The sequence below is a fragment of the Rhodococcus qingshengii JCM 15477 genome (assembly GCF_023221595.1).
In the GTDB taxonomy this organism is placed as follows: Bacteria; Actinomycetota; Actinomycetes; order Mycobacteriales; family Mycobacteriaceae; genus Rhodococcus_F; species Rhodococcus_F qingshengii.
The window spans coordinates 1-57,671 of sequence record NZ_CP096567.1; the positions used below are offsets into that span (position 1 = coordinate 1).

The 57,671-nt window shown below is 60.9% G+C and carries 51 protein-coding genes and 2 pseudogenes (1 of these 53 running past the window's edge); 25 read left to right on the forward strand and 28 right to left on the reverse strand.

Going from position 1 to position 57,671, the window contains the following annotated elements:
* Positions 1–497: 497 nt before the first annotated feature.
* The 3 genes from M0639_RS31010 to M0639_RS31020 form a co-directional block, all read right to left on the reverse strand.
* A complete protein-coding gene (locus tag M0639_RS31010; RefSeq protein WP_248671240.1) occupies positions 498–845 on the reverse strand; it encodes a DUF3024 domain-containing protein in 348 nt (115 codons plus the stop codon).
* Positions 846–884: 39 nt separating this feature from the next.
* The gene (locus M0639_RS31015; protein WP_248671241.1) at positions 885–2,048 is read right to left on the reverse strand and encodes an IS30 family transposase; all 1,164 of its coding nucleotides are present in this window, start codon (positions 2,046–2,048) and stop codon (positions 885–887) included.
* 197 nt (positions 2,049–2,245) lie between these two features.
* Positions 2,246–2,680, reverse strand: coding sequence for a GNAT family N-acetyltransferase (locus M0639_RS31020; RefSeq protein ID WP_064075244.1), 435 nt, complete (start codon positions 2,678–2,680; stop codon positions 2,246–2,248).
* Between the two features lie 603 nt (positions 2,681–3,283).
* Here M0639_RS31020 and M0639_RS31025 point away from each other — a divergent pair.
* Positions 3,284–3,895 (forward strand): hypothetical protein, encoded by a 612-nt coding sequence (locus tag M0639_RS31025; RefSeq protein ID WP_156525079.1) that lies wholly within the window; start codon positions 3,284–3,286, stop codon positions 3,893–3,895.
* A 151-nt stretch (positions 3,896–4,046) separates the two neighbouring features.
* Here the strand turns inward: M0639_RS31025 and M0639_RS31030 are convergent, their stop codons facing one another.
* From M0639_RS31030 to M0639_RS35115, 6 genes are all read right to left on the reverse strand, one after another.
* On the reverse strand, positions 4,047–5,438 hold the full coding sequence (locus M0639_RS31030) for a hypothetical protein (RefSeq protein WP_064075241.1): 1,392 nt from the start codon (positions 5,436–5,438) through the stop codon (positions 4,047–4,049).
* Between the two features lie 642 nt (positions 5,439–6,080).
* The gene (locus M0639_RS31035; protein WP_064075240.1) at positions 6,081–9,584 is read right to left on the reverse strand and encodes a DEAD/DEAH box helicase; all 3,504 of its coding nucleotides are present in this window, start codon (positions 9,582–9,584) and stop codon (positions 6,081–6,083) included.
* On the reverse strand, positions 9,569–10,414 hold the full coding sequence (locus M0639_RS31040; RefSeq protein WP_064075239.1) for a hypothetical protein: 846 nt from the start codon (positions 10,412–10,414) through the stop codon (positions 9,569–9,571). Before M0639_RS31040 ends, M0639_RS31035 begins: the two co-directional genes overlap by 16 nt.
* A 182-nt stretch (positions 10,415–10,596) precedes the next feature.
* Positions 10,597–12,132, reverse strand: coding sequence for a PDDEXK family nuclease (locus tag M0639_RS31045; protein WP_064075238.1), 1,536 nt, complete (start codon positions 12,130–12,132; stop codon positions 10,597–10,599).
* The gene (locus M0639_RS31050; protein WP_054801557.1) at positions 12,098–12,685 is read right to left on the reverse strand and encodes a hypothetical protein; all 588 of its coding nucleotides are present in this window, start codon (positions 12,683–12,685) and stop codon (positions 12,098–12,100) included. Before M0639_RS31050 ends, M0639_RS31045 begins: the two co-directional genes overlap by 35 nt.
* Positions 12,686–12,792: 107 nt before the next feature.
* A complete protein-coding gene (locus tag M0639_RS35115) occupies positions 12,793–13,221 on the reverse strand; it encodes an AAA family ATPase (RefSeq protein WP_082893280.1) in 429 nt (142 codons plus the stop codon).
* A gap of 417 nt (positions 13,222–13,638) precedes the next feature.
* On the opposite strand from M0639_RS35115, the gene M0639_RS31060 reads away from it, so the two are divergent.
* The 3 genes from M0639_RS31060 (at position 13,639) to M0639_RS31070 (ending at position 18,688) form a co-directional block, all read left to right on the forward strand.
* Positions 13,639–15,246 (forward strand): exonuclease domain-containing protein, encoded by a 1,608-nt coding sequence (locus M0639_RS31060; protein WP_197486211.1) that lies wholly within the window; start codon positions 13,639–13,641, stop codon positions 15,244–15,246.
* Positions 15,247–15,341: 95 nt separating this feature from the next.
* A complete protein-coding gene (locus tag M0639_RS31065; RefSeq protein ID WP_064075236.1) occupies positions 15,342–15,899 on the forward strand; it encodes a hypothetical protein in 558 nt (185 codons plus the stop codon).
* A 905-nt stretch (positions 15,900–16,804) separates the two neighbouring features.
* Positions 16,805–18,688 (forward strand): AAA family ATPase, encoded by a 1,884-nt coding sequence (locus tag M0639_RS31070; protein WP_064075249.1) that lies wholly within the window; start codon positions 16,805–16,807, stop codon positions 18,686–18,688.
* A 1,139-nt stretch (positions 18,689–19,827) separates the two neighbouring features.
* On the opposite strand, the gene M0639_RS31075 is transcribed toward M0639_RS31070, so the two are convergent.
* Positions 19,828–20,382, reverse strand: a complete 555-nt coding sequence (locus M0639_RS31075; RefSeq protein WP_152688099.1) for a hypothetical protein — start codon at positions 20,380–20,382, stop codon at positions 19,828–19,830.
* A gap of 269 nt (positions 20,383–20,651) precedes the next feature.
* Between M0639_RS31075 and M0639_RS31080 the strand changes: the two genes are divergently transcribed.
* Positions 20,652–20,900, forward strand: coding sequence for a hypothetical protein (locus M0639_RS31080; protein ID WP_054801566.1), 249 nt, complete (start codon positions 20,652–20,654; stop codon positions 20,898–20,900).
* Between the two features lie 88 nt (positions 20,901–20,988).
* Here M0639_RS31080 and M0639_RS31085 read toward each other — a convergent pair whose 3' ends face one another.
* The 3 genes from M0639_RS31085 to M0639_RS31095 form a co-directional block, all read right to left on the reverse strand.
* Positions 20,989–21,348 (reverse strand): histone-like nucleoid-structuring protein Lsr2, encoded by a 360-nt coding sequence (locus tag M0639_RS31085; RefSeq protein WP_064075235.1) that lies wholly within the window; start codon positions 21,346–21,348, stop codon positions 20,989–20,991.
* A gap of 97 nt (positions 21,349–21,445) precedes the next feature.
* The gene (locus M0639_RS31090; protein ID WP_231915239.1) at positions 21,446–22,207 is read right to left on the reverse strand and encodes a hypothetical protein; all 762 of its coding nucleotides are present in this window, start codon (positions 22,205–22,207) and stop codon (positions 21,446–21,448) included.
* A gap of 66 nt (positions 22,208–22,273) precedes the next feature.
* Positions 22,274–22,420 (reverse strand): hypothetical protein, encoded by a 147-nt coding sequence (locus tag M0639_RS31095; RefSeq protein WP_156525078.1) that lies wholly within the window; start codon positions 22,418–22,420, stop codon positions 22,274–22,276.
* A 558-nt stretch (positions 22,421–22,978) separates the two neighbouring features.
* Between M0639_RS31095 and M0639_RS31100 the strand changes: the two genes are divergently transcribed.
* Positions 22,979–23,122 carry a hypothetical protein gene (locus tag M0639_RS31100; protein ID WP_156525077.1) on the forward strand — a complete coding sequence of 48 codons (144 nt, stop codon included), beginning with the start codon at positions 22,979–22,981 and terminating at the stop codon, positions 23,120–23,122.
* A gap of 311 nt (positions 23,123–23,433) precedes the next feature.
* Here M0639_RS31100 and M0639_RS31105 read toward each other — a convergent pair whose 3' ends face one another.
* The 9 genes from M0639_RS31105 to M0639_RS31145 all read right to left on the reverse strand — a co-directional run bounded on the left by M0639_RS31105 (position 23,434) and on the right by M0639_RS31145 (position 32,692).
* Positions 23,434–23,937 carry a hypothetical protein gene (locus tag M0639_RS31105; protein ID WP_152688101.1) on the reverse strand — a complete coding sequence of 168 codons (504 nt, stop codon included), beginning with the start codon at positions 23,935–23,937 and terminating at the stop codon, positions 23,434–23,436.
* Between the two features lie 132 nt (positions 23,938–24,069).
* Positions 24,070–25,194, reverse strand: a complete 1,125-nt coding sequence (locus M0639_RS31110; RefSeq protein ID WP_231915238.1) for a hypothetical protein — start codon at positions 25,192–25,194, stop codon at positions 24,070–24,072.
* On the reverse strand, positions 25,195–25,992 hold the full coding sequence (locus tag M0639_RS31115; RefSeq protein WP_064075248.1) for an N-formylglutamate amidohydrolase: 798 nt from the start codon (positions 25,990–25,992) through the stop codon (positions 25,195–25,197). It abuts the gene before it with no gap.
* Positions 25,993–26,030: 38 nt separating this feature from the next.
* Positions 26,031–26,693 (reverse strand): DUF8176 domain-containing protein, encoded by a 663-nt coding sequence (locus tag M0639_RS31120; RefSeq protein ID WP_064075233.1) that lies wholly within the window; start codon positions 26,691–26,693, stop codon positions 26,031–26,033.
* Positions 26,694–26,799: 106 nt separating this feature from the next.
* Entirely contained in the window at positions 26,800–28,032 is a 1,233-nt protein-coding gene (locus M0639_RS31125) for a hypothetical protein (protein ID WP_064075232.1), read from the reverse strand.
* A 78-nt stretch (positions 28,033–28,110) separates the two neighbouring features.
* Positions 28,111–29,475, reverse strand: a complete 1,365-nt coding sequence (locus tag M0639_RS31130) for a hypothetical protein (RefSeq protein ID WP_064075231.1) — start codon at positions 29,473–29,475, stop codon at positions 28,111–28,113.
* A 122-nt stretch (positions 29,476–29,597) separates the two neighbouring features.
* Positions 29,598–30,164 carry a hypothetical protein gene (locus M0639_RS31135; protein WP_082893277.1) on the reverse strand — a complete coding sequence of 189 codons (567 nt, stop codon included), beginning with the start codon at positions 30,162–30,164 and terminating at the stop codon, positions 29,598–29,600.
* Positions 30,164–30,517, reverse strand: a complete 354-nt coding sequence (locus M0639_RS31140) for a hypothetical protein (RefSeq protein ID WP_064075230.1) — start codon at positions 30,515–30,517, stop codon at positions 30,164–30,166. The genes M0639_RS31135 and M0639_RS31140 overlap by 1 nt, the downstream gene beginning before the upstream one ends.
* A gap of 99 nt (positions 30,518–30,616) precedes the next feature.
* On the reverse strand, positions 30,617–32,692 hold the full coding sequence (locus M0639_RS31145) for an FtsK/SpoIIIE domain-containing protein (protein ID WP_331712746.1): 2,076 nt from the start codon (positions 32,690–32,692) through the stop codon (positions 30,617–30,619).
* A gap of 681 nt (positions 32,693–33,373) precedes the next feature.
* On the opposite strand from M0639_RS31145, the gene M0639_RS31150 reads away from it, so the two are divergent.
* The 10 genes from M0639_RS31150 to M0639_RS31195 all read left to right on the forward strand — a co-directional run bounded on the left by M0639_RS31150 (position 33,374) and on the right by M0639_RS31195 (position 44,972).
* Positions 33,374–33,685, forward strand: coding sequence for a hypothetical protein (locus M0639_RS31150; protein WP_046380314.1), 312 nt, complete (start codon positions 33,374–33,376; stop codon positions 33,683–33,685).
* Between the two features lie 48 nt (positions 33,686–33,733).
* Entirely contained in the window at positions 33,734–34,138 is a 405-nt protein-coding gene (locus M0639_RS31155) for a hypothetical protein (RefSeq protein WP_054801789.1), read from the forward strand.
* The gene (locus M0639_RS31160; protein ID WP_064075228.1) at positions 34,138–37,170 is read left to right on the forward strand and encodes an ATP-binding protein; all 3,033 of its coding nucleotides are present in this window, start codon (positions 34,138–34,140) and stop codon (positions 37,168–37,170) included. The genes M0639_RS31155 and M0639_RS31160 overlap by 1 nt, the downstream gene beginning before the upstream one ends.
* On the forward strand, positions 37,167–39,302 hold the full coding sequence (locus tag M0639_RS31165; RefSeq protein ID WP_231915148.1) for a hypothetical protein: 2,136 nt from the start codon (positions 37,167–37,169) through the stop codon (positions 39,300–39,302). Before M0639_RS31160 ends, M0639_RS31165 begins: the two co-directional genes overlap by 4 nt.
* Before the next feature lies 1 nt (position 39,303).
* A complete protein-coding gene (locus M0639_RS31170) occupies positions 39,304–40,101 on the forward strand; it encodes a hypothetical protein (RefSeq protein WP_064075227.1) in 798 nt (265 codons plus the stop codon).
* Positions 40,101–41,702 carry a peptidoglycan DD-metalloendopeptidase family protein gene (locus M0639_RS31175; protein ID WP_064075245.1) on the forward strand — a complete coding sequence of 534 codons (1,602 nt, stop codon included), beginning with the start codon at positions 40,101–40,103 and terminating at the stop codon, positions 41,700–41,702. Before M0639_RS31170 ends, M0639_RS31175 begins: the two co-directional genes overlap by 1 nt.
* The gene (locus M0639_RS31180; RefSeq protein WP_064075226.1) at positions 41,699–42,289 is read left to right on the forward strand and encodes a hypothetical protein; all 591 of its coding nucleotides are present in this window, start codon (positions 41,699–41,701) and stop codon (positions 42,287–42,289) included. The genes M0639_RS31175 and M0639_RS31180 overlap by 4 nt, the downstream gene beginning before the upstream one ends.
* Positions 42,290–42,526: 237 nt before the next feature.
* Positions 42,527–43,420 (forward strand): nucleoside hydrolase, encoded by an 894-nt coding sequence (locus M0639_RS31185; protein WP_064075225.1) that lies wholly within the window; start codon positions 42,527–42,529, stop codon positions 43,418–43,420.
* Positions 43,372–43,956, forward strand: coding sequence for a hypothetical protein (locus tag M0639_RS31190; protein WP_156525076.1), 585 nt, complete (start codon positions 43,372–43,374; stop codon positions 43,954–43,956). The genes M0639_RS31185 and M0639_RS31190 overlap by 49 nt, the downstream gene beginning before the upstream one ends.
* Positions 43,953–44,972 carry a DUF6545 domain-containing protein gene (locus M0639_RS31195; protein WP_064075224.1) on the forward strand — a complete coding sequence of 340 codons (1,020 nt, stop codon included), beginning with the start codon at positions 43,953–43,955 and terminating at the stop codon, positions 44,970–44,972. Before M0639_RS31190 ends, M0639_RS31195 begins: the two co-directional genes overlap by 4 nt.
* On the opposite strand, the gene M0639_RS31200 is transcribed toward M0639_RS31195, so the two are convergent.
* Both M0639_RS31200 and M0639_RS31205 read right to left on the reverse strand, forming a co-directional pair.
* Positions 44,929–45,297: a hypothetical protein gene (locus M0639_RS31200; RefSeq protein ID WP_033236844.1), complete on the reverse strand. Its 369-nt coding sequence runs from the start codon at positions 45,295–45,297 to the stop codon at positions 44,929–44,931. The two genes, M0639_RS31195 and M0639_RS31200, sit on opposite strands and share 44 nt — an antisense overlap.
* Entirely contained in the window at positions 45,290–45,880 is a 591-nt protein-coding gene (locus M0639_RS31205) for a helix-turn-helix domain-containing protein (RefSeq protein ID WP_064075223.1), read from the reverse strand. The genes M0639_RS31200 and M0639_RS31205 overlap by 8 nt, the downstream gene beginning before the upstream one ends.
* 296 nt (positions 45,881–46,176) lie before the next feature.
* Here M0639_RS31205 and M0639_RS31210 point away from each other — a divergent pair, with 296 nt between their 5' ends.
* The 5 genes from M0639_RS31210 to M0639_RS31230 all read left to right on the forward strand — a co-directional run bounded on the left by M0639_RS31210 (position 46,177) and on the right by M0639_RS31230 (position 49,744).
* Positions 46,177–46,767 (forward strand): hypothetical protein, encoded by a 591-nt coding sequence (locus tag M0639_RS31210; protein WP_156525075.1) that lies wholly within the window; start codon positions 46,177–46,179, stop codon positions 46,765–46,767.
* Positions 46,764–47,159 carry a hypothetical protein gene (locus M0639_RS31215; protein ID WP_064075221.1) on the forward strand — a complete coding sequence of 132 codons (396 nt, stop codon included), beginning with the start codon at positions 46,764–46,766 and terminating at the stop codon, positions 47,157–47,159. Before M0639_RS31210 ends, M0639_RS31215 begins: the two co-directional genes overlap by 4 nt.
* The gene (locus M0639_RS31220; RefSeq protein ID WP_064075220.1) at positions 47,156–47,710 is read left to right on the forward strand and encodes a hypothetical protein; all 555 of its coding nucleotides are present in this window, start codon (positions 47,156–47,158) and stop codon (positions 47,708–47,710) included. The genes M0639_RS31215 and M0639_RS31220 overlap by 4 nt, the downstream gene beginning before the upstream one ends.
* Complete coding sequence (locus M0639_RS31225; RefSeq protein WP_231915149.1) at positions 47,707–48,030, forward strand: hypothetical protein; 324 nt, start codon at positions 47,707–47,709, stop codon at positions 48,028–48,030. The genes M0639_RS31220 and M0639_RS31225 overlap by 4 nt, the downstream gene beginning before the upstream one ends.
* Before the next feature lie 427 nt (positions 48,031–48,457).
* The gene (locus M0639_RS31230; RefSeq protein WP_064075218.1) at positions 48,458–49,744 is read left to right on the forward strand and encodes a hypothetical protein; all 1,287 of its coding nucleotides are present in this window, start codon (positions 48,458–48,460) and stop codon (positions 49,742–49,744) included.
* A gap of 14 nt (positions 49,745–49,758) precedes the next feature.
* Here M0639_RS31230 and M0639_RS31235 read toward each other — a convergent pair whose 3' ends face one another.
* Both M0639_RS31235 and M0639_RS31240 read right to left on the reverse strand, forming a co-directional pair.
* Entirely contained in the window at positions 49,759–50,004 is a 246-nt protein-coding gene (locus M0639_RS31235; protein ID WP_064075217.1) for a hypothetical protein, read from the reverse strand.
* Between the two features lie 193 nt (positions 50,005–50,197).
* Entirely contained in the window at positions 50,198–50,692 is a 495-nt protein-coding gene (locus M0639_RS31240) for a hypothetical protein (protein ID WP_054801787.1), read from the reverse strand.
* 306 nt (positions 50,693–50,998) lie between these two features.
* Here M0639_RS31240 and M0639_RS31245 point away from each other — a divergent pair, with 306 nt between their 5' ends.
* Positions 50,999–53,005: a cutinase family protein gene (locus M0639_RS31245; RefSeq protein WP_082893275.1), complete on the forward strand. Its 2,007-nt coding sequence runs from the start codon at positions 50,999–51,001 to the stop codon at positions 53,003–53,005.
* A gap of 60 nt (positions 53,006–53,065) precedes the next feature.
* Here M0639_RS31245 and M0639_RS31250 read toward each other — a convergent pair.
* Positions 53,066–53,218, reverse strand: a pseudogene (locus M0639_RS31250) (toxin-antitoxin system HicB family antitoxin); the annotation flags it as partial.
* A 927-nt stretch (positions 53,219–54,145) separates the two neighbouring features.
* On the opposite strand from M0639_RS31250, the gene M0639_RS31255 reads away from it, so the two are divergent.
* Positions 54,146–54,739, forward strand: a complete 594-nt coding sequence (locus tag M0639_RS31255) for a hypothetical protein (protein WP_231915151.1) — start codon at positions 54,146–54,148, stop codon at positions 54,737–54,739.
* A 664-nt stretch (positions 54,740–55,403) separates the two neighbouring features.
* Here the strand turns inward: M0639_RS31255 and M0639_RS35255 are convergent.
* Positions 55,404–55,697: a DUF4357 domain-containing protein gene (locus M0639_RS35255; RefSeq protein WP_054802204.1), complete on the reverse strand. Its 294-nt coding sequence runs from the start codon at positions 55,695–55,697 to the stop codon at positions 55,404–55,406.
* Positions 55,698–56,552: 855 nt separating this feature from the next.
* Here M0639_RS35255 and M0639_RS31265 point away from each other — a divergent pair.
* Both M0639_RS31265 and M0639_RS31270 read left to right on the forward strand, forming a co-directional pair.
* Positions 56,553–56,735 (forward strand): annotated as a pseudogene (locus M0639_RS31265) (IS1380 family transposase); the annotation flags it as partial.
* 319 nt (positions 56,736–57,054) lie between these two features.
* On the forward strand, positions 57,055–57,671 hold the beginning of the coding sequence (locus tag M0639_RS31270) for a BPTD_3080 family restriction endonuclease (RefSeq protein WP_064075106.1). 2,497 nt of this gene lie beyond the right edge of the window; 617 of the gene's 3,114 nt are visible here — the first part of the coding sequence; it begins with the start codon at positions 57,055–57,057; the stop codon falls past the right edge of the window.

Below are 57,671 nucleotides of genomic sequence, written 5' to 3' on the forward strand. Positions count from 1 at the left end.
ATCTCCGCGGCGCTCTCCCGATGCTCCGCATCGGGACCGGGAGAGGGGACGCTACGCGCCCCTCCAGGGAGCCGCTACGCGGCTCGTGGTGGGTCCAGTCAGGCTGCCGTCGATCGAGTCGCTGCGCGCCTCTAAATTCCTGAATTTGCGTTCTCACCAAAGGATTCGATCGTACCTGTGAACTCGGTACCCAGGACCCGAACGAGGCTGGGGAGGTCCGAGGGTGGCACGAAACCACCCTCTCTCGCGTCTGCTAGCTCATCGTCGTCATGCTCTCAATCATACAGGGTGCACCCCAAAATTGCAAAACAATCCGGAAACATAAAACACTGAAAAACTAAGCACCACAACAATATTCGAGTCTCGAACAAAACATCCATGTGCACAACAACCGAAACCAGCACTGCACCAACCGAACACCCAAAGTTTATGCCACACAACAACATTCAAAAACACTCTTGGTCTCAACAAGTCAACGCATCACCGACGATAACGGATCAACCCCAGAAGATCGGATCGCCACCGTTTTCGATGTGATCGAGTAAATCCTGAATATGAGGGCTCGGATCCAAAAACTGGTAGCGGTGAAATTTGAGGTGGCGATCCCGCCAATACAACGTCCACAACCCGGTTTTCTTCGTGTAGTACAGGCGGGCGATCGGAAATCGCGTCCACTCCGGGCCGAAGTCCTCACGCCACGGCGGCCGGCATTCGCAGATCGTCACATGACGGGGCGCGATGTCACATTCGACCCGGATCTCATGCCGATACTGTTCCGGCACTCGACTGGCGCAATACTTCACGACCCGCGCGACATCGAGCTCGGGAAGACCGGTGGCAGCCATGCCCACCATCATGCCAACCGCCATCTGCGGCCGACTTTCCTATCCGGTTGCGCAGGAATCGAGCACTCGTTCTTCTCGTTGTCGTGGACTGTCCCAATCGAGCACCCGCCGAGGCCGATCGTTGAGTCTCGCCGCGACCTTATTCAGGTCATCCTGGGCGAAACTGCGCAGGTCAGCGTTCTTGCGCAGGTACTGACGCAGCAACCCGTTCGCGTTTTCGTTCGTCCCTCGTTGCCACGGATGATGCGGCGCGCAAAAGTAGACAGGCATGTCGAGGGCTGCGGTGATGCGCTCGTGTTCGGCCATTTCCCGTCCCCGATCCCAGGTCAACGACCGACGCAGATGCGCCGGCAACCTGCCCAGATAGGTGATCAACGCATCGGCAACCGTCTCGGCCCGATACCCGTCAGGCAAAGCCACAACATGCACGGCGCGGGATTGCCGATCTACCAGCGTCGCGACTGCTGACGGCCTCGCACCGAACACAAGATCACCTTCCAGATGCCCGGGCTCACTACGATCGTTTGCCGCAGCTCCTCGAAGATCGATCGAGACCATGTTTCGTATCCGCCCACGACCGTGGGAGCGTTTCTTCCCGCGAGGTCGACGAATCGGCCGATCGGTACGCAGTTCGTGAAATACGTTACTACCGAACACTTTCCGTGACGGTATGTAAATGCAGCGGTAGATCGTCTCGTGCGAGACCCACATCTGTGGATCGTCCGGGTACTCGCGCCTAAGCCAGACGGAGATCTGTTGCGGTGACCACTGCTCATGGAGCTTGTCCGTGATGACGGTCCGCAAAATCGGCCGGGCACACAGGATTGACATTTTGGGGCGGCGAGCACGGACATAGGCAGCTGTATCGGCGTCCATCGCCCGGTACTCCTCGCGCCCGCCGTTGCGGGCGATCTCACGTGCAATCGTGGACGGGGATCTTCCGAGCTTCTCGGCGATCGCCCGAGCACTCTCACCTGCGGCGATTCCGCGGGAAATCTCTTCGCGCTCGACTGCGGTGATGTGCCCGATTCGCCGTGCCCGTGGAACCGGTGGGATACCGCCAGACTCACGTAGGAAACGACGAATTCGAGGCATCGTTACTCCGAGAACCCGCTCGATTTCTCGAATCGATTCTCCACGGCGGTGGAGATCCCAGATCAGGTTCTCCTGCTCCACGGTGAATCCGAGCGCCTTACTGCCCATCCATGCCTCCACGGTCACGCATCATCTCACCAGTAGTGATGCGTTGACCTGTTGAGACCAAGCTCCAAAACCGGTCCCCAACCCACCCCGCAACAACCGAGCCAACCCCCCACACACCCCGGACACACGAACGCCCCCCACGCCCGAGGGGGGCAGGGGCCGCCCCCACGACGGGAACGGAGACCGGCTACTAGGGCTCACCCCCGGGCCGGCTGAACGAACAACGTCGCACCCCGTGGGGGATCGAACCGATCCCACTCCAACGAACCCCAGAAACCGTCTGCATCGCTGTACACGAAGAGCCGCCGATCCGCGTGCCGATCCTCCAGAGCGTGCACCACCGCTTTGCCGATACCACGGCAACGGGCCGCCCGAGCCACCTCAAAGAGCTGGATCTCCAACCGCTCACCGCCCAGCTCCGGCACCCCCACGTAATCCGAGCCGATGCCCCCAAGATCATCCAGCTCGACACGCGCCACCTCCGCATCGCCCTCCAGCACCTGCACATACCAGGCGCCACCGCGGCGAATCGGCTTGTTCCACCAGTCCTCCCTCTCGTACGCAACCTCGCGGTCGAACGGCGGGCGCCACCAGCGGTCCGCGCCGAAATGGTCGATCAGCTCCAACGTCATGACATCAGTCTGAGGCCCCTCAGGCATTCCCCGATGCGCGGTGTACCGCTAGGCAGGACGCCATATCGGACCCCGCCATATAGGACATCCCCTCTGGCCCGAGTGCTGCGGGCCGTCCCCTCCTTGACTGCCATGATCAGCTCGATGCGGAGCACGCGGTACGCGGCCTCCGCATGTCGCACGCCGGGGCGACGTCCGCGTGATCGGCGTCCCAACTCGGCCACCAGACCGAGAGGCGCGGGTCGCCTACCGCCGTACTCCTGTTTTCGGGCCAGCTCACGCCAACGGATAGGTCCGGAAAAACCCGGGCCCCATCCGAGGGGGCGCCCATGCTCAGTACGACCCATTTCATCATCACCGCGGCCGCGCAGACCGCCGACTTCTTCTCCCACATCGCCGATGCGTTCGGGCGGCCCGACTACGCCGACGCGCTCACCGTCACCATGTACCTGCTCGACATCCTCGACGCATCCGTCAAGTACAAGAGCGTTTACGCAGTTCAGGGTATCGTCCAGGCGCGAATCGAGGCGCAGCAGCACCCTGCCGACGATGCAAGGATGGCAGGCGGGTGTCGAACACGGATCGACGGAATACGATCGCTCGATGCAGACTCCGCCACCGGCAGAACTCAACTACAACACGTGGGAGGGATGGCTCTGCGACTACATCGGCGGCTACGACCCTGCCGAGGTTCCGCGAGTGTTCCTGTGGAACCTCCGAGACCGGCTGGTGGATCCCGAGACACTTCAGCGAGCCATCCACTGCATCTGGGTCCACCATGCGGGACCGGCGGGGCTCCTTGACCTTCCGGGAATCCCCAAGCTCACTGCCGAGCTGCACCAACGACTGACACCCGCCGAATGGAACAACCTGTTCGCGGCCGCCGGAGGCTACTTCCCCATCGAGCAGAACGACACCGGCGACGGATTCGACGGGCCGGGATGCGCGAAGCCCACGACGCTCTACCGGTTCGCCGAGGACGGCAGCGAGGCCGGGTGGTCCTGGACCGCTACTCCGGCGAACGCCGAGTACTTCGAGACCGGCTACAGCCTCGAGCGACGACACGGACATCTCTGGAGGGTCGACAACGTCGACCCGGATCGGCTGCTCGCGCACTTCCACACGGAGACAAAGTCCGGAAATCCGACCAATCCCCAGTACATCGACGAGTTCGTATTCGAGCCGCGCGCCTACGAAATCGTCCGGGCCTACTGAAGGCCCGTTCGGTGATCGCTCAGGCGCCACACCGCGTGCGTCGGCGAGTTAACAACGAAGGCTCGATGACCGCCGGACTGGCTTCGGACGGGGACGGTGACCCTGCCATGTCGCAGGGTCACCGTCCCCGATACCGCCCCGTCGGCATCGGTTAGCTGGCCTCGGGCGCGATCCGGCGCTTCAGCCCGCGGACCTTCCGCCGGACCGCCTCTCCCATCGCCGCCGGATACCCGCAATCCTCCGCAGCGTCTGCCCAGGTGATACCCCGATCGGTGGTGGCGAATCGTGCCGCCACGATCTGCTTCTCGACCGGGTCGAGCTTGGCGAACAGTGCCACCGCCCGCGGATCGTTGAACTCGATTCCAGTGCAATCGACATCCGGACCCGGCACCAGGGTGCCCAGCTCGACCTCGCCGCCACCAGGCTGGATGACCCGCCGATTCAGCGACGTAACCCTCCTGCCTCTCCACTGGGTTTCACCGATGGGCCTGATGTTCGCGTGGTTCTTCCAGACGAGTGCCTTGATCTCCTCGATGGCCTCGCTGTCACCCTCGACACTCCAGTCCAACAGCGCCCCGATCACCGCATCGAGAACGTCCACGGTGATGCCCTTGATGCCGAGCCACGTGCGTGCGAACCAGTCGACAGCATCATGGTCGCCGCTCAGGACCGCCTCACGTGCCTTGACAGCCGCGACTAACCCCGACCGGGCAATGCGATGCCCAACCCCGGCGAGGGTCTGCCAGCCATCCAGGAGCGCGCCGATCATGCTCCGCATGTCTTCCACGATCCTGATCACCGGCGCCACTTGATTGACCAGGCTCGTCACCGCCTCAGAGATCTGCTGCACACGGGCAAAGGACGACAGGTCGATCCGGGGAAGTACGGACTCCCACTTCGACGTCGCCTTCAGCGCGTCGAGCACCGGCATGGTGATCGACGGATCAAATCCCCGGACCTGATCGAGAATCCCCGGCATCACGCCCTTGTCGAGGCCGAACCCCGCGGTCATCCCCAGATCCGGCACCACGGACGGCAGTGGCAGGATCAGCGTTGTCAGGTCCACCGTCGGCAGCACCGACGACAGATCCGACAACGGGGACGACACCTTCAGCGCATTCAGCGCATTCAGCAGAGGATTGGGCAGGTCGACCTTCAACGTTGGCAGGTCGAACGCCCAGTTCGGGAGCGTCACGGAGGAAGGGAGCAACGGCGGCTGCACGAAGCCGAGCTTCTTCAGATCCAGGGGCTTGACCATGTCGGCGGCCTGCATGCCGAGCCTGCTGGCGGCGCTGGCCTCACGGATTGCCGAAACAGTCGGCGACAGGCTGGCCGCCGTCTTCTCCACGAGAGCGGCACGCACCGCGGCAAGTGCTCCCGTCCGAGCAGTCGCCGGCAGCGACGTCTGGAGCGTGTCGACCGCGGGGTCGTCGACACGCGCTGCGGCATCGACCTCCGCCGCGTGGTCCTCGACATACTGCTGAACCTGGCGAATGCGCTGCCGCTGCTCGGCGGTCAAACGGTCACTGTGATCAATACTCATCTCGGCCCTCCTGGCCTTCGGTGGAACTGGTTTCTACCTACTAGTTCCGTCGATCAGCCAAAACGACAACAGTGGGATGCAGTTCACATCTATTGGCTATTCGACCAGGTGAGGACCCTCCATCTCAACGGTCTACCGAGCCCGGATGTTCCGCAATCACCGGATCTGCGCGGCGCGCTCACGAGATCGTCGACGACGGACCGCGACTCGTGTGCACCTCAGCATCGGGACCAAGCCCGGCCCTCACCCGGTTACCGGACCGACCGATGAAATGAACTGCGATGCGGTGCGGATAGCATCACGAACCGAATCCGGCCCACCCGTTCCGAGCAGGTAGGCCGGGCGTCGTGTCCCGGGTCAGTGCGCAGGCCGCGGCACCTCGGGGAGGGGGCGTACGGCCGGGCACTGAGTACAGGTTCCCCTTGCCGTCCAGGTATGTCCGTGGGTATCGCAGAGGTGAGCCGACATGGTGCCGCCCTTCATTGTGCAGGTTCCCCGACCTTGTGTCGGACCCGCAAACATGTAGGTTAGGGAGATTTCCGTATCTCGCAACTATTTCTGGAGACCCTGTTCCGCCAGGGCCGATCGACCAGATGCAAGACACCTCGGAAGGCCCTAACGGATCCCGTCCGGTCCAAAGTCCTAGCCACCGAGCGGCAGTGAAATCAACAACATCGGCGGGTCGGCGACGTCGTCGATCGAGAGAACAACGTCCAAGCCGGTATCGAGAATCGCCTGCACGTCCGCGTGGTCCTGGGACGCGATGATTGCGACGAGTTCCTCGTCGGCGTACACAGCCAACGGCTTCGGGTCGGGCTCACCGCGTGCCGGCTCTAACAACGGGCGATGCCCGAATCCCAGCACGCCACGATCAGCACTCCGCAACTCGACAGTGACGCTTCCAGATTCCAGCATCGTCTTTAGGAGGCTTCGGCTGCGGACTCGCGTGAAGTCGAGCAGATCGAGAATCTCGGAGGATGTGGAGTCGTAGCCTGCTCGCCAATCGGCAATAGTCATCCCGGCCAGCCAGAAGCGGAGGTCCTCGTATGTAGGCTCAATATCCACCGGGACCGAGTTGTTGATGGCGTGCGCCAAACGTCTTGACCGTATGCCCGACGTCATGAGCAGCAACGCGTGAGCGGTGTTCACGCCGTAGCGGATGTACCCTCCAAGTTCCGCGCAGAGCCGGATCTCGGTATTCTCCTCGTCGAGTCGCATGTTGACCAGTTCCACCACCGCACCCACGGTCCACGCCAGATAGTGCTGGAACTGTTCAGTGACGGCGTCCACCATTTGCTCGATCCGCCAGGCCGCATCCGGGGCTGCGGAGAGGTACGTGTCAGCAAGATCGGGTAGCGATCGGCCAGAAACCCATCCCTTCAGCAGATCTCTGGGCCGGACCTCTATGTCAGCTCCACGACGGGTATTGCGGAACCGCCATCGAGGGGCTTCGGGAAGTTTGAGGAGTTCGTCAAACATCCACGCCAGTGCGTGAATTGCCTTCGCGGGGCTGCGGAGATCAGGTAGTTTGCCGTCGGCTTCTGCCTGGAATATCGCATCAGTGATACGTCCGGCGAGGTCGTCGATGACCCGGGCCGATCCGATCGAAGTTCCTGTGCGCGGCCACCGACGCCGCGCTTCCGGATCACTTATCACGTAGCGGCGACGGACAACCTCCGCAATCCGGGTGTAAACAGGGTGGGCAATGTCCGACTGGCGGGCCGCGAGCATTGATCCGACGATCCTGTCGATATCGGCGGACTCCGGTACGACGCCGCGTCCCTCTTCTACCGCCAACATCAACCAGACGAAGCTGATGAAGTCGGCCGGCGCATCAGTCGCCGAGTAGAGAGCACTCTCATCCTCTCGGAGATCGGCTTCTAGCTGGGCGAATGCTTCCAATGCCGCTTCGGTGGTCAGTGAGGAAGTGACCGCCAGGGCGTCCGGCTCTGGGTTGAGATCGTGAAAGTCCTTCGGCGTGGGGTTTGCTCCACGCACCAGGACGATCCAACCTTCGGTCTCCTTGCCGGCTCTCCCTGCTCGCCCCATCGCGTTGACCAGACGGGCACCGCTGAGTCTGCTGTCCTCGTGTTGGCCGGGAAAGGGCTGGTCATAGATGACGACGGTGCGGACAGGCAGATTGACGCCATCAGTGAGAGTCGAAGTGCACGCCAGGTACGGCAGGAGGTCGCTGCGCATCGCCTCCTCTAACTCTTCCAGGATCTCGATAGGAAGGCCGGCGTGATGGAATCCCACTCCGCGGCGCAGCACACTGACCAACGGATGATTGTCTCCGATCTGTTGACGTACGAAATCGACCAGCGGTGCCAGTGACGGTTGTTCGTCGCGCCCGGCGGCCAGGGCTGTCGCCAGTTGCTGAGCCTCGGCACGCCTAGTGGCGACGACGAGGACCGATCCGGCGTGGCCGAGTGCGGTAATCATCTCGCTAGCGATGACATAGTTCGCCGTCGACCGACCCTGATCTCTCACCTTTTCCGAATAGCGGCCACCGTCCTCGGATTTGAAGACCAACCGCCAGCCGGTGTCGCCCTGAGTTGAGAGCTCACGAAAACTGCCGTCGGTCATTCGAAGGCGAATCAGTCCACCGAGGTCGGTAGTGTGCCGGTACTTCCATCTCGTGCCCGCACTACCCTCGATCTGGGTGGTATCCCATTTCGCCTCCGTGGTGAAAGCGGCGTGAAGGCGGCGTGGTCCCCTCCATTGAGATTCTTGCAGCAGGTATCGATCGTCTGGGCTGAGCCACTGCGCGATGGCGCCCGCGTTGCCCATCGCGGCGGAGATCAAGGTGATCTGATGGTCCGTTCCCTTGGTCAGGTAATCCAGCAGTGCAATGACCGACTCCAGAACAAACCCTCGGCCCGACTCCTTGATCAGTTGCGCCTCGTCGAAGATGAACATGCCAAACCGGTCGAGGACGGTATCGACGTCGTGACGCAAGAGGTGTCCGAGCCGCTCTGGTGTCATGACTTCGACATCGGCGGGCTCCGGCGCATAGATCTCAAAGAGGTTGTCGAGGAATGTCATTGGATAGTCGGGTTGGTCGCTACCTGTTTCCTTCTGGAGGATCCGAACGCGGCTGGCCATCGCTCGCCGGACTTCGCGGCCGAGGCTGCGGGTGGGTGCGATGTAACAGACGCTTCGATCGGTGCGGACGAGGTGCTCGACGGCGAGCATCTGCGCGACAAGGGTCTTACCTCCGCTGGTCGGTACAGCGAGGACCGTTCGTCTGATATCCGGATCGAACGGTGACGGCGAACCATTGAGTAGGTCACGCTGCGGCTCCCACAGCGTCAGGATTGGGGGATTACCTACGGTGAATGCTTCGCGGACCAGGGCAGGTACCGATGGCGGCAAAACAGCGGGATTCCACAGTGAACCCTCTTCCGCTTCGTCGGAGAAGCGCAATAGATGAGCCGCAACCCACCGCGAATTGAGGTCCCCCGGACCTGCCTCTCCTGCGGCCACCGCACGGAGCCGCGTGCGGCCGCGTTCGAGGCGAGCAGAATTTCCTCGGGCAAAGTAGTGAAGTAGGTCTTCAGCACCGAGAACCACCATCTGAGTAGGGCCGAATACGGTCGTCGTGAGGTCAGGTATCTCGAAACCTCGGCCTATCGTCTCGAACTGACGGCGCCACCGTGCCAACCAACGGAACAGCGTCTTGGTCTCGAACCCGAGGAATGCGAGTCCGGCTTCCAACGACAGTGTGCTGATGTGGTCGGTGACGGCGGAATCGATGTCGATGTCACTGCGAAGCCGGTTCATGATCGCAGTCGCGTTCGGGTCCCGGCCGCCGCGGCGGTATCCGATCGCTGCAGCAAATCCATATGAAAGGCGTTGTTCGGCCGTCCATTCTGCTTGATCAAGGGCCAGGTCGAAGATGTGGGCGCTGACTTGAAACGCCTGTCGCTGCCTCGCGAGGGTGTAGCGCTGGCGAGCTACGTCCACCGAGGCGACACCGTGCAAGTACCAAGCAGTATCGAACAGTTGAGTGTCAATCTCTGGCTGGCGGAGGATGAGACGGACCTCGACGTCGGCCATCAACTGCTGGAGTTCCTCGGCTGTCGGCAGACCCGTCCGCCCGCCGAGGGCGCCATTGAGCAACCCCAGGTCTAGAGACCGCTCCACACGATCTCCTTCACTCGATCAGCGAAACCCGGGAAGTCGGGAACCGCTACCACGATGCTCTCGGTCTGACTCGCCTCGGTGAACTCTGGGAACTGTGTCCTTATGGATCCAAACGTGGTCGGCCGTGTCGGCGCGTGGCGGTCCGAAGTACCCACCGACACACCAACCCCCGCACGATGGCTGCGGTCCCACCACCATTCGATCATGTTGGCATACAAGTCACCGAGCACAAGGTCCTCCGTCAACGTCTCCGGACCTGCAAGCTTGGAGAGATACTGATCCCCACGATCACGAAGCTGCTTACTCGCCGTGTTGATCGTGGACGAAATCCCGGCCTTCGCATCGTGCTTCTTGATCTCCCACAACCGATACACCAGCGTGCCATGAGAATCCTGATAGACCACCAATCCATCACCACCAGGCTCAAGCGCATCCATCTTGATCGGATGCGCACGAACGAGCTGCCGGCCGTCACGGCACACTGTCCGCTCGTTCACCAAGCGGTTCCACAGCAGTTCCGCCACGTGCCCTTGGACATGATCGACGTTCTTCAGCTTCCGAGGAAGACCGAACGCAACCTCCACAATCGACTCCAGGGCCTTCAGCTTGTTCCCAACCTGTGCAGGGCCTCCGTCGCGGCGAGTCCGCCACCAGTCAAGAGCAGGCGCACGGCCACACGCGATCGTCATCGACTCTTCGGCAAGAAGCTGGGCTGCGTCCTCACGCGTGGACCCAGTAAGCGCACTACCACCGACCACGTATTCCACTTCCGATGTGGCCGGGCTGTCTACAAGGGCCAGCATGGACGTCAGAAGGGGCGGCGCGGTCATTGTCGGTACTTCTACCCTTCTCAAGACTGTCGATCATTATTCGCGATTGCCCCGGCCTGCGTTGCCTGCTGCTTACTGGCAGCAGCACATGTGCCGGACCGCCGGGTGCATGTACGGCTGCCGCAGACCCACCCGGGCATCCGCATCGAGTTCGGGCAGTACGCCCGCGCAACGTGCGGTCGTTATGAGGTGACTGCGGCAATGACCACCGGGTGGTGGCGGTCCCTGAGTGTGGTCCAACCTGCTATGCAATCGAACAGCGCACCATCAGAGTACGAAGGCAGATGCTTGGCGCTCGCCGAGTGATGCTCGGGTGCTGTACTACCATCCCTCGAATACTCCACTCGTGCAATAAGATCTGCCTGTTCTACCTCGGTGGGAAGAACTAACTGTGGTATCAGGTCGAGTGCCCAGATATCGTTGCAAACGTCGGCGTAGAGCTCTTGGTGACCAAGCAGCAACGAAAGATCTGCGATGACGGTGATCGCATAGGAGGATCGTCCGTTGCCTGCACTTTTTACATGCTCGTACGGTGTACCCAGCAACCGATTGACTACTTCTGACGCGGAACTTCCCACAGGGGCGATGCCGTGCCCCTCGTCCGCGCGGTCGAAGATCCACACAGCTGCGGCGCGGAGAATCGGCGGAATAGCGGCATCGTGTCCGCAAGCAGCGAGAAATGTGCATGTGGCGAGGAGAGAAATGGCGTAATCGTCTGAGACCAGGTGTGCCGCTGCCTCATCCTTCTTGAATGCTGAATCGATGTGCTGTGCGATTTCTGCAACAACCTTATCGGGGTTTTCTGATTCTTCGCTGTAGTTCAGAAGGTAGATTCCGAGCAACGAGAGTATTTCGTTCGCCCGAGCGGTTCGGACAGGGTGGGTGACGATGAGATCGATCGCTTCGTAATTTGATTCCTCGGCGCGAGCGGTTTCCCAAAACTCAAGGGCCGTCGCGAGAAAGAGGCGGCGGGCTGCTCGGAGTGGGCTTCCGTTGGCCTGCGTTCCGCCCTCTGGGGGGTTCTCCCATTCGCGCCGAATGAGGAGGAGGGCGAGGCATGCGGCAAGGTCCTCGCGGCCCGCTTTTTGAGCTGCTTTCGTCAACATCGCACCAGTCAGGGTCTGTTCCCACCGCTCTCGTGTGCTTAGGCCTGGCTTGAACCAGTCTCGTGAGTAGGCGCGGATTTCAGCCCATGTTCCTTCTCCTGATCCGAGGCGCCCCCAGAGTTCCACCGTCCGCGCTCGTTGGTGGACCGGAACGCCGGCAATCAGTACTTCTGTCAGTTGGGGCAGCAAGACATCGATATCCCAGAGTTCAGCAGCTTCGTGTCCACGTGCCTCGCAGTGCTGGTTGTACTCTTGGAATTCGACCAGTGCGGTACCGGTGAGCCGACCGGTGGTTACCAATACCAAACGGCGACTCAGGTCGGGGTCGAAGTCGGGATGTACTACATTGCCGTAGCGCATTGAGTCAATCTGTCCGCGCACTTCTCGCCACTCGCTGAGGCTTATTTTTCCAGCCTTCGATTGGAAGACGTATTGGGTCTCGATGCCCTGTTCCGTTCGTCGAGCGATGAAATCCTTGCCGAATTCCAACGGCCCGTGTGTCAGGTGGACGTTCGTGAACCCCTGGCTGTACAGCAATGCGATGAAGGGTGCATCGAAGTCTCGTTCGTTGAGCGTTTCAATATAGCCGGCGACTGCGTCTGCGAGAAACATGCTCTTCCTGCTTTCGTTGAAAAATTCCCTCCAGGCGTTCCTGGTGTGCGTCGGTGGGTTCGCCCTGGGCCTCAAGTACTGCTCTGAGATCCGACCCGATATGCATGGCTGGTTGACGTACCGTCCCGTCAATTGGCAGCCAATCGACCTTTTCCAGGGCGTCGAGAATGGTGTCCCAGGAAAAATCATCCTTTTTTAGTTGGATACTGTTTCCGACGGCGGCCAAGGCTTCGTCAAAGTGCGTATTGAGCGGTTCTGCAAATTGGTTCGCGTATGACTCCGCGGTCTCAAAGATGAACTCGTGCATCGCGTCCAGGTTGCCTTGCCGCAACCGATCGGATGGAAGTTCTGCCTCATGCTGAAGCAGAACTGTGGGGCTGATCACCGAGGTGCCGCCTGCTTGCACGACGACCTTCTGTGAAACCCCTTCCGGGAGTGGGCCACCACCGCCTAGGGTGCTTATCAGGAGATTCGATGCGCCCATGATCGAATTAATAGCCTGCTGGACGAATTGGTTGACAGCCAGTTTCAGCTCCGGCGTCGCTTGAATCACGGAATCTCCTGGGTGGCTTGGGGTCGTTAACGGGCACTGACAACCGCATTGAAGATCGCGTTGAATTGAGGGATCCTTGCATCGCCGATAAAGCGCACTGTCCCTCCCTACAAATGCATGGCAAACAGCCCGTTCTTAGAAACCCTTGTCTGCACCGGAAGTCTCAGCTTAGTACTCTGCGTACGCGTCAGAGGAAAACAGGGTACATACAGATGTCCTCGACAGCGATCGTATGAGCGCATTTCAGATCCTCTCACCCCGCATACCGTGATCCGTGGACCACACGTTGCGCTTTGCAACGACACGATGTCCCCCGCGCGAAACTTCACAGGGCAGCAACGGTAGATGTCGCAGTTGCCACCGAATGCGATGGGGTTTGCATGCCCGTCTGACCTTAGAAACATTTGGAAGAGGTGGGTCGCGGATGTCTTGCCACAATTATTTGCGCCAACAAAGATCGTACGATCGGTTTCGAGGTCTACCCGCGCGTTTTTCAGACGCCTGAAGTTCTCAACCCGGAAACATTTGATGCGCATGGTGGTCTCCAGATTGTTGAGTTGCTGCGGTCTCAATAATGCGCCTGCTCATGCTGACTGGCGTCATCCTATGGCAACAGTTCACGAACCTTGAGGCGATACCCGATAAGCTTCCGCCGGCCAGATCGCGGCAGCACACGCATTGTGTGTCCCTCTCCATCACCCGCGAAGAAAGCAGCACCGTTGCACCTGGAACGAGGCGATTCCATACCCTTCAAAGTCTACGACGGTCGAAACCTGTTCTGGCCGGTCATTTACAGCAACTAGCTTCCACCAAAAACGCAACATAAACGAAATCTCCGACTACGCTGATTGAACGCGCAACCGGATTTCGATATGTCAGCGACATCAGGAAGCCAGATGCTCGCCGAATTCCCTCTGGGAGTTAGCGGCCCGAACAGAAACAGAGCAGGTCGAATGATGCTTGACTACACGGCCATTGACTTCGAGACAGCGAATTCGTACCGCGGCTCACCATGCTCGGTCGGTCTGGTCCGTGTCCGCGACGGAATTCCTGTCGAGGAATGCCACTGGTTGATACGACCGCCGGAACAGGTCGACCATTTCGACCACTTCAACATCGCACTGCACGGCATCACCCCAGAAATGGTGGCCACCGCACCCCGATGGAAAGACGTACTACCGGCCATCGTCGATTTCATCGCGGGCGACGTCGTAGTCGCGCACAACGCCGGATTCGATATCGGCGTCATCCGCTACGCCTGCGCCGTCGACAACATCGAATGGCCGGAGATCCAGTTCCTGTGCACGATGGTGCTTGCGCGTCGTGCACTGTCGCTACCGACCTACCGGCTGCCGTACGTCCTCGAAGCGCTCGGAGGGGTCATCGTCGACCACCACGACGCGCTCGCCGACGCTCGCGCCGTCGTCGATGTCGTTCGCGGACTCGCAACCGCCCAAGACGTATCGGACCTCGACGCGCTCGCCGCCACGGTCGGTGTCAGCATCGGCCGAATAGCCAGCGGCATATACAAAGGCAGCGTCGCGGCCTCCCCCAGCACAGGCGGTTCTTCCCCTCTCGTTCAGCCCGACCTCAACCCGAACGCCGATCCCGACGGCTATCTCTACGGCCGAGTGGTGGTGTTCACCGGAGCGCTGATGTCGATGACACGGCAGATCGCGTGGGAAGAATGCGCACGCGTCGGCGCCATCACCAACGAATCGACAACCAAGCGGACCAACGTACTTGTCGTCGGCGACATCAACCCTGCGGTCCTTCAGCCTGGCTCGAATATCACCGGCAAAGCCCGGAAAGCGTTCGAACTCCAGGAAAAGGGCCAAGACATCGAAGTGATGACGGAAGATGATTTTCTTCGCTGCCTGGGCGGGAAGCCCCTCGACGAACCCGAAATTTTGCTCTCGAACGAGGGCATCGACGATGCCGTTGCACCTGCACCCATTCCCAGTCGCCTCCGCATGGTCCCGATGGCTCTACGCCCGAAACCCCAACCGCCGAAACAACCAAAGCCCCCGAAACCGCCCAGGCAGCTTCGCCGAACACCAATTCCGACCACCCAGAGATGCTCCATCGACAACTGCACCACCACCGCGGCATTCAAAACCCGAACGAAACCGACCTGGTGCGAGCAGCACATCATCGAGCAACAACGCCGCGGCGGAATTTCGCCGTTGGAATCGTTCACTCACCCCGACGACTGGCAACTGACCGAATGCCTGACCTGCACCATCCAAGCGCACTACCGGTTCGAATACACCCTCGACAAGAACAAATACGACGAACCGACGTGCCGTGCCTGCTTCTGGCGAGGGTGGGCGGCGCAGTCCAGAGAAATGCACGGCGCGTGGGCCAAGGTGGAACCCGTTCCGTACGAAAAGGCCAAATCCGTTGCGGAAGAACACGGGTACGAGTACCTCGGACCGCTGACGGCGCCGTCGCTGCCCGACGACCCGCACCACGTACGCTGCCGTCGATGCGGACGGATCAGCGCCGAACGCCTCGGCGATATTTCATTCGGTTGCTCGACCTGCAAACCCCGCAACTAACACTTCCGACAGCGCCCCACACCATGGCAGTGACAGTGACGGCCCTCACCTAGAGTGAGACCGCCACTGCCTAATCCCTTCTCGTAGGAGTTCCTGTGACCACCGCACCACACACTTATCTACTTCCCCTCGCGGTGATCGACGAAGCCTCCGGGAAAATATGTATCTGGCACATCGACGTCGGGCCGGACGTCGGACTATCCCGCCTCTCCGGAGCATGGGTACTCGAACCTGACGACTCCGACACCATCGTCAACCTGATCCGGGGCCGGCACGTCGTGTTGTCCAACGACACCGACATCCTCACACGCGAAAACATCACCACCGCAGGAAAAGTCGACATCGACGCAACCGTCGACGCCGTCATTGCTGAACGTGATGCTTTGCAGGCCCGCTTCAACTCCCACGCCGCGACACGCAAGACTCTCGTGCCGCCGACGTGGCCGGAAATCGTACATCCGAAGCAAATCGCCGCTGCTGTCCCCCGCACCGAGAACATCATCGAGCAAACCGGAGACTCGTTCCCGCTGGCCCGAGGATTGAACGTACTCGCCCAAGCGTGGACGCAACTCGAGAAACAGCGACTGGCACGGCCTTTCCTCATCGAACCCGTCGGCCCGAATCCGCGACCATTGCCCCTGGTCCTGCGATAACGACTGCTGCGCTGTCGGCACTCGCAGAACCTCATCGATCACGACGTGCCGTGCACACGGCAGATTTGCGAAAATCGGCGTCCGGTTGCACTTAGCCGCTTGCCGGTCAACGAGGCGACTGATTCGCCGCACGGGTCGACCATAAACGGAACACCACCCACCGGACGGCCCGTACCGCACCACAAACATGCACCTTTGAAGGTGTGGAGACGCGGTTCGTTTAGACCGAAGTCACTATCGCCGATAAACTAGTGTTCGGCGATAATTGCAGTGAATGCAGAATCGAGTCGTGTATAGCCAGGCTGTGCGAAGTTCGAAAACATGGTGCCATGCAAGACCGGATTAACTATCTTCGACACGCTATACAGTTCCCAGCAGGGTGGAGTGTTCCGACGACTACTGCCGTCGATCTGGCACGCGCGAAGCGAAAGCTTGCCTGTGGTTGTATGACCAAATGTGGCTGGCTGCACTATGCGAGGCAACCCGTCATATGCAAAAGAAATCAACTGTCGGTTATGAATCGCTGACTCGAAGTCCATGGCCACTCCTCGGTAAGGTCCCCAAACATACCCTGCTATGACGCATTCCTGGACGGCGGGGCACATCTGATTGCTCCCACTGCTCTCACGCGGGAGGTGGAAGTGAACGCCCTCGATCAAACCTGTCGCTTTGAGCGTCACCAGCCACAGTCAATCTGGAATCGCAGTGATAAAACGAACCACGTAACAGAAATGGGGTGCCCGCGCGGATGGGCCGGCGAGCTGTTCTAGTCTTGAGCTCGCTGTCAGAATCTGTTGGCCGTTAACCATCCCCTATTCCCCATCGAACCTTCGTGCATCCCACCACAGCCCAATAGCCAGCCGCCGCGAGAAGTGCAGTTCAACAAAACTATCCAGGAGAATGTGTTGCGCATCAAATCTGTTGGCATCGTCAATTTTCGGTGCCTCGATAACGTTGAGGTTGATTTCTCGGAGATTACAACGTTCATTGGACCGAATGGGGCTGGCAAGAGCTCCGTTCTCCGCGCGCTGGATTGGTTTTTCAATGGCGGCAAACTCGACGAGCGCGACGTATGGTCCGGCCATATCGGATCGCCGAAAATTCGCGTCCGCGTCACATTCACTGATCTGACGGACCAGGATCGGGAGGCGTTGGGCCCCCGGTACGCTCCAGCCACAGCATCTACGTTCACTGCGTGGCGGACTTGGGAGTCCGGCGAAGACAAGATGAGCGGTCGCGCCGTCTCGTTTCCTCCGTTCGAAGTGATTCGGTCCGCGACTTCGGCGGCTACAAAGAAGACAGAGTACAACGCGCTCCGTGATGAACGTGAGGATCTTAACCTGCCGAAATGGACGTCGGCCGGCAATGTTGATGCGGTGATGGATGTTTGGGAGCGTGACCATCCTGATCGTCTTTCCGATACCGAATCCGGTGGTACGCACCTATTTGGGTTTAACGGACAGAACAAGCTGTCAGGACTCTTCGATTTCGTTTTAGTCACTGCAGACTTGCGCGCGAGCGAAGAGAGCAGCGATGGACGTGGCACCATCATCGGTCGAATCCTGGAAAGGACCATCGATCGTGGAGAGGCCGACGCCGAATTCGCGAAACTCGCGGATGAGATCGCGGGGAAACAAGCGGCCATCAATGCGGAACACCTCACGGGTCAGCTGGCAGATCTGGCGAAGAAACTCAGCGCCGAGGTTGGTTCGTTCACTCGCGGTCGATCCGTCAATCTACAAACAGTCGAGCCTGAGCTGAAACCGCAGTTGACTAAGATCAAGGTTTCAATTCAAGACCATCTGACGGAGACCGACGTCGAGCGTCAAGGGCACGGATTCCAGCGCGCACTCCTTATCTCAAGTCTCAAATTGCTAGCAGATCACGGTACCCAAGACGGGAGCAAGAGCGTAATTTGCCTCGCTATCGAGGAACCGGAATTGTTCCAGCATCCGACGCAAGCAAGAGCATTCGCCACGGTCCTTCGGGAGTTAGCGTCTCACCCCGAGAACAACCTTCAGGTCACCTACGCCACTCACAGTCCGTACTTCGTCGACGAGCGGTATTTCGATCAAGTTCGACGCGTGCAGCGGACGACGGATACGGATAGTGCCCATGCACAGGTGCAAATTCGCCATGCCACACTGGAGTCAGTTGTATCCAAACTGAATGGCTATGTGAAAGAAGACGTAGTTAATTCTCGCTGGAAACTCGTGTGCACAAGCCAACTCGCGGAGGCATTTTTTTCGAACGCCACTATCCTTGTCGAAGGAAACAATGATCGGGCAATTTTCGAAGGAATAGCTGCACGAACCACCCATCTATCGATAGACGGAATTACGATCGCAGCAGCGCAAAGCAAAGATCATTTATATCTACCACATGCAATACTCTCCACACTTGGAATACCGGTCCTCACCGTGTTCGATAACGATTCAGGATCCGATGAGCGCATGCGGTCGGGAAAGAAGAAACCGTCAGACATTAGGGCAACGACAGAGAAAAATAAAAAGGGAAATCGAAATTTACTCCGATATCTCGGATTAGTTGAGGAAGACCACCCTATTGGCCTCCTAGCACCACATGTCGTAGCAATCCCGGACACACTCGAAAGTGTTCTCACAAACGAGTGGCCGGAATTCGAGATCGAACGCCAGAAAATCGTCGACAACGGCCAAGGCGTGGACGGGAAGAACTCGCTCACATATTCGATTGCAGCCCAGAGCTGTTCCCACGACCCTACCGGAATCATTCTCAATGTGATTACAGCAGCACGCTCACTCATCTAGCGTAAACGAAAAATACCTCACTAGGACTCGATTGACATGCTGAAACAGTTCATGCCCGAAACATAAGTCGTTTATGTAAACTCGGATGAGGCAACCATCTCAAGCGACTGGACGATCATCCGTCTTCACACCGTCAAGGACGACCACGGAGCCACACAGGGCGGTTACGCCCACGTTCTGCTGAAAAGTACGGCACTGCTGGTGCGACCCGTCGGAATGCTGCGAGTATCAAACCCAGATAGATACCTGCGAGCACGGTCACTGTTGGAACGGAAGCGCAGTTGCGCCCGCAGGCGCTGTGACTAGCCATCCCGCAGGCGTAACGCACGGTCGAACTTCGCGGCCGAGATCTCGGACTTCGGGGGGTGCGAAAAGTTTTCCACCAACCCAATAGCCGCCCTTGATCAGTTGAGCGGGTGTCGCCGTTGCCTGATAGATGCCCTGCGGGATCTGATTCGGGGCCAGTACCGACAACTTAGGTGCCACTGCCAATGCCGACCCCCCGTTCGGTGGCACCGGCCTGAACACGTCGGTCGGTCCCTTTGATCGCGTCGCTACCTGACCCGGTGTTTCCACAATTCACTGTGTCGGCCTGAAGCCCCCCATCAGGCTTCGGGCCGAACACACTTGGCGTGACCGCGGACCTAGCCTGGAAACTCGCGTGCGACCTGCACAGCACACACCAGCAACCGCTTGGATCATCGCCGTGCCCCACCGCGCATCCCGACCTGGACCCATATCTCATGGGGAAAGAACTGAAAAACTCCAATCACGTTGGCCAGGCAACGATATACGCCTGATCGCCGCAGCAATGGGCATCAGTGTGGGCTCGTCGCAGACGATCGCGACATTCGCCCGGCGTTCTAGCCGTTGCGATGCATCCACTTGTGTGGGTCGGATTTTGCCGACAAGTTTGGCCGCAGCATGACCACACCCACACCCATGCCCAGCGCATCGCGATGCTTGCGGCGGCAGGAACACGATGGTGATGGCGACATTGACGTACGGCGAACGTATCACATTCGACGAATTCGGCTGGCGCAGAGCAAATTCTGGCTCAGCCGCGTCACTGTCGCACTCCTTCGGTAAGAACCGATGAAGACTCGAGGTACGCGAAAAGCGAACCTGAAAGATTGAAGCTAATTTCCGGTTAATTCCTCGATATTGAACCATGACGGTTGATATCCAGCGGTCGTGCACGCGGCGAGCGCTTGAGTGTAGGAGGTCATTGCATCAGTCACATCATTATCGGGAGCAAATCTTTTGTCAGCGGCGTCAGCAAAATGCTGCGCCTTACGATCCGCGTCTTGAATCATCTTTGTAATTGCTAGACGGATTTCTGAACTGGCTTCGTTGATGATTTTCGATCCGTCTTCATTTTCGCCGTTCGACGCTATCATTGTTAGATCAGTTAATTGTCGAGCGAGGGTAACTGCGGTCATCGAGGAATCTCTCCCCTGGAGAAGGTCTTTGTACGTCGCATAGATACCCAGCCCCCAGCGTTCCAGGCCTTCGTCACCGATGCATACGAGCCGGTCAACTTGCGATTCGGTCGACACTTTCGCGGGAGTTGAAGTGCTCGTATTTTTCGTACTACTCGAGGCCTCTGGTATCGCATTGGAACTTTCGGCCGAGCACGCAGTCAGCAACATACCGGCACAAGCGAGAGCTACTAGATGGCTGAACTTGATCACGGTCGTCCTTAGTGAATGGTGCTCACCAAATTGAGCGTTGGTCGATTCTGATTGCAAATTCAACTGCAATCAGACTGCACAATACCGTACAGTCGCTGGTCCGCTGCCAATTGCGGTCCGCTGCCAGTTGCGCCGTGCAGGAAGGACCTCGATGCGTTTATTCTTCCCTGCCGCACAAAGTCGCCGTCGGCACGGGCGCAAGTTCGCAACACTCAGGGCGGGTTAGCTAAATTCCATCGCAGTTATCGGGCTCTGTCACAATCAGCTCCATGACCGATTCTGACGCTCAACGCACCCGCCCGATTGCGGTCGGTTCTCGGGTCACCGTAATCCCGACACCCGGATCACGGACCGGCGTAACCGAACCGCAGGTCGGGGTCGTGGTCGACGACTACGCCGATACCGTGATCGACACCTCTGATCTGGGTCGGGACTGGGCGCCGGTGCTGCGGTGGGCGATCGCCCTCGACGACGGCCGTCTGGTTTTCGCCGCCGAGGGTGGTCTCGAGCCCGCCTGAATCCTTCCGTATCTCATCAAAGGAGATCACGGGATATTAGGGGCGCGACTAGTAGGCGTCAGTGCGAGAAGATGCTGTTCACTAGCTTTCAGTGTGCGGCGTCGAACGCATCGATGACCTCGGCTTTGATCCGCCCGCGCGGAGAGACCTCGAAGCCGTTGTTGCCGGCCCAGTCGCGGATTGCTTTGAGTTGCTCGGCGGATCGACCGGAACCCGACGCCTTGGCCGCGGTCGGCGTTTTCGTACGGGGCTTGCCGGTAGAGGAGATCTTCTCAGCGACCTTGATGTACGGAGCGAACACCGCTTCGATCTTGTCGGCATTGGCCGGGCGTAGATCGATCCGGTAATCAGCTCCCTGGTAGGAGAAGGTGACTTCGTGTCCCAATCCGGTGTCGATGGGTTTTCCGTCGAGATCGTCGATGAGTTGGCGAATAATGATTTCGGCCACAGGAATCCTCTTCGTTGTATTGCTGAATGAATATGGCGTTCATGTTATCTGCAGTATCTGATAATCCAGGACACTCCTGTTGTCCCCGGGCATGTCGTTACTTAGTGCTTGCGCCCCTCATGTTTTCGACGTGCCGGGTTGGTACGCCTGGGCGCGGGCGATACCGATGTCGTAGTCGTCGACGTACTCCCCCGTCCCCGGGCGTGTACATGCCTCCGACGCGATCGGGGACATACGCCATGAACACCACGTCGGGCCGACCGCCGTTGAATCGGCCGAACTGTTGATAGTCCCAACCGTCGGGTGCGTAATCATCGTTCCACGCCAGGCGCGCAACCGGGACGAACCCGGCATCGGCATACAGCGTCGGCAGGACGGTATCGAAGCAGTCCAGACGATGACCTCCCAGCCGGGTGGCCTGCCGGATCATCGACTGCACCGCCTTCGGGTGCGCGCAGTCCTTGTGCCCGAAGGCCGAGACGATTTCGTCGTCTTTGAGTGCGACGCCGGCCTTTCCATCGTCGGTGACCAACAATCGCACCTGCCGGTACTCGGTTTCCTCGTAGACGTGGACCGACGCCGCATAGGGATTTTTTCGAGTGAGCTCGAGCATCTGCTCGCGGTAGACACTCGCGTCGGCGGGGTCCAGTTCGTAGAGCGTGGGAGCGGACAATCCGCGCGCAGCGAAACGTGCGCGTTCCTCAGCGGAGAGGGTGTGGTCGGTGACCGGTTGGATCTGGCGGTCGCCTATCAGAAGCCGAAGGCTTCGGCTTCCTCGATCCCCCAGTCCGGAAAGCGCGCTTCGATCGCCTTGCGCTTGGCCTCCGGCAGTTCCGGACTCCAGCCGTACTGCCTCCAAACTTCTCGCGGCGTTCCTGCGTCATCGGTTCGTCCACCGTGTTCCCTCCTCTCGTTTCTCTCGTTGTCATTGCCCACACGAGTGCAGATCGATGACGATCGCCCCGCCCGCATACGTGCAACCGGTTCCCGACGGCGGCGGCGCCGGATCGAGGTCCAGCAATCCCCAACCACTGGACCGTGTTGTGGTCGAGGACTTCGCCGAGTCCGTCATCGACAATTCCGAACTACGGCGGACCGGGCGCCGGTGCAGCAGTAGGTGATCGCCCTCGACGACGGCCGCCTGGTCTTCACCGCCGAGGGTGGCCTCGAACTCGCCTCAACTTCCCTTTCTCTCACCCACAAGAGCCACCGGACTTGACGTGCTATTTGTCGGGCGTCAGTGAAAAAAGATGCTGTTCAATGCTTTTCAAGATGCGGCGTCGAATGCATCGATGACTTGGGCTTCGATCCGATCACGCGGACTACCACCTTCCACACACGCATCCGTGCATGCTCGCATCTACGCAAGCACGGATGCGCGCAGCCGTGCATGCACTCGCCGCAAGGCTGATCGAAGATGTGAAAAGCCCCGAGAGTTCACAGCGTCGCGGCGACAGATCCCAGCAGTTATTCCCCAACGGTTTCGTCAGCGACATTCGCCTGTTGGGATTCAGGTTTTCACTGTTTGGGCATACAAGGTGCGGGCGGCATTTTCGCGGGCGTGAGGCTGCCGCGCTGACCCACCAACCGACCGCTACGGCCGGAGGGTGGCAGAAGGAGAAGGTGCACCGTGATCAGTTTCGGTGCGCTCCGCTCACCGGCGTTCCGCATTCACACGCTTGCGCCGGTGAGCTTTCCGCTGACGACCGAGAACCACATACCCCCGCAATTGCAGGCAATGGACCGGGGTGTCGCCGTGATGGACGCGTTCTGAAGCCGCAATTCTTGCAGGCCAGCTGCCGGGCGCAAGACATCGCCCTCTCACCGGGAACCAGCAGGGAAGACGCAACGTTGCGCTTGTCGTTTAAGCCGGGCCGGTCTCGACGGCCACACAAGATAGGGGACCGACGAGACCGGGAAGACGCCGACAGCGGCATCAAGGCTTACACTTCGACCATACATGTAAACACCGCTATGCGGTTGGCGCCGCACCTTCAACAGTTCCCGGGCGGTTTATCTAGCGCCCTCGTTCACAGGGCGGGTTGGAATCAACCCGAGGACAGCGGACAGGGATAACGCCATTCCTCAAGCGCTTCCTGCAGCGATGAGTGTAAATCCGCTAGCGCCGACTAACTTGATAGTGTTGGCCTGGTGGCGGTTTCGGCGAAAGAAGCCTCGGCTCCGAATGGGTGTGACGGCGAAAACGTACCTTCTGTCCTCGCCGATGACGCAGGACGGCGTCGCGGTGATGGAATCGGTGTGTGATTCGAGTGTTTCCCAGAGAGCCGTAACTTCCGTGTGGAGCGCTACGAGGAAGTCTTCAGTGATCAGAGCTGTGGCGACGCGTTTTTCGAAGACGAGGTCACCGCAGGTTTGGTGGTTGGCAATGAAGGCTTCGACTCGAATTCGTGCTTCTCGAGCTGGTTCAGATCCACGCGCGCCGTAATGCTGGTAGGTCTCCCCCATCAGTTTTGGAAGATTATTCGTAAACTCCGTGGACTGTTTGCCGGCACTGCAACTGTGCACGTAAGTCCCTGTGGTCGGCGACTTTCCGGCTGCTGTTGCTTGTTGTTCGGCATCGCTGGTCATTGCATCCAATCTTAGCGGTCCGGCAATTTTTGAGTACTCGACCCTGGTCGACTAGACAAACTTTTCACTTCAGATCGTTATCGCAATTCGCAGGACCAATGGGCGGACTCGCGCGCTTTGCCGGCCCATCTCTCATAGTCCGAGCCGGGCGCGGACCGCGTCGATTCCGTCATCGTACGAGTTGACGTAGCGACCGGATCCGCGCTGGTAGCGCGAACCCGCCGATGCCGGGTCATGGGCCATGAAGACCACGTCAGGGCGACCACCATTGAACGCCGCGTATGTGTTGTAGTCCCAGCCGTCGGGGGCGTAGTCGTCGTTCCATTTCAATCGTGCGACGGGGACGAATCCCGACTTCGCGTAGATGGCAGGTAGAACGGTGTCGAAGCAGTCCAGCCGCCGCCCGCCTGCGGCGACGGCTGTTTCGAGCATCGAGTTCGCGGCGCCGGGATGGTTGCTGTCTCGGTGGGCGTAGAGGGAGACGATTTCGTCGTCTTTGAGCGCTATACCGGATCTGCCGTCGTCGGTCACGAGTAGCCGCATACCTGCGTACTCATAGTCGCTGTAGACATAGACGGAAGCTGCGAACCTGTTGCCATCACGCAGTGTTTCCATTTGGCGTCGGTATGTCTCAGCATCCCGCGGGTGCAGCTCGTACAGCTCCGGTGTGCTTTCCCCCAGACTGCGAAGATGCCGGGCGCGTTTGTCCTGCAGTCGATGCACTGCGACCGGCGTGATGTGCCGGTCGTCGATCAGAAGCCGTGGAACTTCGCCAGTTCGATTGCCGTGTCGTGCCACTCCTTCTCGATCGCCAAGCGCTCGACTTTCGGCAACTCCGGACTCCATCCCCACCGACGCCAGAACGCTTCGCGCTCTTCCTGCGTCAGAGTCGATATCTCGTTCGTCGCCATCGTTGTTGTCCTTCGGGTCGTCGTGGATGAAACCTGATGCTGCTCTAATCTGCTGCTCGCGTAGCGCTTTGCTCACTTGGAGGCGACGCTGCAGCTTTTCTCGCTTACCTGGATCGTCCTCTGTGCCGAGTTGGTTGCGCAACTCGGTTTGTCCGCCGGGGGTGGCGTCGTATTCGGCGGATCTGGCGTCGAGGTTCGCTTTCGCGGCGTCCAATCGTTGTCGGTTGCGGGTGATCGCCGGGTTCGCGTCGAACGATGCCTGGGCGGAATCGAGTCGCCGGTGGGCGCTGTCGAGGCGTGCTCGCACGTGTGGGGTGCAGCGGGGGCCGGGGTATTTCTGGCACATCTACCGCCTCCCCCGATCCGCCGCATCGACGAGGCGACCGAGCATGGCTCCGAGTTTTTCGGCGGCGATGTCGACGAGTTCGCCGTTCTCGGTGAGGTATTGGTCGCGGCGTAGTTCGATCATCACCGAGTACACGAGGGGATCTGTGCGGTAGTGGTCGAGTGGTACGTACGTACCACCGAATGGGGTGTTTCTGCCGATGTCGGTCAGGGGGTAGAACGCGGCGTGGGCAGCGTCGGTGAGCCATTGTGGGGTGTGGTGTGGGTCGGTGCCGATGCACAGCGTTGGGCGGGGCCCGTCGGTGTGCAGCTCGTACGCCGACGGCAGGGTCGGGTAAGAGTGGACATCGATGATCACGGCACGGCCTGTGGCAGCGATCCGATCGGTGACGAGATCGGACATCGCGGCAGCGTACGGGTGAAAGTAGGTATCGAGCAGCGCAGTTCGTGCGTCATCATCCTCGTTGCGGAGGACGGCTCCGTTGCAGGTTCGGGTGTAGACCGCACCGCGCCCGACGGCATTGAGTTCTTCGCGGTCGTCGGGGAATCGTTCAGGATCGATCACCAAACGGGAGAGGTCGTTGCGCAAGATCCACGGTGGGACACCGGTGGATCGGGCGGCGTGCTGCGCGATGACGTCAGTGTAGGCATCGGTGATCTCGTCCAGCTCTGCGGTGAGTTGAGCATCGGTCACGGTCAGTGACGAGCGGACCTCGCCGGGAATTGTGCGGGAGGCGTGCGGGACATGCAAGATGACGGGCGAGGATGAATCGCCTGCTATCAGTGTTCTGGGGTTCACGAAATCTCCTTGTCCGTGTGCGGAAGTGGTGTGGGTTTCTAGCTGATGACGTCGACGAACCACCGGCCGTCGATGTTTTTGGTGGTGATGGTCTGTGGGAACTGTGCAGGCTCGGCTCCGGGGCGCATCTCTGCAAGTGCGACGGAGTAGACATCGGTCGTGATTGGGGTGATCCGTACGCAGTGGGTTGTTCCTGTTGGGACTGTGTCGATTCCGGCTTGGATTTTCTCTGCCGGCGGCAGTGAGGTGTCGGGGGTGGTGAGTGCGCGGACCGCTGCTCCGGAGCGGGTGATGTAGTAGGCGTACTCGAATGCTGCGATGACTCCGGGGCCACTCTTCTGGTCACCGCGGTCCGTGCGGCAGGCGCCGGGATCTGCCTCGGAGGTGGGTTCGGCCACGAGTGTCTGCGGAGCGGTGTCCACGGGTTGATTCGATGCGCCTGACCCCTCTACGAGGTGCGCCGGCACGGTGTCGCCCTGGCCGGAGAGGATGCGCAGGAGGAACCACCCGAGCAGCGCGCCCACCACGATCAGGGCAGCTACGTAGCGCAGGTGAGGTGATCGAGAACGCTTCTGGCGCGGCGGTTTCGACACTTTGTCCGGTTGGGGCGAGGTGACACCTGAGGGCGTGCCGGTGCGTGTGGGCAAGGGCTCGCTGGCGAGTAGGTCGATCACTGCGGGGTGCCGGCTCGTGTTCTTCATCGCTGTTGCCCTTTCAGTGGTCGAGCCTGGTTCTGCGGTAGTGGAGGAAAGGTTCGGGGCGGGCGGCAAGTTGCCACCCGCCCCGAATGTCTCTGATCGAACGGGCTTACGCCGGAATGCCTGCTCCGACTGCGTCGCTGATCAGCGAGGAAGCCAGGCCAGGAGTGGCAGTGGTGAAGAAGTCCGTCAGTGCGGAATCGACTTGCTCGATGATCTGCTCACCTCCGGGTTGTGCGGCGACGAAACCTCGGACCTGCGCATCGATCGCAGGAGCGGCGGCAACGGTGTCTCGAACAGTGGCGGCGACGGCGCCGCCGACAGGTCCGGAGTTCTCCCACTCGGTGAGGATCTGCTGGGTCTGGGTGGTCACTGCGGGCCGGTCGACGTCGGGGATCTCGATGTCGACGGGTTCTCCGAGTTCGCCGGCCCCGTAGGCCGTTGCGGCGACAAAGCCAGCTGCTCCCCCGCCGAGCGCACCCGCGATGAACGCTGGAGCGCCTAATGCCAGTGCGCCGATACCCGCGCCTGCGCCGGTGCCGGCCAATCCTCCTGCCACCCAGCCGATGCCGGGGACGAAGACGTTACCCAGGCCCATTCCGATATTGCCGCCGATGGTGCCGCCGATCAACGCGCCACCCATCGCGAACGGCGCTGCAAGCGCTAATCCGCCGGTCAATGCGCCACCGGCGGCGCCGGCGACCTGCGCCGCGGACTCACGGCTTGCCTTGTCCACGGGAACACCGAGTGAATGCCAACCCGTCGCAACCATCGACTCGACAACGGCAGTGGTGTTGTTGGTCCGCTCGAGGTCGGCGTCGGAAACCCAGTTCGGCTGCGCCATGTGGAATGTACCGAAGCGGAGGGTGTCACGCGGAGCGATGATCGGCGCAATAATCTCGACCGGGCCGGGGAGGTGGAGCTGGCTGTAGTCGATCGATGTGGCGTCATCGGTGTTGTTCGGTGCTGTGTAGGTATTGGCGTCGTAGTCCCAGTTTTGTAGCGGCTGATAGGTGATGTTCTGGTACTGCGGGGGCGGGGCGACCCAGTAAATCGGCTCGGTTTGAACCGGCGCACTCGCAGCAGGGGGTGGGGCGGGTTCGGTGGTCACACCGGACTGGCCGCCGCCACCGGCACTGATGCCGGCCTGTCCCCCGCCGTCGGTGATCCCTGCTTGGCCGGGGGCTGCGATCGCTGGCGGTGCGAGGGCAATACCTGCGGCCACTGCCGCCGCTGCAAGCACGGCGACGGCGGCGTGACGGCCTGCTGTCTGTCCGCGACGGCGGCCTCCCTGCTGTGCGCGGCGCGTTGCTCGGTTGCCTGCGGTGATGTCGACATTCATGGTGAAGCCTTTCGTGAGAGCGGGATTCGAGTTGTGTGAACGTAGTGCGCGAAACAGAGCTTCGCTGCGCGGAGTTGTTCAGTCCGGCGCGCCCGCGATCAGGCCGATGACCGTGGCCGCGATCAGGCCGATGACCGTGGCCGCGAGAACGGTCAAAGCGTCAGTGGTGTTGCGGCGCAGCTGGTTCGCGGCGATCCGCTCGCCGGAGGCGAACAGCGGCTCGAACGGCATCCGCAGAACCGCGCGCACACCGAGTTCGATGAACGCGTCGACAGCTTCGGTTTCGACCATCGGCGCATCCCCAGGCCCGTCCGTGATGACGACGACGGTGTAGGCGAGTACGTGCGGGCCAGCAGTGGCGATGATGTCGAGGAGCATGCGGTGCGCTGCTGCGGCAGCGTCGCGGCGTAGCGGAACAGGAACAACAAGTACGTTCGCGGCCGCGGCGGCCCATTGCCAACTTCCGGCGAGGCTGCTGTTGCCGGTGTCGGCGATGAGGATCTCGCGGTGCTGGGCCAGAACATTCGCCAGGCTCGTGCCGTCGTCGTATCCCAGTGCGGCGGCGGTGTTTGTCTGGGTTCCGGCGATGATGTCCTCTCCGCTGGGCTGGCGGACGAGGTACCGCGAGAGTGTCGATGGACGGATACTGCCCCCTGCGGTTGCGGCGGCGGTGAGAAGTGCGGAGACGTCCTGTTCTTGGTGGGGCGGCACGGCGACGCGGTCGGCGAGGCTGCCACCGATCTCGGCGAGATCGGCGCAGACGAGCGTTCCCGCTCCTCGGTGCTCTGCGATGACGGCCGCTAGTCCCGCAGCAAGCGGGGTTTTACCGACGCCGCCCTTGGGATTGGCGAGAGTTATTACCGAGAAGTCCGGGATCGGGCCGGTGATCGCGGCGACGGCGGCGCGGTGACGCAATTCGGCGGACCCAGCTTTCGGCGCCATTTGTAAGTTGAGGACGGCATTGAGTCGGCCGCGGATTCCTATGCGGGCGGGCTCGTTTGACCCTGAGTTGATCTGTGGGGCTGCCAGTACCGATGTCGTCGGGCGCTGCCCGGTGTCGGCGTGGTGGAGGTGTGGGGGCTCGCGGCGCTGATCCTGCGTCGGGACTGGCGGGCGTTGCGGGTTCACGGCGGCGGCGCGCACGCTCACCGGTTCGTCGACTGTGGGCGCGGGTACGGGTACGGCTACCGGGGCGGGTGGTGGCCCGGAGACCGCGACGTGCCCTTCGGGGGTGACGGTCAACCGTGTGGTGGCGCCGAACCCGCTCACCGATACCTCGACGGACTCGCCGGAATCGGCAGCTTCCGTCTTGGCGAATTCTTCGATCGCGTGAAAGAGTGCATTTTCGTCCTCGGCTGCCAGTTCTATGTCCGCAGTTCCTGATCCACCGCTCACGCGTGCGGTCGTCTCCGAGGTGACCTCAACAGACAGCCCCGCCGTCACGTGTTCACCCCAGTTGATGCGGCGGCGGACCGGTCGTTGTCCGTTGTGGCGACGATCTGGTCGGTCCTCATGATGGTCCTTTCGTTTCGGATGCGATACAGGGGGTTTGGACGTGAGTTCGGTCAGGTGCAGTCGACGTGGAGGGAGACGTACATCTGCTGGTTCGCGCCGTAGGGCGAATACCAGTCGTCGGGCACTCGGGGTGCGGCGGCGATGTCGACATGGTCAGGGGTGGACCAGTCGATTTCCCGCAGATCCGGGTAGTACTGGTTCGAGGTGTCCAGCTCCGCGGTGAGGTCTTGTTCGGTGTTCTCAACGCTCAGGACTTCGGAGGGGTGGGAGACGGAAATCTTCCATCCGTAGGGAGCGGTGATCACGGCGGAGAGGTCATCGCCGTTCCCGAAGCACCGTGCGGTGACGTCGTCGGGCGAGGGCGTGGTGATTTCGGCGGGCGAGTGCTTCTCGCCCCAGCCGATGATGATGCTGTCGTAGTCGTTCCTGGACTGGCTGACGATCTGCCCGGTGTTGGTGGCGGAAACGCTTTTCGCGTCTCGACCTCCGTCGCCGCCACATCCGCTGAGCATCAGTGTTGCACCGATCAGCACGACGCCGGCCGCGGGGATGCTGCGGCGTTGACGAGGCCATGACGCTCCGGTGATCTCCGTGTGCGGCGTGAGGCTGGTGTTCATCAGGAACCCGCTCCGAACGCGCCGACGGCGCCCAGTTCGCTCAACATTTCGTCGATTGTTTCCTCGGTCCGAACCAGCTGCGTGAGGGCGTTGTCGCGGGCTGCTCCTGCGGGTAACGCTTCGATGATCGCGCGCCGAAAACCTGCCGATTCCTTGATCTGGGCCAGGCGCTCGACCGTAAGTTCTACCTTCTCGTCGAGCTTGGGCAGCCACTCCGGCGTTCCCTCTTTCAGGGCGGTACGCAGTTCGAGGATGACGGGATCGTTGGCCCCTTTGGCCACGAACGGTCCACGGAGTGCCTCGACATCGGTGGATGTGGGGCTGATGGACTGGGAGATTCGGCGGCTGGCCATGTTTGGTTTCCTCTCGGTGGGACAGATCGGTGTTTGTGGTCAGTTCGCGGCGTCGATGCGGGGGGTTGGGCGCGAATTCGGCTAGTTGGCTGTGCCGGGTTACACAGCGAAGTCGGCGTCATGATCGGCGCCCGCGAGAAGCACGATTTCGCCCGGATCGAAAGTCACCTTGGCCCGGGTACGGCCACCGGTGTCGATGGTGATGGTGGTTCCGGTGGGTTTGGCGTCGACGGAGGCAACGGTGACGATGTCCGAGCCACCGTGCTCGTCCGTGAGCAAGATCGTGGTCCCCGGCTTGAGTGCGTGGGCGGGTATCGCATCGGCGATATCGGCGACCGGGACATCGCCGAGGAGGACGGGTTCTGCCACGCTTCCGTGCTCGCGTTTCTTCGTCGCCAGCGCGCTTTCCGTTTCGAGGAATTCGCGCAGTTCTCGTGAGTAGCACATGAATTCCGGTGCTCTACTGGGTTGCAGTGCGTCGATGATCGCGATATCCGCGGCCGAGAGTTGGTTCCACTTGTTCGGGTGGCGGTCGACATTCGGTGTCCACCACACCTGCGCTTCCATCGGTGTTCCGTCAGGGCCGGTGGCCATGGCGCGGCCGGGGATCGAGGTGTCGATGCTGCGGCCTTGGTGCGCGTCACCCCACACCATCTGTGCACCGTCCTGGGAGAGGTTCGCCAGCGAGAGGCGAGTGCCGAAGTTGTCGCGCGCGTTTCCCGAGGCCCCACCGAACAACGACGCGTCCGGACGCTGCACCCCCAGGAGGAGACGGATTCCGGAAGATCGAGCGAGCACGGACAGTTCCGCCCACGCTCCGAGGGGGTCCAACGTGGCGATCAGGGTACGAGTTTCCTCGTCGGGATCTTTTTTCAGGCGTGTCCACGCAGCGGAGAGGATGAAGAACTCGTCGAGGACCGCGATCAACAGCGGAAGTTGGGACGGTTCGATTTTCTTCACGTGGACGTACTGGTTGCGCGCCATCATTTCCGCGTGCAACGCGCGGATGAAGATCGCTGCCCGGATTGGGTCGTAGACGATCGCGCCGCAGCCGGGGTAGCCCTCGAGGCCGTCGAGTTCGATCATTTTCGGGTCGACGCCGATGAACGGGATTCCGCGTAAGGATGCTTCGGTCAAGATCGTGCGGATGGCGGAGGTTTTGCCGCCTCCGGTCGGGCCGACGATCAGGCAGTGCGGCTTGTTCGATTTGGTCGAGACGTCCCAGTAGGCCACCGTGCCGGCCGCCCCGGTTGCGTACGGCAGATAGCGGTTGGCGATCGACGTCAGCTCGCTGGGTGCGGGGTGCGATACCCGTGTGGGTAGAGGCGCTTTGAGGGTCAGCAGCAATTCTCCCGCGTCGGGTGACCATTGCACGTCCCAGTTCTGTCCGGATTCGTGTTCGCCGGCGATGGCGATCAGGGCTTCGTTGACGCGGTACTGAAACGCCCCCGATCCGCTGTTGAGGTTGGGAGTGAACCCGATGCGGTATCCGGTCTCGACTCCGTCGTCGCCGTACGAATGCACGCTCACCTTCGCGTCTTTGAGGATCGAGGCGCCTTCGAGTGAACCGGCGAGTGCCTTGTGTCGGACGCTGCGCTGATCTGCCACGGTCAACGCTCTCGCGATCATCAGCCGATTCTTGTGTGCTTCGTGCGAGATGTTCATCGTCCACTTCGAACCGCGAACACTATTCGCCACTGCCGCTGTGAACTCTTCCATCTGCTTCGGGCGGATGACCGCGCCGACCGGGAGCTTGATGCGTGCGGACTTGATCGCTGAGCGCCGCGAGAGCATCGGCACGCGCACCGCGAGTGCGCTGTGCCCGGTGGTTTGGCGCAGTTGGGCGGCCACGGTGACGCGGTGGCGGTGTGAGTGGAACCGGCCGGTGTCGAGCACGGCCGCGGCGATGGTGATCGCGATCAGCGGGCCTGCGGCGCTGTGCACGCGATCGAGTACGGCAACGATCTTCGCGAAGCTCTCGACTGGGAGTTGTGTAGCGAGATCCGGTGCGATGTAGGCCAGTGCGGCCAGGGCGGCGAAGAACGGGGAGACGGGGCGGAAGCGGCGCGCTGTCAGGTCGTCGATGCCGTCGACGGTCGGACGTTTCTTGTCGCCAGCGAACACGTCGACGAACAGGTCAGCGATGAAGTCGCGGATCGGATCTGGTTCCGCCATCATTCTCCCCCTTCTGTTCACCGCTACCGCGACGTTCGCGGGGTGTCAGGGCAGACGCTACGAGGGGCGAAAATTCCATGCAATGTGACTGTGGATAACTATTTTTCGAAGCGCATGTCGGAGCGCTCTCAAAGGCGTTCGGAGAGCACTCTTCCGAACGGTCAACGAGCCAAGCCGTACCGCTCGCAGAAGCGGCCAGGTCAGTGAGTGCGAGATCGCTCGCCGTAGCGTCTGATCTGGCAATACTCGAGCACCCTCGAAACTGACTGTGCGCGACGCAATTTCAGCAAGTACACTCCCCCCGGAGGAACGGAGGGGGGAGTGACCCCCGCCAGGGGCGCTCGTTCGGACGCCTGCCCCACCCGCCCCGTCCCGCGTACACCCAGCCCGCCATTGTGAGCGCTGTTCGTACCGCGATCCCTCGACACGCTCGGCGCGCCCGCACGGCAGCATTCGATCAGCTCGTTCGAGGTGAATTCGCCGACCCACAGACACAACTCGCTCACCGCACCTGTTCGATCGCTCCGCTGCCGCCGCCGTATCCGATGTTCGGCGACCGCCATTTTGGTCGGTGGCGCGAGTTATCCACAGTCACTTTGGAAACCGGGCCCGCGCTACCTACCGTCTGCACTCATCCCGCCCATGCGGGACGCCGCAGAATCACACACGTTGGAGACGAAGATGATTGCCCTCGCACACGCCGTCAGCACAATCGCACAGAGCGCCTATCGGCCCGTCCACCAATCCACGGTCACCTATCTCGCCGAGCCGAGCACCGAGGGGTTGACCGGCTGGATCAGATCGAACGGTGCGGTCACCATCATCGCGATCATCGCCTGCGCGCTTCTCCTCGGTGCACTCAAGGGCAATGTCTCGAAGGTCGTCACGATCGGCGGACTCTCGGTGGTCGGACTGCTGTTCGTTGCGCTGGCAGCCAATCAATCCGCTCAAGACGCCCTCGGTCAGTGGGCGTTGGGGTTGCTCGGCATCTGAAAATCCTTGACCGCCAACCGCATCAGAGTTCACCGCCGAGGAGCACCCGTGATCGAAACCGACGACCTGATCTACCGCGTCGACAACCACTACCTGGGCCCGACCGGCAAGACACTTCCTGTGCCGATCCGCTACTCGGCGGTGGGCGTGGGCCTGAGCACGTTCTTCGTACTGTTCATCATCGCCCGATCCGTCCTCCACCTCTCCTTGAGCTACGGCACGTTTCTGATTCTTGTCGTCTCGACGGTGGCGGTGTCGAGCCGGATCACCAAGTACATCAGCGCGGACCGGCCGTTGCGCTCGGTGATCACAGCCGCCTATAACGACCTCACCTCTCCGCGCCCACCCAAGGCCGGCGAAAGCATCTACATCACCCTTCCACCACCGGATCGGACTCGCCGTGGCGTTGGCGGCCACAACCATTGCGCTACCACCGGTGAGGCGAACATCTGATGACCACGCACGAGAACGACGTCGCGTCTCTGTTCGACCCACGCAGCACCGGCCACATTCCCGTCGTTCCGCCCGGCGCTCTGCCTCCGTCCTGGGCGGCGGGGCGCACCGCCGCGCCACCGGATCGTCATGAGCCTGACCCGCCGCACACCCCCGATGTGTGGGCCGGGCCCGAACCGGTCGAGACAGACGACGCCGCGAGCATCACAACCGCCGACGAGATCCCCGACAAAGGTCGCGTTCGACGACGTGGGCGCGGCAGGAGCGGTAAGTCCGCCCGCACGAAAAAGTCCGAGACCGTCAAGGACCAGGAACGTGCTGCCCGCACCGTCGCGAAAGACCGCAAGAGCGTGAAGTTGGAACTGTGCGGCACAGCAGGACACATCACCCGCACACCGAGGACTGCGACCGCATGGTTCGTGCAGCCACCCGGGCCGTGGAACATGCGCCCGACACCCAAGCAGCGACGCTACATACGCGACGAAGCGCTGATCCTGGCCAACCTGCGCGAGGCGGGCGTCGAACACCTGCACCGTCGGCTCACCCGCGCGCCGTGGCCGGTCCGAGCATGGGCACGCTCGCATCACGAGTGGGCCACACCCCTACCCGACGTCGACGGCGCGCTCTCGTGGAACGACTACCTGCGCGGTCAGCAGCACGGCATGCTCTGGTCCGAACCGACGATCAAGGGCCGATACTGGGGCATCGAATTACCCCCGCGCTCGATGTCGAGCAGGGGCCTCGACTACCTCGCCCTGTGGCTGTCCGGATTCGGCAAGATCGGCGCAGCCGTAACGCGGTGGGCGGACGAGTCGTTCGACCGCGAAACAACCATGCTCGATGAGCATCTGGCGACCCTGGCCCGGATCATGGCCGCCCGCGGAGCCGATGCACGCCCGGCCACCGCAGGGCAGATGGACTACCTGTTGCGGCGCTCCGCGGCGATCGGTCTCCCGCTCGACATCGACGGCGTGATCTCAGGCGGCGGCGATTGGACCGACACCGACATCGCATCCCTCGAAGACCTCGCCGATCTCTCGCTCACCCCGGGCGACGGCTTCACCACCGTCTCCGGTCTCGTCGACGGGCGCCGATACAGCGCTGCCGTGATCGTCTTGACGATCGGCCGGATGGCGCCAATGCCGATCCCGGAGCAAATGTTGCCGTGGCAGGTGATCGGCGACGGATCCGGCGAGCCTCTCGAATGGTCCGAACGCATCACGCTCGAAGAGAAGACCGCGACCGCCCGCGCGATGCGCTTCGTGACCGACAAGATCACCAACCAGTTCAAGCACTACACGGTCGAACACGACGAAAGCCCGCCGACGGAATTGCAGGAACAACATGCGGCGGCGCAGAAGATCAAAACGCATCTCGAACACGATCATTCGGGGCTCTCGACCCGGGTCAAGGGGTGGTGGCGGATGGCGGTCGTGGGAGCAAACGCCGACGAGGTACGCCGCAAGGTCTCGACCCTGCAGGAGATGTACTCCCCGCACATCATCCTCGAGCACGAACACGGGCAGTACCAACTACTCCGCGAGTTCATTCCCGGCCAGCGGCAAGCGAACATCGCACACGCGCGCCGCATGAGCGTCTACGACGCCTCCGCCGGCATGGCGGCGGTCGGAGACCGTATCGGTGACCGGACAGGACTGATCGTCGGACAGACTGCGTCGATCGCACCGAGGCCAGCTGTGTGGAACTGCTTCGCCGGCCCGGAGAACAAAGACAAATCCGGCCTCACCCCGATCGTCGCCGTCCCCGGTTCGGGCAAGACGTTCCTGGCCGGAATGACGGTCTACCAAGCTGTCCGCGCCGGCGCCTACGGAGTGATCCTCGACCCCTCCGGTCCGCTCGCCCGGCTTGCCACACTGCCGGAACTGGCACCGTTCACGAGGGTCTACGCATTGACCGGGCGCTCACGTCCGGGCGCACTCAACCCGTACCGCGTGATCGCCGACCCGGACCCCGACGACCCCGAATACTCCCCCACACATTCGCACTACGCACTCGATCCCGATCCGGCCGCAGCAGCGGAAGATCAGTACCAAGCGGACCTGCGTGCAGCTGCCGCAGAACGCATGGAATGCGCTGTGTCGGTGCTGAAAATGATGCTCACCGACAAGGACGTCGAGCAGCGATGGACGGAAAGTGTCCTCCACACGGCAGCACACAACGTCGGCGGCGACGCCGAACATCACCTCGGTCAGGTTCTCGATCAACTCGCCGCAATGGCGGAAAACGAACAGGACACAGAGGTCAAGACGACTGCCCGCAGCATTCATCAGAAACTGCACATGATGTCCCAACTCGCTGAAGCTCGGGTGCTGTTCCCCAAGCCCGGCACACTCGGCGGCTTCGACGCCGACACTACCTTCGACGAGCGCCTGACCATCCTGACGATGCCCGGCTTGCAGCTCCCTCCAGAGGGAGTCCCATCCTCGCAGTGGACACCGCAACAACGGATGGCCGCGCCGCTGATGCATATGGCTGCGTGGCAAGCCAACCGGCTCATCTACGACAAGCCGCGACAGGCCCGCAAAATCCTGTTCCTCGACGAAAACAAGTACCTCGAACAAACCGGCGCGGGGCGCACTCTGAATCTCCGGATCGCACGTGACAGCCGCAAATTCAACGTGCGTGCCCTGGTGTGCTCGCAGCTACCCGACGACTACCTCGGCGTCGACGGCACCGACGACAAGTCTGCGCTGACATACGAAGTCATCATCGGAGACCTCGGCGGGAACGAACACGCTATCGAGGGCGCATTGAAGTTGCTGAACCTGCCGGCCGGGCAGGGATACGAGGCGACATTGGCCGACCTCGGGGGCGGCGGCGAAGACACGTTGGACCCGGACACGGACACCTCGCACGTCGACCAAGCTAGGCGGTTCATGATGAAGATGGCCGACGACATCGAGATCGTCCGCTGCGATTGGACCAATTTCACCCACCTCGCGCACGTCTTTCAAGCCCTCGACTCCCGTCCACGAGCAGGCGCAACCATCAAGTCCGGTGGTGCGCCGTGAACGACGCTGCGCCGAACGTCCCGACATTGGGCGTGCCCGCAAAGCTCATCCGGTTGTTCGCAGTATTCACGATCGTGGTGATCTCACTGGTAGGCCCACAGTTGGGCATGGCGCACGCGGGCGGTTTCGACTGCAAAGAAGCTCCCTCGCCGCAGTTCCCGAACGCAGTCTTTCCCACGGTCTTCGACTCCCACAGCGCCACCGAGCCACCCCACAACGGCAACCCCACCGGTTACCAGACCTACGGGTGGGCCGGATTACGTTGGTACACCTACGACCTCGGATGCGGTGAAGACTTGGTCCGCGCACCCGGCGCTGTCGCGGACACGAGCACCGGCAACGCGTTTCTGATGGTCGGGCAGTCGTTGGCCGCGATCGCGTTCTGGCTCGACGATCAAACGAAGTCCGGGACCGAAGCAGCCCAATCCGGAATCACTCCCGCGCTCGATCAGTTCGACACGATCGTCGCCTCCATCGCCACTGGCACATCCGGTGTCTACGGAAAATGGATCGGCCTGGCATTGATGTGCGGGGCAACAGTCATCTTGTGGAACGCGCTCAAGTCCAACGCGGCTGCTGTCACCAAGACGGTGATGCTCGCCGCCGCCGGTGTGACATTGGGAGCGCTGATGGTCGGAGCGCCACAGAAGGCGATGAGTGTCGCGGACGAAACGTTTGGGCAGTTGATCACCGGCACCCAAGGTGAAGTGTTCGAGGCGGCGGGTCTGGAAACCGATCCGCGCAACATCCTCATGGACAAAATTCTCCTGCCGGACATCTCCAAAGGCTGGTTCGGGCCGAACTTCGACGAATCCGGCGTACCGCCGGATCAGCAACTCCAACCCAAACTCCGCGACACACTCGCCTTCACCTACGACGAGCAAGAACGGGTCAAGGGAGACACCGAGGCCGCGAACGAACTCGCCGATTCGAAAGCAGCGCGGTTCCAGGACGAGATCATCAAACCCCTTTCCGCACAGAACCTTTCATACACCCAGTTTCAAGGAAAGGACAGTGGCCGAACCTCGACCGGGTTCCTGGCCATGATGAAGGTCGGTTTGCCATCACTTCTGTGGTCCGGCGCCTCAATCCTGAAAATTGTTGCGCTGCTTTCTATCCGATTCGCGATCCTGTTCGCTCCGATGTGGGTTCCGTTCGTCGTACTCTCCGGAGGATTCCTCGAACGTGTCATGCGGATGATCGGCACCGCCTACCTCTGGGGTGTCGCAGGAGCGACGATCGTGGCGCTGTATCTCGTTGCCCTCGTCAAGCTCTACTACGTCGACAACGGCTCGGTCGACGGTTCGTGGCGCCTGTGGTTCATGGTGATTCTGTCGTTGATCTGCTGGTTCATCATGCGCCCGTTCAAACGGATCTCGAGCACCTTCCGACAAAACTCCGCCGGTGCACTCAACCGCAAAGCTGTCCGCGCGAAATCGTCGATCAAACACAAAGCGTTCGATGCCGCATCGTTTGCCGTCGGTGGACCTGCCACGACGATGGCGAAAAAGACAGTCGGAGCGTTCCACCGCAGCAGCGACAACAACGACGGCGACGACGAGACCACCCTGGTGCGCCCCGAAGGCCGCGGACTCATCGCCCGACGTCAGCAAGACTCCGACAATGCCCGCGCTGCCGCCCGTACCGCCTCCGACCGAATACCGGGCACCTCCCTCGGACGCGAAAGCGAGCGCGATGCACGTATCGCCGGGCTCGCTGCCGCATCAGGTGCGGCAGCACTGCGACCCAAAGCTGGGATCTCCTCTGTTGGAATCGGTACCGATTCCGACAACACCGCAGATGACGGCACTGATTGGCCGCGCCGTCGCGGCCACGACGGACATTCCCGTACCGAGGCCGACCTCCATGAAGAGCGCAGCCGAGGACTCAGGCCGGCTCCACAACGTCCGTCGGTCGACGAGGAATGGAACGGCGGAACCAGCTCGGTCATCGCGCCGATGAAGGTATTCACACCCACCCCCATGTCGAGCGAACACAGAGCCCCCGAAGCCGCGACTACCGGAGGCATGTCCGGCTCCAGCGATTCATCTCGAAGAAGTGCGCGCCCACCCACCTCATCAGTGTGGACTCCGCCGGCGCGGCCTGCCGTCGATCGGGAGAGGTCGAACTAAAATGCCCGCAATCGGCCAAAACCCAATCCTGACCCCGATTCGTCGGTGGGCCCTCTACTCACGAACGAATCTTGCAATCTCCATCGTCGGTGTCTTCGCCGGACTCGTCGTACTCGGCCAGATCCCCGGAACACCGGAAACGACGAGGACTGCCGAATCACCGTCAACCGCAGCGTCCAGCCTCGAGATCACGGACACCACCCAGCCTCCGAGTGCGCCGGATGCAAGCGAGGAAGTCACGCAAGCGCACACCGCTGCGATGTCGAACGCCGACGTCGCGTCGAGCGCGCAAGCGACAGCGATGACATACGCGCACCTCTACACCGATCACGCCGCAACTGCCGACGCCTGGGCTTCCGCACTCGCAGTGCTGGTCCCTGACGGCGCACTGACACCGAACTTTCGCGCCGCCCGCCCAACCGTTGCCGTAGCGATCACCGGCCCGACACACACGGCACCAGCGCCTGCAGACGGGCCCAACGCGACGACAGTGACTGTGCCCACGTCCGCCGGAGCATTGAAGATCCACCTCGTGCAGAGCGAATCCGGGACGCGGCCCTGGGTCGTGACCACACCTCTGCCGACCCTCGATACCAGTTCCGATAATTCGGAACTCAACGCGACCGCTACCCCGACTACGACGGAACCGAACAGCACAACGACGCCCACGCGGGACCCTCAGAACCCCGCGCCAACCACATCGCAGCCGCCGTCGACCTCGCAAGAACTTCTTCCCATCCCGGCACCCGGCCCGATCCCGATTCCCAATCTGGATACCCCGTTGCCGGGGGCGATGTGATGACGAAAACGCGTACCCGACAGCCCCTTTTCGCCACTCGCACGAGGATCGTTCTGTCCCTGCTCACCGCCGCAACCACGCTCGCGCTCACTGCTTGTGGCGGTTTCGCGGCACAACCGGTGATCAAGAAATCACGCTGCGGGACATCGTCGACATCCGATCGAAGTCCGGCAACTCTGCCGGGCACTACGGAACTGAAAGCATCGGGGCCGATCACCCAGCCCACCAAGGACGGCACGACGACGTTTACTTCCGGATTCGGGCCTCGCTGGGGAACCGAACACAAGGGGGTCGACTTCGCCGGGCCCGTCGGGACACCGATCTACGCTGCCCTTGACGGCGTCGCCGTCAAGGGCGGGCCTGCCTCCGGGTTCGGGAACTGGATCGTGCTCGATTCGCTCGTCGACGGCAAGCCCGTGAGCACGGTCTACGGCCACATGTTCGACGACGGCGTCCTCGTCAAGGAAGGCCAGCAGGTCACAGCCGGTGATCACATCGCGAACATCGGAAACAACGGCCAATCCACTGGCGCGCACCTGCATTTCGAGTACTGGGAAGGTGGACGGTTGCAGGGCGGAACAGCCGTCGATCCGATGACCAAACTCGGCGGCGCGCCCTCTCCCGCAGATGAAACGGGCAGCAGCGCGCCTGCTATTGAGCTGGCGGCATCGTCATGGTCTATCGACTGCGCCGGCTTCGGTGTGGCAGGTGGCGGTGACCTCAAGGCCGGATCGGTTCCTCCCGAGATGGAACCGTGGTTCCGCAAAGCCGGGTCGCTGTGCCCGCAGATCACACCGTCGCTGTTAGCTGCGGATGCGAAGGCAGAATCCGGGCTCGTGCGTGGTCGGACCTCCAAGAGCGGCGCGAAGGGCATCACGCAGTTCATGGACCCTACGTTCGCCTCCTACGGCCGGGACGACGACGGCAACGGCACGACCTCGATCTGGGACGACGGGGACGCGATCATGGCTCAAGGCCGGTATTTCTGCGCCATCGCAGCGCAGGTCGACGGGTGGCTCGCCGACGGATCCGTCACAGGCGATCCGAAATCGCTCTACATCGCCTCATATAACGCGGGTGAAGGCGCGGTCAAGAACGCCGGCGGCATGCCCAGCGGCGGTGACTACACCACCCAGACACAGCCGTACGTCGCGAAAGTTCTTGCCTACGAAGCGGAATTTGCGGCACCTGGAGGTAGCGGAGAGTTGGTCGTCTCCCCTGGCTCTGCTTCCGGTGCGCAGGTCGTCGAGGCTGCACGCCAATACCTCGGTACCCCGTACGTCTGGGGCGGCGGCGGAACCGGAGGACCGACCGGCGGCGGCTTCGACTGCTCCGGACTAACCAGCTACGCCATCTACACAGGCAGCGGGAACACGGTCACCTTGCCTCGCACGTCGGAGCAGCAATGGTCCGTCGGAGTCGAGATCCCCATCAGCCAAGCACAACCCGGCGACCTGGTATTCGGCGCATGGTCAGGATCTGGACCCGGCCACGTCGGAATCGCGATCGGAAACGGCCAGATGATCCACGCCCCCACCACCGGGGACATCGTCAAACAAGCTCCGCTGCAGAACGATATGAAAGCCCGGAGGGTCATATGAGCAACACACGCACATTTGCTCTTCTGGGCGTAGCCGCAGCAATCATTGTAGGGATGGTGTTCTTGTTCTCCGACTTCGGCGGCAAGGACACTGGCACCGCGGCACCCAGACATACCTCGGCGACACCGTCCACGGTCACGACAACAACGGTGACATCGCCCGCAGTCGTCGATGTCTCGTCGAATCCGGATACCGATGCAGCGGAAGACACTGTGCGTCAAGCACTCTCCGTCGCGTTCACGTGGTATCCGGCTACCGATAGCAGCCCCACCGATGCCTATGCACGCGCACGGAAGTGGTTCACCGAGCCCCTGGCCGCCTCGCTGCTCGTCGACGTCGATGCCGGGCGTGGCCCCGGCGCACAATGGAGTCAGTGGGCGTCGGACAACGCAAAAATTGTCGCTGACGTGAGCGTGGGGTGCTCGGGCTGCCCACCCGATACCGACATCCTCATTCACCGCGTGGCCAGCATCCACCAAACCGCAATTGCCGACGACGAGACCACCACGCTCACAACGGAAACCACCGTATGGATCACCCTCACCAAACATGGTGGAGAGTGGCTCATCGACAACATCCGGTACTGATCAGTGCAATGCTCGACGGCGAGTATGACCAGGGGTTTCTTCGTTAGTTCTTCATGATGCATCGCGTGGAAGGTTGTCGAGACGGCCCGGTTGTACTGACCCGCGGGTCAGTCCGGGACTACGACGGGATCCCATATGTCCGATATTCTGACCCGATCACACAAAAACATGGACACGTAGCACGACTACGTTAGCGATAAGCAAGCACAGAGACAGCTCAAACGATGCGGGGTCAGTTTGCGATACGTTCTTGTCGATACCGACTGTGGCGTCGACGACGCACTTGCGCTCGGTTACGTCGCGCACACCGCGGACATTGTTCTCGCTTGCGTGGTATCCACGTGGGGCAACTGCACAGCGACCGAAGCCGCATCCAATGCGAAGTACATCTTGGATATGGCCGGCGCGATCGACATTCCTGTTGTCGCCGGTTCCCCTCCGAAGGCTTCGTGGCAGCGCGGTGATGCGCACGGCTCTGACGGGCTCGGTGACACCGAGCAGCCTCGGCCTTCCTGGACTGGCCCGCAAGGTGCAGCTGAGAGGATTGTGCAATTCGCCAGAGACCATGCCGGCGAGGCGGAAGTGCTGTGTATCGGCCCACTGACCAATTTGGCAGCTGCACTCACGCTCGAACCTCAGCTACCCGAGTTATTGGCCCGTGTGGTGGTCATGGCCGGCCACGGACAGAACCGCGACGATTGGCTGAACGAGGTAGGAGATACCAATACCCGCCACAATCCTCGAGCTACGCAGACTGTCGCGGATTCTGCGCTTCCGGTGGTCTGGGTGGGAATCGACGTCACCCGCGCAGTCCTCCTCGAGGACGGAGATTTCGGTGAAGGCACTCTCGGCGGCTCGCTGCGCCGTATCCACCACGCATATGGGGTCCAACGAGGCGGTACGTACGGATACAACGCTCAGGTGCTGTGGAAAGTCCCGGCACACGACGGCGTCACCGCTGCCTGCCTAGTCGACCCTCTCAGGGCAGGCCTGTCGACCGTTACCGGCCGCATGACTGTCCTCGACGAAGGCCAAGGCCCGGTGCTACGCAGGGTGGGTACCGGACCGCATGAGGTCGCGGAATGGATAGCCCCGGACTCCGTCCGCGCAATGCTCAGGAGTGCGACATGACAGGAATAAGAAAGCAACTCACCCGACTGAAGGCCCGTCGGATCGTTGCTCAAGCAATGAAACGGCAAGTCGTCACCATCGACGACCTGCGTCAGTTTTGTTTCGATCGCACTGGCAGAACCGTCGTTCTAGTTCCGTTCCCGGTCACCGAAGTAGAAGATCGCCCTTCCGGATTCCTGCTCCGCGCTCGCAACAATGTCGACTATGTGTTCTACGACCACAGGACGGGATCCTGGCGCGCGACATTGATCATCTGTCACGAACTCGCGCACATCCTTCTCGATCACAGCTGTGCAATGACCGAAGTCTTAGACGACCAGATGCTCAGCGCATGGTTTCCGTCATTGTCACCGGCACTGTTGAAAAACGCCCTCAAACGCACTGACTACGACACGACCACAGAACATGGTGCCGAGTATCTGGCGACAAAGCTCCTACTCTTGACGCTTTTCGATGATCTCGACTTCGAGGCTCTGCGCAGCTCGGTACAGGTAATTTGTGCCAACAACATGATTCAAGCGTATGGAAGCCGATGAGAAACCACCTCCCACTTTCGATTGATCTTGCCATCCTTGTCTTTGCCTGGCTCGTTGTTTCCGCTCGATTTGTGCTGGTACGCACACGGCATGCGCAGATTGTCACCGTATTGATTCTGTGCTTCACCGCAGTGAACACTCTGAAGTTCGGACCGATCAACGATGTACTGACCTCAGCGATAGACGCCCGGGCCGTCCGACTGATAGCTCACATTCTCTGTGTAGCGGCCGCGGCCGCCGCTGCATGGGCGGCTGCCAGCGCGGTAGGACGGCTTCGGCCAGGGCTTCTGATCTTCGGCCTCGTTGCCGCGACAGTCGGTCTGGCATCTCTTGATGCTTTTGCCGGCAATCGGGCGCAGGTCATCGAATCCGTCGATCCTGAGGTGTTCTCGCTGTCCTACTTCACCATTTACGCCGGCGCGATCGTGGTCTTCGAGGTCTACGCAGTGATAGTCCTCGCCGCTGCCATTCGAACCGACAAGCCACATGCGGGGCTGCTTGCGCCGGCCGCGGCGACAGCTGCGCTCTTTCTGGCGACAGGCCTCAATGCAATAAGTCTGCTTTGGTACGCCGTGCGGGCAGCGACTGGTGACATCGGTCCTGCCGAGCAATTGCAGCGAAACACAAATGGCAACCTGTTTGCGTACTTCACCTTGGTTGTCGCACTCGTGGGTTCTGCCGCCGTAATCCGACGCACGGCAGAGCGGTCGTCTGTTCGATCCGCCGTTAACGTCACAGAGCTAAGACGACTATGGGAAGACCTCACTGATGCGGCACCAGGTGTGAAGTTCGATATGCGGCACTTCGAGCCTGACGCCCGGGTTGTCCGGATGATCACCGAGTGCATCGATGCCATCTACGAACTAGGAATTGATCCCGAAACAGCCACCCGCTCTGATCTTCTGGAACGCAATCTCGACGGCAACCGATCCGAGCTTCTCGCAGAGACGCACATCAGCGCTCGTGACGTGTTCAATCTTGCGAAGCGGTGGGATGCGAAATCCCTTCAAGGCTGACAAGAAGCGCCTTGCGCTGGCTGGCGTTGGCAGAACCTCGCAACATCACGCATTCCGGTCCGGCGGCAACAAGCACCTGCAATAACCGCAGCTCTGTGTACGCCTCATTTTCTCCAGAAACCCCGAAATAGGTGGCGTTGGCCGTGCTGCTGCTTTTGAAAACCTCACTGAAATCAACAAAATGTTGTTGCTGTTCGGCCGTGAGGTCTCCGGCGCGGAGCTGCGCTTCGGAGCACCCGAGAGCCTGCGCGACCTCTCCACTACTCAAGCCGGTCACACTCAGCAGAAGCTCGACTTTCTGCTTGGTGGTGACTTCCTCAATCATCGCTCTCCTCCCGTCTTAGTTCCCGAGCCAATGCGCGACGTCGCTTGTTGGCGTTCGTGCGCGCCGGAGTGATGTCGTCCGGCGGCACTGCCCAGAAATCCTCAAGCGCTTGGGCAACCCAGGCGGGGCTGACATGGCCGCTTTCACCCTGGCTGCGGAGCATCGCTGACGCTACTTTGCCGATATGTGGCGAGATGAGAGTACGCAACCGGTCGACTACGTCCGAAAGTTCAGAGTTGTCGATCTCATCGGCCAATCGCCTAAGTTCCGCACTCACCTCAACGAAATCACCCAACGCCGAATATGAAATAACAACTTCACCGGCGGGGGCACCCACGACTTCCGATCCGCGCGGTGTCGGGTGGCCACCTTCGTAGGCAGTGGCCGCACTGCCCTCAGTCCACTGCAGTACACGGTCCAGTTTGGAGAACGTGGCCATTCGGAGAGGGGGCGACTCGCCACTCTCGATCCGCACCATCGTCGGTTCAGATGGGCCACCCTGTGCAGCGACTGCAGCAAGGCTCAGGCCCAACTGTCGTCGACGCACGTGGACCACGTCGGCGAACTGCTGCATATCGGGCATGGGAGCAGCGTACTTAAAGAAAACCCAATTGCTTGAAACTGTCGCTTCACACGTCATCACATATTCAACTATATAAGTGTTGCGTAAACGTATGTGCATTAGATATGTTCACAACATCAATATGTGCGCTTTACGTAAGTGCTAGCAGCGAGTCGAACGCCCAAAGGCAACCGTCCCGCCAGATGATTGAAACGAGATGAAAAGGAGTCCCCCAGCCGCTCCAACGGCCAGGGGACCAAGCCACACGGGTTACAGCCCGTCCAGCGGTTTCCTCTACGCAGAAAGCGAGTTCTGCTATGCCCAGGTTAGCTGACGCTCCGCACGTTAAGAAGATCCAAACGCGAGGTCAGGCGAATGTTCTCCACGCTTCGTCATCGGATCAACTCTTTCGTATCGCTGCGCAGCACTGCCCAGTCCCGGGTGGCGGGCGTTGCGCGCGTTGTGGATTCGTCTACACCGACGAGCTGATCGACTGCCCCACATTGCGATGTGTCCGCAAGGAGTTCAATCGTCGGGGCGAGTTCTCGATCACACCCCACCCGCGCCCACTTTCCCCCGCCGCCGACGCGCGGATGATCGCACGCGAGCAGCGGCCGTGTCAGGCGAATCCGGCGCTGTGGGATATGGATCAAACCACTCATCGAGGCGCACTCGCTGCCATCGGCACCTGCACCACCTGCCCGCTACTGACGATGTGTCAGATCGCTGCAGCTCATGAGTTCGCGACCGGCCGCCCGCCCAGCTCAATGATCTGGGCAGCAATTCCCTACGACGAGTTCGGAACTGAAATCCGCATCGATTTCCTCAAAGAGTTCATCGCTCGCCGCGACGGTCGCTCCAGCTCAGCCAAGCGGACCTCGCCTCAGCGGTCGGGTGCAGCAGCATGAACAAAACGCCGACATTGATCGTCGAGACCTTCGACGCGGTATGGGGTGCGTACCTAATGCTTGCAGATTCCGCAGGTCACGTACCCGTTCGGGACCGCTATCACCGTCGGTGGGTACTCGTGGAAGTCACCGGACGGCTCCGCAGTAGGCGTGCGTTTGTTCGCGATACTCCACAGGTCAACGACTCGCCCGACATTTACGGCCTGATCGATGTCGATTCCCGAGCCGTACTCAGCGCCCACGATTTGATCGATGCACACGGACTTTTGACGGTCGAGCCCACGCACTCGCCGGTCCCTATGCCATTGCACCTGGGATACAGCGATCTCCCCCTGTGCGCAAGGCTCGTACCCCGTGCGGTCGGTGCCACCGGATCGGAGTCCCTGGTATGAGTGCCGACCGACTGCTGTGCGAACTCGAGGACGGAAGACGTCCTCTTTCCGAGATCGTGTTCGGATTGAGCAGTGGAGAACTAACTTCCCCGGCGTCCACCGGTCTGGCGGCCGATCGGTGGCTGTGGTTGGCGGACCTTCTTACGCATCCGACGTGGGGAATGGCTGCGATCGTCGACGGCATCGACGACGTCTGTGTGCCGGTCGCCCGGCTCTGCCAGCTGACAGCCAATGCAATCCACCCCCTGAACTTGCGTGAATTGTGGTCCGCCGAGCAGTTGCCCGCGAAAGAACAGATAGCCGATCACACTCCAGGCACAACCGGCCATTGGGAAGCACTCAGCGCTGCCATCGACCTCATCACTGATGGACTCGACCATTGCGAAGGACTCGACGTCTCCGGCAGTGAGGCCGCCGCATCCGCCTTCACCGCGATCATCAACGCCCAGGATGCCAATACCGCCCGCTCAACCATCACAGCCGCTGTCGAGCACTGGGCACAGCCGCCCACGATCACCGTCCAAACAGAATATCTAGGCGTTGCATCATGACCACCATCTACCGCTCCCGCGTCATCGACTCCATGATCACCACCGTCGCGAACTCACTGTTGAGGGAAAGCAGCATCAACTCCCCCGCAGGGAACGAAACCGAAGAAGTCCGGCGACTCGCCGAAACCATCATTCGAGAGACCATCGACATGCTCGCCGGCTCCCGCGACGGCCTCGCGTACAGCACCCTCACAGACGTCACCAACCTCGTCGCGAGCGATCCCGAAACAGCCTCGGTCGACCAGATCAGAGAAGTCGCGATCGCGCTGCGAGGACTCCTCGATCTTCGCGAAGCTCTCGCGGAAGTTGGTCAACGATGACGGCACTGATTCTCACTGTGGCCCTCGGGCTGGTAGGCGTTGTGGGAGCACTGTTTCCGCTGTCCGAGGCTCACTCATGACGATGCATTACACCATCTCCGGAACGGTGTTTGAGCTGCCCCGACGGCTGAATCCGGCTCCGCGTGGCTCCCCGAAAAAGGTCCTTGCGCGGGCTGTGATGTGGGGTGGCTATGTCCATCTACCGAAAGGCTTTTTGCACACCACTAAGTACGCGCATGTGAACGACCTCGATATCTAACTCCATAGCCGCAGTACCACCCCAGATACGACGAAACCCCCTTGCGGGGGTTTGTGAAACAAAGTTCGTCGAGCTAAACGAGAGCCTGGCCGGGCTCCGGTCGTAACTGGTGAAGAAGAAGTTTGCCGCTTCCACTTCGGTACTGCATATCCCCGAAGGGACAAAACCGTGCAGGTCTTGTCTCAGGGTAGCGCACACCCTGAACCAGGCACAACAGTTCACAAAAACAGCACTTTCGGCGCGTCGCATACCAACGCCGCCGCCACGAGTGCTGCCAGACGCACGACAGAAGACACCGACGCATGGGCCACAGCAGTACGTGAGGCCACCGAAAACGTCGCCCGCATCGAAACGCTGAACGCCGAAAGCGGGCAGCGAGGAAACTCCTGGGCTCTGCCAGTAACCACTGGCAAGCATGCCCGAACCCCCATCTGGACGAGCCGTGCCCAATGGCAGCACCAAGTCCGAACCCTGCTCAACTCCCCCACCGGCACCGAACTCTGCAAGAAAAACACCATCAGCACCGAAGCAGCATTCGCTATCGCCGTCACACATGCCTCCCTGGCAGAGGGAAAGACCGGGCGCGGCGTCACCGCCTCCCGCGAGACCATCGCCAACCGCGCCGGAGTCAGCGTTACTGTCGTCAAACGAGCCAGGCGCGTCCTGGGCGCCCTCGGCATGGCCGTCGAACAAGAACGAGGCCGTTACCTCACCACCCTCGAATCGACGGCCGCAGAAGCGCACCACGGGCACAGGCAGTTCCGTGCAGCGTCCGTCTGGGCACTGACCTCCCCTCGCGCTGCTGTCACAACCATCACCGCGCCCTTCAAGAAGTCCAGAAAGCCCTCTCGCGCAACACTTCGCACCGCCGCGCACCGCGCCCGCACAGCGCCGCGGACTTCTCCACACCCGAGCGGTCGTGGCCCCCTATCCCCCTCTGGGGGATTTGTTCTTCCATCTCTTGTATTCAAGTTCTCACCAACGCACGCGCACACGCGAGCGGGCAAGCCGAAGAACACACAAAGTTCCACACCACGACCAATCGAGTTGCAACGCACCGCAGCCCAACTGATCGCCCACATTCCCGCGCTGAAAACGGGCAGGCACGTGGGCCAGATTTGCGATGTCCTCGACCGAGCTGGCATCGCCCCCGCCCGATGGACCGGTCGCGACATCGCACGTGAACTCACCGCAGACACCCAAACTCGAGGCTGGGTATGGCCCACACAACTCACACGACCCACCGCGTTCCTACGCTGGAGACTGGCACACATCGACTGGTCGAAACTCTCCCCGACAGAACGTTCCCGTCAAAACGATCAAACTCGTCTAGCCGAACAAGCAGCGCGACACCGCGAGACGCGGGAGCGGGACTCACATGTCGCTCACGCTCACACTCGTGCCCAGATCATGCGGCAGTTGCGGGAGCAGTTCTCGACGAGAACGCCCGCATGAGCCCGAGCTATCCATCAGTCGGCGGCCGCAAGATCTTCGTCATCGGCAAAGACCAGTCTTCCGTCATCGAGTGCGATCGCCCACCGATGTACTGGGGCCCAATCGCGCCCCACCGACTCCGAATCGATGACCATGCTCGCGTAGTCCTCGATCACCACACCGGTATATGCCACGCCGCCGCTGTCAGGACCGGGCACAGTGACCTTGACCCGAGAGCCAACACCCGTCGCGCTATTGGTTCGGCCGTTCTGTTCGTTCATTCACGGATTCTCCCCGACCACACCCACTCGCGCGCACCATCCGTCACACACTCGCGACGGAAGTACCGTGGTAGGCGGTGACGGCGTCAGAGCAAAGGCCCTACAGACAACACCAACGCCGTCCCGGAACCGGGGCGGCGTTGGTTCTTTTCAGGATGCGGCCGGATTGCCGGCCGAGCGTTGAATTGAGAGGTCAGCTGGCGATGAGGCGCCGCTCACCACTGGTTTTGGGCTGAGCCAACCGCTTGATCTGAGGCTTCGACGCCCTCTTCAACTTCTTGTCGATGAACAACTTGGTCCGCGCCGCATTGATCTGCGCTTCAGTTACATGCGCCGCGCCTTGTGGTGTCGAGTCCGTCATGACTGATCCTGGAGAGTCTTCACTGTCAGTATCGCCCAATGCGAGCACTTCATCAAGAATGACGTCCGCAGCGGCCAACTCATCCGGACCAGCAAGAGTGCTGGTCACCATCTCCCGCACCATCAGAACACCGATGTTGGCGCGGCGCTCGTTACTCTCGTCCAAAGCAAGCTCAGCGGCGTACTGAAACCGCCGCCACCACTCTTCACGTTTAGCCTGCAGCTCACACTGATCGGTTGCTCCAGTATTCGCTTTCCACACCAAGAATCCGGTGATCAGGGCAACGATCAAGGTAAGCGAACTCAGGATAATCTGGGCGATCGGCACGGCACCGAGTCTTCCACAACTGACCTGCGCGTCGATTCTTACCGCCACCCAGATCCGGCATTAGTGGCCAACACCCCGGACGCCAACGTTCAAGCCTGCGATGAACGGCGGGATCGAGCGCGAGATCGGCCGAAGTTAGTCCCTCCGACAGTCGCGGAGCAGGATGTCCGTCCACCTCCCTCGACTGGACACTGCCGCCACACACCGGCCCACCAGCAAAGTTATCCACAGTGACTTTGCCGTCCGCACCCACTGCCGTAAACACTGAACGCAATATCATCCCGGCAGAAACGGACACCACCTCACATGTCGACCGCACCAACATCATTCGGCCGTCGACCTACCAGAAAGACGGATTCGAGCCGACGCGCACTAGCGCTCGGGCTCGCCGTGTCGACGCTCGGTGCCGGGACTTTGGCGCTCACTGTTCCCTCACTCGCATCCGCGACGACGCCGGGGTGCACCGACGTCCTTGCAGTGATGACCCCTGGGACGTGGGAAACGACGTCCGACGCCGATCCCAGCGTTCCTGTCGGAATGCTCGCAGCGGTGGGTAATTCTCTGAAGACGAAGTACAACAACAAAGTTGAGATCTTCTACACCCCGTACTCTGCTTCGGCGTTCGATCAGGGGAAAACTTACGGCGACAGCAAGGCATCGGCCATCGACGCCATCAACGACAAAGTCAGCACTGTCGCCGCGAACTGTCCTCAGACGAAATTCATCTTCTCCGGCTACTCCCAAGGCGCGGATGCCGCCGGAGACATCGCATCCGCCGTCGGAAATGGGAAAGGCTCGATCAGCGCCGACAAGGTCCTCGCCGTCGGTCTGCTCGCGGACCCTGGCCGAGGAACTGAAGGTGAATCCGTCGTCGGACCATCCGTCGCCGGGACCGGAATTGCCGACCCGCGCCCCCAGGGAATGGGCATGCTCAGAGGGCGGGTCGCGACGATCTGCGACCCGCAAGACCTCTACTGCTCCATCGACAAAGGACGCAACAGCATTCTCGGGGCGCTCGGAACCGTTCTGAGTAAGTCGCCGGGCGCATCCACCGACTCCACAGTCGTCGGCGGCGGCTCACGTCTGGCGACCGCCCTGACGTCCGATTTCTCCCACGCCAACCTGAGCGGCATCGGCGACGACGTTGCCGACCTGACAGCAGCGCTCAACCCTCCCGCGCGGCAATCGGTCAACGTCTCCAGCGTCGCCCACAGCGCGACAGCACTGCTGGGCACTTTGAGCCCGCTGGCGGAGCTTCTCACTTCCGCGGCTGCGAACCCAGCATCGACGAGCCGACTCGCCGCCGCCCCGGCAGGTACTTCGGAGAACGCGGCTAACCAGGTACTCGCAGACGCCCAGGCTTCGGATCTGTCGGGCGCGTTGTCAAACGTAAACAGGATCGCGTCCGTTGCAACGCAATTGATCGACACAGGGAACACATCCCTGGCGACAAGTTCACCGGAAGCTGGCACGCTCGCCGGCACCGCCACGGCACTAAACAACCAGGTAGCACCCTTGGCCACCACCCCACCGGATGTCCTCGGCCAGGCATCGAGCGTGCTGGCAGTTCTCAAGCCGCGGGTCGTGGTCGATCAAGTTCTCAACATCGCAACCGGTATCACCTCCATCAACTACCCAGCGATTCTGAATGATCTCGCGATGCTGCCGCAGAGAGTGACGGCTCTCGACGTCGCCGGAGCCCACCAGATCGCAGGCGATCTCAACAACCAGTTCGCACCACTGGTGAAAATGGCCGCCGACGTCGACCTCGCATGGATTTCGCAGATCCTTTCCGCCATCCCGGACGCGACCGGCACCGCGCAAATCGCGGCAATCGTCTGCAACATCCTCTCCAGGATCGATATCATCGCGACCGCCAACAGTGTCGGACAGATCCAAGAAATCGCCTGGCAGGTTCTCGAAGGAAACCCGGCCGCGCTCGCCGGACTGTTACCAATCGGACTCGACCTCGCCTCCGCCGCAACAACAATGCTCACCGGGACAGCGAGCAAGACCGAGGCATCACTACTGGGCAAAGAAAGTTCCCCATCCGTCTCGCCCACGCAGATCAGCCGCCAAACCCAGAACATGGACTTGAGCGGGCTGACCAGTTCCCTGACCGCGATGGCCGGAACGCAAGACACGGAAGACTTGGCAACCCTCGTCGGCCAAGGACTCAACGCCGCCACGTTCGTCGCCTCCGGCGCACACACCAACTACACACAACTCACCGTCGACAACACCGGCCGCAACGCAATCCAATGGCTCACCGACTGGTTCGCACTCCAAATCCAGCAAACCGCATACCGTTAGGGCCGAAAATGGGCCACTTTCCAGCCGCCGTCGACGATAACTTTCCCATCCCAACGCCAATCAGGCAGAAGCGAGACGTTCGGAGACCAACGCGTTAAGCGACACACCTTCCTCAGCAGCGTCACAGGCAAGCTTGCGATGCAAAGTCGGCGTGATCCGCACCTGAAACTTTCCCGAATATCCACGCTCACTGAGCGGTTCGGGGATCCGCTCACTGGTCGGAGTTGCGATCACGCCGGACGGCAACTACTCACGCGCCGACAACCTCATCTGGATGCTCGGCGCCTATCTCGAGAAGAAGAACAAGGAATCGAACGTGGAGTACATCCACGAATGAGGACGTCGGCCGGCGGTCAGTCACACGGATCTGACAGATGACGACACGATCTTGTACGCCGAGAACTACAGTTCCTTTCCCGACTCACGGATTCCTTCGAAGTGTGTGGAACCCCGCACTGAATCAGGGAAAACGTGTCCACATTTGGGCGATGCAGATGTGATGGCTGATGAGATCGCGGCAGCTTCCCCGGCCTGGATGACGTAGTCAGAACCGAATCTTCAATGCGTCCATCGGCTCCCATAGGTTCTCAGTCGCAGGTATCGCATGTGCCGTTGAGGGGCGTGGAGACAAAGCAGGTCGGGCACAGCGGCCCGGTGGGGCCGGCGGAGCCTCGTGCCTGCGATTCGCGTTCGGCGGAGGCCGTTCTGCTCACACAGTCCCGGCAGGGAGGCACATCTCGCATCTGTTCTTCGGTAGCCAATTGTGGTGAACCAAGAACCGTGTCGCCATCGAATGTGAAATGTCCGCAGTCCACGTCATGCCGCTTTCGTGGCGCGTGGCCTGTCGCCACCCCGTTCATATCAACCGGCGGCACAACGTACCTGATCTCTGGATGACCGATCATGTCCATATCGACGCCTTTCGCGCGGGTTTTGCCCCACGCAGGTTAACCCGAAAAGTTGAGAGCGATCGCTTACCCTCAGACCGACACCGTCGTTGGCCCGATTCGATTCTTGTCCGTAGAGGTTCTTTTCCGCCCCTTTCCGAGCGCCACCGTCACCGACGCCTGCTGCACCACGGCACCCGGCCTAGCAGCGAATCTCAAGTCGACGCTGCCCGGCAAACGAGAATGAGGACGAATGACCGTAAAAGCTCCGATGTGGAAATCTCAATCGACCATCACCATTCCGTGGAAGGGCAACGCCGAGATAACCGTCACGGAATTGCTGTCAACGACGCTTGATGCCGCTCGTTCCGTCCTCATCGACGTCGCGAAAAGCGTTAACAAGATCACGTACGGGGAGCTCGCAAAGCATTCAGGAACCGGATATCCAGCGCAGTCGATGGGCAAAGTTTTGGACGTGCTCAGCCTGGACTGCAGCGACAGAGGTAGCTCTCCTGCGGCAAACACGACACTCGCACGAGGTCAGGAAGTTGTCGTCAGCGCCAACGGAATGAAGAAGAACTCCGCCGGAAGGGCGCTCCTGGCGTCCGATCCCGTCCTGGTCGGCGAATTCACCACTGACGATCAAGGTTCCGCAGTGGTTTCCTTCCATGTTCCTTCCGACGCCCACGACGGGGATCATCGGATCATCCTCGAGACGGACGGAGGAGACCACCTCGAGGTCAACGTGCTCGTGTCCGATACGCAGGATTCCGCGCCGCAAATAATTGGCATCTCAGCTGCTGAATCCAATAGTGGTGGAGGTGGCGGGGGGAAACCCCGGCGATAACGACGGCGGCTCGAACACCGCCGGAAGCTCCGGTTCGACCAGTTCGGGAAGTCCCTTCGGCAGCTAACCAGTAGTTGCGCTCTCCGGATCCGTAAGAGGAGGCCCTTGCCATGGCAGGGGCCTCCTTCTGGAGGGTAGTCACTGCCTCACGATGCCGAAACACATCCTGGTATAGCGAACGCCTAACTCCGAGCAGCCATCGACCGGAATTCCACCGCAGCTGCACAGTACGAGAAAATGTTTATAACCAGCCTTAGCCTCAACAACCAACCCATCCCTTGCTGGTGACACGATGCTGGCGGGCATTGCTCTGGCCTGATGTGGATCACCGCCACAAGAACGTCGCCTAATTAACGTCGAAAACGCCATGCCATGCAGCAATCCGACATAGATTCTCGACACGAGTTCTCGACAGATCCGAACAGATCTGAACTGCACGAATGCAATAGCTACTCAAGCGTCGAATACCGATCGATTTTCGACTGGTGGTAGCGGATTCTGATTCCTTCGCAATCAACAATCCACAACGAGGCAAAGCGCAATCGCTGGGATAATCGAGGTGCAGCCGCCACTGGTAGAGAGCACCGTTTCCACAGTTGATCTTCATCTCGACTCAAGCTGTTATAAACAGCCTTCGTCGGTACTTCACAGGATCACGGACAAGCTAACTCTTACCCTTGCTCTTACGAGCCGTCTTTCGAAGGAAATCAAGTGGTCGGCCGTCCGTTGTGTGCCATGCGATCCAGCCGTTGCTTGAACTTCCGGTAGCTGCCACCGCTGCACCGGATGGTGACGGATACCGCCTGTTTTGGAACCGCAACGCACCGTCAGGCTCGACTGTGGCCTGGTGAGTGACGCCTTTCCGTGGCTGAGGCAGCTGGAGCAGCTGTCCGCCCTTGAGTAACCCGAGTTCGAGGAGGAGGTGCATATCTTCGTCGTAGTACGCCTTCTCCGTCATCTGATTAGATCTGGCTTGTGAAGGTCGTGCAGGCGGAGGGCGTGTATCGGCCGACGCAGAACCAGATCTCCCGTGTCGGCCGGAACCGATAATCGGCGCATTCGTGGTTGTGCAGCTGGGGCCCTGAGATGCAGAGGGTTCCCTCTCAATGGTCGTGTCGAAGATCGTTACCCCACAGAGCGCCAAGAAGACCATGGCTTCTCTTGTGAAGGCATCGACCTCGTCTCGCACAGCCGCCCGAACTGGCTTAGGCGGAGTGGGATACGTTTCGACAACTTCGACCTGCCCATGGCGACGAGCTGCCTGGATGAGACGTAAGGCTACTTGGCGGGCGAATACCTGAGGAAAGTCGGACTCTCGGCCGAGCACGAACATATGGGTCCACAGTTGATCTGAGGCGAAGGCACCCAGTTGGGCTACAGCTGGGCTGGCATGTGTGAGACGCACACGGAGTCTGCCGTTTTCGGCCGGACCCAGCATCACGACGGTGCTGATTCGGTTCAGCTCCTCGTCGAGCTCTCGCGCAATGTCAGCTTCAGACGAGGGAATTACGAGGAGATACCCGTCCCAGCCGGCACGGCTAACAACCCGAATACCGTGAGGATCTCCATTCCACAAGTGAACCTGAATAGTGCATCCCCGAGAGCGACTTCGCATGGCCGTTTACCTTAGTCGTGATCGTTGAGCTGATCGGGATCGGCAGTCCTGCTTGAACCCGATATGCAGCCGTTAACCTCGCGCTTTCACGGTGAGTGCTTCGAAATCCTGAGTCGGACATAAAGAAAGGCGACCCGACCTGGAAGAATGCGGAATATTGAGGCCCGTATTCATCCGAACAGAAGGATCACCTTTCAGGTGCACAAGTCTACTTCCTGCTACCCGAAACTCTCCATCGACACCACCGGCAACGCCCTCGTGTCGCACGGCGGAGCCATCACCCTGATCCGCACCACCGAAAAAACCGGCCTGACCACAGCTTTGTCCGAAGCTTTGTCGCCGTGGCGCAAACCCAGCACCCACCACGACTCAGGCATCATTCGGCACAGAGCAGGGGCAGATCGGAGCCAATGTAAAGATTGCCGACGATTTTGCTGACTACTTCCACCGGAATGGCGAGATCACGGAGGTCATCAGAAAGTATCGAGGCCCACCCATCTCTGACCCGAAAAAGCCGAGTATCCGAGCTCTGGCTACTCAAAGTACCGAGTGTTCAAATGTTTCAACTGGCGACCCGGTAGCGTCTCTTGTACTGGAGGTTCATCGTCCACCAGCGGTAAGGACTGCGTCACACTGGCGCAGCGAGGGAGGAGTTCGCGGCAGTGCGAAAGAGCGTGGAACGACAGATTTGCAGCCTACGATGAGTGGGACAATCGCTCAGCCGATCCTCAACAACCCGTACGAGATCCCGAGCAGGCACCACGAACTCGGTCAGCAAGGCCCAACCGGCACAATCGTTGATGGACGCAGACCTTCGGAATCGTTCGTTCCGATTGCCAAGGCGAAGAAGGGTTCCACGCCCGCAGCGGCGATGTCAGTCCCTGCCGCTGAGCAGCAGTCTCTCGATCTCGACATCACGCGCGAACGCCGTGAAACCAACGATCTGATCAACTCTTTGCGCCGCGAAGTGGGATTATGGCGGATGCGTGGCTATCCGACCGTCACGCCATACACTCGCAAACTCCTCGAACACTGGTCCAACCCGGACAAAGAGAACCGCGTGCTTTTCGCCCAACGAGAGGCCGCCGAGACAGCGATCTACCTCGCTGAGGTCGCGGGCCGAGCAGGCAATACCGACTGGCGTACTCGCATGGATGCGATCAACGCAGAGCACAACCAGGATCTGCCACGAATCGCACTCAAGATGGCGACCGGTGCCGGCAAGACTGTTGTCATGGGCATGCTCATCGCCTGGAACACCATCAACAAAGTGCATTCGCCTCGCGACGGACGCTTCTCCAAACGGTTCCTGATTGT

Coding starts and splice junctions, on each gene's coding strand:
- M0639_RS31010 (WP_248671240.1), bottom strand. CDS start 845: ATGGCTGCCACCGGTCTTCCCGAGCTCGATGTCGCGCGGGTCGTGAAG.
- M0639_RS31015 (WP_248671241.1), bottom strand. CDS start 2,048: ATGGGCAGTAAGGCGCTCGGATTCACCGTGGAGCAGGAGAACCTGATC.
- M0639_RS31020 (WP_064075244.1), bottom strand. CDS start 2,680: ATGACGTTGGAGCTGATCGACCATTTCGGCGCGGACCGCTGGTGGCGC.
- M0639_RS31025 (WP_156525079.1), top strand. CDS start 3,284: ATGCAGACTCCGCCACCGGCAGAACTCAACTACAACACGTGGGAGGGA.
- M0639_RS31030 (WP_064075241.1), bottom strand. CDS start 5,438: ATGAGTATTGATCACAGTGACCGTTTGACCGCCGAGCAGCGGCAGCGC.
- M0639_RS31040 (WP_064075239.1), bottom strand. CDS start 10,414: ATGACCGCGCCGCCCCTTCTGACGTCCATGCTGGCCCTTGTAGACAGC.
- M0639_RS31045 (WP_064075238.1), bottom strand. CDS start 12,132: ATGTTTCTCGCAGACGCAGTCGCCGGCTATATTGAAACGCTCAACGAA.
- M0639_RS35115 (WP_082893280.1), bottom strand. CDS start 13,221: ATGCGCATCAAATGTTTCCGGGTTGAGAACTTCAGGCGTCTGAAAAAC.
- M0639_RS31060 (WP_197486211.1), top strand. CDS start 13,639: ATGATGCTTGACTACACGGCCATTGACTTCGAGACAGCGAATTCGTAC.
- M0639_RS31080 (WP_054801566.1), top strand. CDS start 20,652: ATGACCGATTCTGACGCTCAACGCACCCGCCCGATTGCGGTCGGTTCT.
- M0639_RS31095 (WP_156525078.1), bottom strand. CDS start 22,420: ATGACGGACTCGGCGAAGTCCTCGACCACAACACGGTCCAGTGGTTGG.
- M0639_RS31105 (WP_152688101.1), bottom strand. CDS start 23,937: ATGACCAGCGATGCCGAACAACAAGCAACAGCAGCCGGAAAGTCGCCG.
- M0639_RS31110 (WP_231915238.1), bottom strand. CDS start 25,194: ATGTGCCAGAAATACCCCGGCCCCCGCTGCACCCCACACGTGCGAGCA.
- M0639_RS31120 (WP_064075233.1), bottom strand. CDS start 26,693: ATGAAGAACACGAGCCGGCACCCCGCAGTGATCGACCTACTCGCCAGC.
- M0639_RS31125 (WP_064075232.1), bottom strand. CDS start 28,032: ATGAATGTCGACATCACCGCAGGCAACCGAGCAACGCGCCGCGCACAG.
- M0639_RS31135 (WP_082893277.1), bottom strand. CDS start 30,164: ATGAACACCAGCCTCACGCCGCACACGGAGATCACCGGAGCGTCATGG.
- M0639_RS31140 (WP_064075230.1), bottom strand. CDS start 30,517: ATGGCCAGCCGCCGAATCTCCCAGTCCATCAGCCCCACATCCACCGAT.
- M0639_RS31145 (WP_331712746.1), bottom strand. CDS start 32,692: ATGGCGGAACCAGATCCGATCCGCGACTTCATCGCTGACCTGTTCGTC.
- M0639_RS31150 (WP_046380314.1), top strand. CDS start 33,374: ATGATTGCCCTCGCACACGCCGTCAGCACAATCGCACAGAGCGCCTAT.
- M0639_RS31160 (WP_064075228.1), top strand. CDS start 34,138: ATGACCACGCACGAGAACGACGTCGCGTCTCTGTTCGACCCACGCAGC.
- M0639_RS31170 (WP_064075227.1), top strand. CDS start 39,304: ATGCCCGCAATCGGCCAAAACCCAATCCTGACCCCGATTCGTCGGTGG.
- M0639_RS31175 (WP_064075245.1), top strand. CDS start 40,101: ATGACGAAAACGCGTACCCGACAGCCCCTTTTCGCCACTCGCACGAGG.
- M0639_RS31180 (WP_064075226.1), top strand. CDS start 41,699: ATGAGCAACACACGCACATTTGCTCTTCTGGGCGTAGCCGCAGCAATC.
- M0639_RS31190 (WP_156525076.1), top strand. CDS start 43,372: ATGGATAGCCCCGGACTCCGTCCGCGCAATGCTCAGGAGTGCGACATG.
- M0639_RS31195 (WP_064075224.1), top strand. CDS start 43,953: ATGAGAAACCACCTCCCACTTTCGATTGATCTTGCCATCCTTGTCTTT.
- M0639_RS31200 (WP_033236844.1), bottom strand. CDS start 45,297: ATGATTGAGGAAGTCACCACCAAGCAGAAAGTCGAGCTTCTGCTGAGT.
- M0639_RS31205 (WP_064075223.1), bottom strand. CDS start 45,880: ATGCCCGATATGCAGCAGTTCGCCGACGTGGTCCACGTGCGTCGACGA.
- M0639_RS31210 (WP_156525075.1), top strand. CDS start 46,177: ATGCCCAGGTTAGCTGACGCTCCGCACGTTAAGAAGATCCAAACGCGA.
- M0639_RS31215 (WP_064075221.1), top strand. CDS start 46,764: ATGAACAAAACGCCGACATTGATCGTCGAGACCTTCGACGCGGTATGG.
- M0639_RS31220 (WP_064075220.1), top strand. CDS start 47,156: ATGAGTGCCGACCGACTGCTGTGCGAACTCGAGGACGGAAGACGTCCT.
- M0639_RS31225 (WP_231915149.1), top strand. CDS start 47,707: ATGACCACCATCTACCGCTCCCGCGTCATCGACTCCATGATCACCACC.
- M0639_RS31235 (WP_064075217.1), bottom strand. CDS start 50,004: ATGAACGAACAGAACGGCCGAACCAATAGCGCGACGGGTGTTGGCTCT.
- M0639_RS31245 (WP_082893275.1), top strand. CDS start 50,999: ATGTCGACCGCACCAACATCATTCGGCCGTCGACCTACCAGAAAGACG.
- M0639_RS31255 (WP_231915151.1), top strand. CDS start 54,146: ATGACCGTAAAAGCTCCGATGTGGAAATCTCAATCGACCATCACCATT.
- M0639_RS35255 (WP_054802204.1), bottom strand. CDS start 55,697: ATGACGGAGAAGGCGTACTACGACGAAGATATGCACCTCCTCCTCGAA.